Below are 56,056 nucleotides of genomic sequence, written 5' to 3'. Positions count from 1 at the left end.
CGACGATCAGCAGCAGCGGTACGAGGACGATGCCGAACCAGGGCAGGAACGTCTCGGAGAGGCTGCCGAGGTTGCCGATCCGGTTGGGGATCTGCGCGTGCAGCACCATCACGAGGGCCAGCAGCAGGGCCACCACGGCCGTGACGATGCCCCGGCGCCAGATTCTCGGATCGCCCCGCCAGCCGGCTGTCAGACGGCTCATCAGGCGCCGAAGCCGGGATCCCCGGCGCTCGGGTCCCGAGCCTCCGTTGTCCGTCTCCGTCATGTACGCCTGCTGGGCCATACCGTCGCCTCACAACCTGCCGTGCATCCCGTTCGTCCCCGCGCCTAAGACCCTAGGGGATGATCGGTTCCGATCTCGCCGTCCCATGACGGCCGTACGGGGACGATGACGAACAAGTCGGCGCGACCAGTTCCTGTCGCCGTGCCGGATAGCGCTCTCTGTGACGAAACACGCACGGCCGAGCGCCGGGTGGCCCGACAGACGTACGAATTCCCGGTTACGGGGCGGTCGGCCGCAGACCTTCCAGGAGCGTGTCGACGATCTGCTCCGGCAGGCCCTCCGGCAGATCGCCGTCGGAGTGCAGCACGGTGCGTACGAGCATGGGGCCGACGAAGAGGTCGTTCAGCAGGGTGACGTCGACGTCCGGGCGGATCTCGCCGTTCCGCCGGCCGCGGCGCAGCAGTTCGATGCCGAGGAGGCGGCGGGGTTCGACGACCGTCGCGTGGTAGGCGGCCCAGAGCTTGGGGCTGCTCTTCATCTGCGCGTGGACGTTGTGCAGGAACGCCGAGGACCGGTTGGCCAGTCCGCGCCGGCGCAGCGCCTCCAGCAGGACGACCAGGTCGTCGCGCATCGACGTGCCGGGCAGCTCCGGGTCCGCGGGTTCCATGGCACGCATGACGTCGACGAACAGCTCCTCCTTGCCCGGCCAGCGACGGTAGATGGTGGCCTTGCCGACACCGGCGGTACGGGCCACCCGCTCGATGGAGATGTCCGCGAGCGGCACGCCCTCCTCCAGGAGCCGCAGCACGCCCTCGATGATGGAACGCTCCACGGCTTCGCTCCGGGGGCGGCCCCGCGTGGGGGGCCGGCCGGGTGCGGGGGTCCCTTCGGCGTCGGTGGTCGTCCCACCGGTGGTGGACCCGGTAGCGGCCCCGGTGGTGGTCCCGTCGGCCGGGCCGTCCGTGAGGTTCACGCGACCTGGTCCTTTCCTCGTCCTGCGTCGTGTGTCGTACGTCCGTCGTCTGTCGTACGTATGCCGTGTGTCGTGTGTCGTACGTACGATTCTCTCCGGCGGTCAGTGGTCCGCCGACACCAACCTCGTTTCCTCCTCGCCCTCTTGGGGCGCGGCCGGGCGGCCCGGCAGGCACAGGGCGACGACCAGGGCGCCCAGGACGGCGACGCCCGCGCCGCACAGCGCGGTGACGTGCATGGCGTGCAGGAAGGCGTCGTTGGCGGGGGCGACCAGAGCCTCGCCCCGGGGGCCGAGCTTCGCGGCGACGCCGAGTGTGGCCTCGATGGACTCGCCCGCGGTGTGCCGTACGCCGGCGGGCAGCGCGCCGAGCTTGTCCTCGATGCCGCTGCGGTAGGCCGCCGAGAGGACGGAGCCGAGTACGGCGATGCCCAGCGCGCCGCCGACCTGGCGGAAGGTGTTGCTGAGCGCGGAGGCGGAGCCGGCCTTCTCGCGGGGCAGGGCCTGCATGATGACGACGCTGGTCGGCGTCATGATGTGCGCCATGCCGGTGCCCATGAGGAAGAAGACGACCTCCAGCACCCAGATCGGGGTGTCGGCCTCGAACGAGGCGAACGCGGCCAGGGTCGCGGCGATCAGGAGCATCGCGGCGGTGGTCGTGGCCCGGTTGCCGAAGCGGTCGACGGCCAGCCGGGCGCGCGGCGCGAAGATCAGCTGTGCGGCGGCCAGCGGCAGCATCAGCAGGCCGGTCTGGAGGGGCGAGTAGCCGCGCACGCTCTGGGTGTAGAAGACCGAGAAGAAGGTCACGCCCATCAGCGCGAAGAAGACGAGCGCGATGACGGACATCGCCGCCGAGAAGGTCTTGTTGCGGAAGTACGTCACGTCGATGGACGGATGGTCGCTGCGCTTCTCGAACAGCACGAAGCCGACGAGTACGGCGAGACCGGCGCCGATGGTCGCCAGCACCTGCGGGTCGGTGAAGTCGGCGAGCTGGCCGCCCTTGATGATGCCGTAGACGAGGAGTACGAGACCGACGACCGAGAGAAGGACACCGACGGGGTCGATACGGCCCGGCTTCGGGTCGCGGGAGTCGGGCACCAGGACCGTCATCAGCACAAGCGCGATGATCACGATCGGTACGTTGATGAGGAAGACCGAGCCCCACCAGAAGTGGTCGAGGAGTACGCCGCCGGTGATCGGCCCGATGGCGATGGCGAGTCCGACGCCGCCGGCCCAGATACCGATGGCCTTGGGCTGCTCCTCGCGCTCGAAGACGTTCATCAGGACGGCGAGGGTGGCGGGCATCACGAAGGCGGCGCCGAGGCCCATCACGGCCCGGAAGAGGATGAGTTCGGTGGGCGTGCCGGCGAAGGCGGCGAGGGCGGAGCCGAGGCCGAAGACGGTGAGTCCGCCGAGGAGCACCTTCTTGCGGCCGAGGCGGTCGCCGAGGATGCCGGCGGAGAACAGGAGCCCGGCGAAGACGAGGGTGTAGGCGTTGATCGCCCACTCCAGCTCGCTCTGGGTGGCGCCCAGGCCGGTCGGTGCGGGGGTGGAGATGGTCTTGATCGCGACGTTGAGGATGGAGTTGTCGAGGACCACGATCAACAGGCTGAGCATGAGCACGCCGAGGATGACCCAGCGTCTGCGGTGCACGGTCTCGGGGATCCGTGGGTCGAGGGCGGACGGGCCGGCAGAAGTCGTCATGGCTGCCACCCTAAGCTCATTTCGATACGAGACCGTCTCGTATCGAAAGTCTTTACCGAGACCTTAAACAGGGTGGGGTGCCTGCGCAACGCGGGGCGCGAGATGTTCAGCACAGGGGCATGCGCTCGACGGGCGACCACTAGCCGATCCCGGACGCGAGGTGCCACCATGGGTGGTGATCCGGGGACGCCGTCAGGGCGCCTCGAGATGATTGAAGGAGCCGTTGCCATGACGCAGCTTCAGGCTGCCCACCAGACCTCCGCCGGCAGCACCCACGCGACGAACGCGCTGTACGGAGGCAAGGGCACACGCCGCATCACGGTCCGTGACATCAGTGCCGCCAAGGAGCGCGGCGAGAAGTGGCCCATGCTCACCGCGTACGACGCGATGACCGCGTCCGTCTTCGACGAGGCCGGTATCCCGGTGATGCTGGTCGGCGACTCGGCGGGCAACTGTCACCTCGGGTACGAGTCGACCGTGCCCGTCACCCTCGACGAGATGACCATGCTCTCGGCGGCCGTCGTACGGGGCACCAGCCGGGCCCTGATCGTCGGCGACCTGCCCTTCGGGTCCTACCAGGAGGGGCCGGTGCAGGCGCTGCGCTCGGCCACCCGGCTGGTGAAGGAGGCGGGGGTCGGGGCCGTCAAGCTGGAGGGCGGCGAGCGCTCGCACCGCCAGATCGAGCTGCTGGTCGAGTCCGGGATCCCGGTGATGGCCCACATCGGACTGACCCCTCAGTCCGTGAACTCCATGGGGTACCGCGTGCAGGGGCGCGGTGAGGAGGCCGCGCAGCAGTTGCTGCGGGACGCGAAGGCCGTGCAGGACGCGGGCGCGTTCGCGGTGGTCCTGGAGCTGGTGCCGGCCGAGCTGGCCGCCGAGGTGACGCGGACCCTGCACATCCCCACGGTCGGTATCGGGGCCGGGGCGGAGACGGACGCGCAGGTGCTGGTGTGGACGGACATGCTCGGGCTGACCGGGGGTCGGATGCCGAAGTTCGTCAAGCAGTACGCGAATCTGCGTGAGGTGATGGGGAATGCGGCGAAGGCGTTCGCGGAGGATGTGACGGGCGGAACGTTCCCGCTGGAGGAGCACTCCGTCCACTGATCCGACAGAGCCACTGCGGTACGAACGCAGCCCGCCGACTTCCCCCATCGGCGGGCTGCCCCCTTTACGCCGCCGTTTTACGCCGCCGTCCCGGCCCGAGCGGTCGCGGCTGCGGTTCCGGAGAGGTCGGCTCGTCGTCCGCGTCCGGCGCCGGGGCTCGCTCCCGCCGTTCGATCAGCCCCAGCGTCACCCCGACGACGATGATGACGCCGCCTGCCACCTGGGCCAGTCGGATCGTCTCCCCGTTGATCACGACGGCGCCGATGACGCCGAAGACCGGAACCAGGTTGAGGATGTTCACGGCGACGCTCGACGCCATCCTGCGCAGGCCGTAGTTGTAGAGCAGGAAGCCGCCGACCGAGCACGCCACGGCCAGGTAGACGAGCAGTGCCGAGGAGGTCGCGCCCGGGAGCTGCCAGTCGCCGGCCTCCAGCAGGGAGGCGAGAAGGAATCCCGCCGCGCCCGCCAGGGTCTGGTAGTACGTGACGCTCACGGCGTTCTGGCCGGTGCTCGCGCGCTTGGTGAGCACGTTGTACCCGGCCCAGGCCAGCCCGCCGAGCAGCAGCAGGATGTCTCCCGCCCACCGTGAACTGCCGCCGACCTCGGCTCCGTTGCGTACGACGAGGAAGGCGCCGACGGTGGCCAGCAGCACGCCCGTCACCCGCAGCATCGGCATCCTGGTACGGAAGACGACCAGTTCGAGCAGCATCGTCATCATGGGGTACGTGGCCACGATCAGGGACGCGTCGGACGCCGTTGACAGATCGACACCGACGTTCTCCAGGACGAAGTACACGGTGATGCCGAGGAATCCGCTCAGACAGAGCTGCCGCCGCTGCCGGGCGTCCGGCCTGGCCGGGCGATGCCGGTTCAGGCGGATGAGCATGCCCAGGAGCAGGGCCGCCATGGTGAACCTGATGGCGCCGATGGTGAGCGGGCCGACATCGTCCAGCACCTGTTTGGTCACCGCGTACGAACTGCTCCAGAACAGGGCTGCCGCCACCACCGCACAGACCGCCCACGCGCTGGGCCCTCGCTCACGCATCCGAAGCCGCCTCCCACATGCCCTGGCCGAATAAAAATCAGTCACCAAGAAGGAAGCTAGCAAGACTCCCAAGGTGAACGCGTAGAGTCCGAATTACCTTCGGCTTCTGACAGAGTGAGGCAAGCGTGGACGAACTAGATTCGGCATTGGTGCGGATGCTCCAGGAAGACGGACGGCGCACCAACCGGGACATGGCCCAAGCGCTCCACATCGCCCCGTCCACCTGTCTGGAGCGGGTCCGGTCGCTGCGCGAACGCGGCGTTCTGACGGGGTTTCACGCGGAGACCGATCTCGCGGCGATCGGCCGCGGGTTGCAGGCCGTGATCGCCGTACGGGTCCGCCCGCCGACGCGTGCGGTGATCGAGGCCTTCCAGACCTTCCTGGAGCAGATGCCCGAAGTCATCTCGCTCTTCGTCCTCACCGGAAACGATGACTTCCTCGTGCATGTCGCCGTCCGCGACACCGACCATCTGCACGCGGTGGTCCTGGACAAGCTGACGAAGCGTCCAGAACTCGCCGACGTACGGACCTCGGTGGTCTACGGGCACATGCGCAAGAAGGTCATCGGGCCGTCGTGACGCCCGGTCTGTAGGCGGTCTGTCGGCGGTCTGTAGGAGGTCTGTCGGTGGGGGGTGTCAGGTTGAGGCCATGACGCGAATCGACAATCACCCCGCCGACGGGGCCGAACATGCCGTTTCCGTGCGGGGGCTGGTCAAGCACTACGGCGAGACCAAGGCGCTGGACGGCGTCGACCTGGACGTCCGGGAAGGCACCGTGCTCGGGGTGCTCGGGCCCAATGGCGCCGGCAAGACCACCCTCGTACGCATCCTGTCCACCCTGCTGCGGCCCGACTCGGGCCACGCGACCGTCGCCGGGTACGACGTCCTGCGCCAGCCCCGGCAGCTGCGGCGCGTGATAGGGCTCACCGGGCAGTACGCCTCCGTGGACGAGAAGCTCCCGGGCTGGGAGAACCTCTACATGATCGGGCGGCTCCTCGACCTGCCCCGCAAGGACGCCCGCGCCCGGGCCGACGAGCTGCTGGAGCGGTTCTCGCTCACCGACGCCGCCAAGCGGCCCGCGAGCACGTACTCCGGCGGTATGCGGCGGCGGCTGGATCTCGCCGCCTCCATGATCGGGCGGCCTGTCGTCCTCTTCCTCGACGAACCCACCACCGGGCTCGACCCCCGGACCCGCAACGAGGTCTGGGCCGAGGTCAAGCGCATGGTCGGCGACGGGGTGACCGTGCTGCTCACCACCCAGTACATGGAGGAGGCCGAACAGCTCGCCTCCGAGCTGGCCGTCATCGACCGGGGGAAGGTCGTCGCCGGCGGTGCCATCGACGAGCTGAAGGCGAGGGTCGGCGGCCGTACCCTGCGGATCCGCCCGGCCGATCCGCTGCAACTGCGCCCACTCGCCCGCGACCTCGACGACCTCGGCATCACCGGCCTCGCCACCACCGCCGTGGACAACGCGAGCGGCAGCGTCCTGGTGCCGATCCTGAGCGACGAGCAGCTCACCGCCGTGACCGGCGCGGTCATCGCGCGCGGAATCACCATCTCCTCGATCAGCACCGAACTGCCCAGCCTGGACGAGGTGTTCCTGTCCCTCACCGGCCACCGTGCCAGTGCCCCGCAGGACGACGACGCCACGCCCGCCGACACCCGAGAGGAGGTCGCCGTATGAGCGCCGCGACCGCGACCGTCAACGAGATCGACATCGACATGGATGCCCGCAGCAAGGCCGACGGGCGGATTCCGCTGCGCGCCCACATGCGGCACACCGGCGCCCTCGTCCGCCGCAACCTGCTGTGGATCCGGCAGGACCCGGAGTCCATGTTCGACGCGCTGCTGATGCCGATCGTCTTCACCCTGCTGTTCGTGTTCGTCTTCGGCGGCTCGATCGGACAGGCCACGGGCGGCGGGCAGGACGGGTATGTGCAGTACGTGATCCCCGGCATGATCGCGATGATGAGCATGACGCTGTCCCAGGGCGTCGGCACCGGGTTCAGTCAGGACTTCAACTCCGGTGTCATGGACCGCTTCCGGTCCCTGCCGATCGGGCGCGGCTCGGTGCTGTTCGCGAAGATCTCGGTCGAACTGATCCGGATGCTGTTCGCGACCACCGTGCTGATGATCGTGGCCGTCCTGGTCGGCTTCGACATCAACCACTGGCCCGGACTGTTCGCGGCCGTGGGTCTGTCCACGCTGTTCGCCTCGTCGATCATGTGGGTGTTCCTCACCCTGGGCGTGGTCCTGAAGAACGCGCAGTCCGTGCAGGCGATGGGCTTCCTGGTGCTGTTCCCGCTGCAGTTCGGCTCGTCGATCTTCGCCCCGACACAGTCGATGCCGGGCTGGCTCCAGGCGTTCACCGACTACAACCCGCTGTCCACGCTCGCGGACGCGGCGCGCGGACTGATGGTGGGCGGCCCGGTGGCGCACGACCTGTGGGTGACCATCGGCTGGTCGGTGGCGATCACGGCCGTCATGGCGCCGGTCGCGATCCACAAGTTCCGTACGAAGAGCTGAGAGATACGAAGGGCCGGGAGAACCGGTTTCAGACGAGGGCGGTCGCCTCCTCCGCGGAGAGTCGGCCGCCCTCCTCGTACGCGGCCTCGTACTCCTCGTCGGTGAGCAGGTCACGGACCGCGCGGACGGCGCGGGCGCGGACCTCGCGCTCCATGTGCCCGGGGATGTGGCCGGGCGGCAGCAGCGCGTCGGCGGCGCCCAGGCAGCGGGCGGCGTCGTGGGCGTGGCTGCCTCCGTCGAGGCCGGCGAGGGCCACGGCGCCGGTGGTCAGGAAGGAGGTGTGCAGATGGGGGGCGATGTTGCGGGACAGCGAGTCGTCGGCCCGGGCCAGCGCCTCCCTCGTCTTGGCGAGGGACTCCTCGTACCGCCCCTCCACAGCGTCCAACCAGGCCTCCGAGCCGAGGATGAACGCGTCGAAGATGACGAACGAGGCGGCTCTGAACTCCTGGCGCAGCAGCCGGATCTGCTCGCGTGCCTCGGGGACCCGGTCGGTGATGCCGAGCAGGGCCGTGAGGAAGAGCCGGGCGGCGGGCAGGGCCTCGTTGACCATCCCCTCCGCCTCCTCGATCACCTGGCGCAGCAGCCGTTCGCCCTCGTCGGTGCGGCCCGCCTCCAGGAACACGTTGCCGAGACGGGCGGCGAGTACGGTCTTCTGGGCGCGGGCGCCGAGTTGTTCGGCCAGTTCCATCGCGTCGCCGAAGTCGGTGGCGGCACTGTCGTACGCGGCCTTCTTCTCGTGGGCCTCGCCGCGCGCGGAGAGTGCTTCGGCGGCGCCCCAGTCGTCGCCGAGGCGGCGGAAGATCTCCAGGGCCTCGTCGGCGTCGCGGGTGGCGTCGCCGGCCCAGTCGCTGCGGTTGGCGAGGACGTTGGCGCGCATCTGGAGACAGGCGGCGAGTTCCCACTCGAAGCCGGGGGCCGCGTCTCGGCAGGTGCGCACTGACTCGTCGACGATGACCCGGAGCCGGTCCATGTCGCGGGTGAGCATGACGGCGTAGAACCAGAGGAGGCCGGGGTAGCGGCAGGTCTGGGGGGCGCCGGGTTCGTAGACGCGGGTGATGGCGTCCAGTTTCTGTTTGGCCTCGGGTGTCTGCCAGGACTCCAACTCTATGTCCATGCAGGCGAGATGGATGAGGTGGACGCCGCGCCGGGCCTCTTCGAGGACGTCGTCGCGCCAGGGCGGCGGGGTGTCCGTGCAGCGCTCCCAGAGGGGCGGTGCCGGGCGGACCGGGAGGGCGAAGGGGTCGGGGCCGAGGTTCATGACCTCGCGGGACCAGTTGCGGGCGGCGAGCCGCAGATCGCGCATCTGCCAGTACCAGGCGACCGACAGGACGAGGCAGAGCGCCTCCTGCTCGTCGCGGGTGACCACGGCGTGCCGGAGGGCGGCGCGGATGTTCTCGCTCTCCTCCTGGAACACGTCGAGGGCGGCGCGCTGGCCGGAGCCGCGCAGCAACGTGTCGGTGGCGCGGGCGAGTTCGCGGTAGTACGTGAGGTGCGCGCGCTCGGCCTCGGGGCGGTCGCCGGACTCGTCGAGGCGCGTACCCGCGTACTCGGCGACGGTCTCCAGGAGCCGGTAGCGCATCGCGCCGCTCGCGCCCGAAGGGGCGGCCACGACAAGGGACTTGTCGACGAGCGAGCCGAGCGCTTCGAGGGCGACGGGACCGCACACGGCCTCGGCGGCGGCGAGGTCGCAGCCGCCCGCGAAGACGGACAGCCGCCGCAGGACGTCCCGTTCGTCCGTGTCGAGCAGGTCCCAGGACCAGTCGACGACGGCCCGCAGGGTCTGCTGGCGGGGCAGGACGGTACGGCTGCCGGAGATCAGCAGGCGGAAGCGGTCGTCGAGCCGGTCGGCGATCTGCCGCAGCGACAGCATCCGCAGCCGGGCGGCGGCCAGTTCGATGGCGAGCGGCAGCCCGTCGAGCCGCCGGCAGATCTCGGCGGCGGCCTCCGGATCGTCCTCGACACGGAATCCGGGCCGGGCGGCGGCCCCTCGGTCGGCGAGCAGCCGGAGCGCGACAGGCTCGGGCAGCGGTTCGACGGGACGCACCAACTCCCCCGGTACGCCCAGGGGTTCACGGCTGGTGGCGAGCACGGTGACGCCGGGACAGCGCACCAGCAGCTCCGCGACGAGCCGCGCGGCGGCGTCGACGACGTGCTCGCAGTTGTCGAGGAGGATCAGCATCCGCCGGTTCGCGCAGTGCTCGACGAGACGTACGAGGGGGTCGTCGTGGCGGTCGGCGGAGGCGACGCGCAACTCCTCGGCGCCGGCCCCGCGCAGTACGGTCTCGCGTGCCCCGACGGCGGTGAGCACGGCCTCCGGTACGGCGTCCGGATCGACGACGGGCGCGAGTTCGGCCAGCCACACCCCGTCCGCGGCCCGGTCCCGCCCACCGTCCCGCGCCGCGTCCCGCACAGCCTCGGCGGCCTCCTGCGACAGCCGCGTCTTCCCGGCCCCACCGGGCCCGAGCAGCGTCACGAGCCGGGCGACGGCGAGATCCCCCCGAATGGCCTCGATGTCCACCTCCCGACCGACGAAGGAGGTGAGGCGGGCACGGAGGTTGCCCGGGGGCAGGGGTTGAGGGACGGCAGGCCAGGGCTGCGGGGCCGACGGGGACCGAGCCTCGGCACGGTCCGCCGGGCCGGAGGCCACCACCGGCCCGACGGCCCCGGCGGCAGTGTGGTCCGGGTGACGCGGGCCGCCCGGCACGGTGTCTTCTCCCTGGCGGGCCGGAGCCCCCGGTCCGGCGGAGAAAGCGTGCGCCTCCGACCCACCCGGCGCAGGGGTCGTGCCCGGGCCGAACGGGGCGGAGACCCCGTCGTCACCGATGTACACGGTGCCCCCGCCGGAGCCGCCCGGCGGGGAGCCCGCACCCGAGCCGGAGGCGTCGTATGAGGTGGAGGCCGCGCCTGTGCCGTCAGGGCCGGGGCCGGCCGAGCGATGCGTGCCGGGGCCGGCCGGACCACGCACGCCAAGGCCAGCCGCGTCACCCGCCCCACCCGATATGTCGTCCGGTCTCAGCAACTCCGCGTGCAGCGACCGCAGTTCGGGGCCCGGGTCCGCGCCCAGGCGGTCTGCCAGCAGGGTGCGTACGTCCTCGTAGGCGGCCAGGGCCTGGGCCGGGCGGCCTGCGTCTCGGAGGGCGCGCAGGCGGAGGGACTGGAGGGGCTCGTCGAGGGGGTGGCTGTCGCACAGGGCGGTCAGTTCGGGGAGGGAGTGTTCCGCGGCGCCCAGGGCCAGGGCGGCGGTGAGGCGGGCGCGGCGCGTGTCCAGGCGGCGGGTCTCCCAGCGGGCCGCCTCGGCGGTGCGGTCGGGGAGGTCGGCGAGGGCCGGGCCGTGCCACAGGGCGAGGGCGTCGTCGAGGACGACGGCGGCCTTGGCGGGGTCGCCGTCGGCCAGCGCGCGCTTGCCCTCGTCCGCCAGCCGTCCGAACCGGTGCAGGTCGACGTCGTCCGGCGCGGCGCACAGCCGGTAGCCGCCCTCGGCGGAGGCGATCGCGTCCGGGCCGAGCGCGCGGCGCAGCCGGCCGACCAGTGCCTGGAGCGCACCCGGCGCGTCGGCGGGCGCGTCCCCGTTCCACACCTCCTGCACCAGGACACCCGCGGGCACGGTCCGGCCGGGCCGCAGGGCGAACACGGTCAGCAGGGCGCGCAGCCGTGCCCCGCCGACCGGGACGGAGGTGCCGTCGGGGCGGAGTGCCTGGGTGGTGCCGAGGATGCGGTAGCGCACGGGTCCATTGTCTCCGGGGACGGTCGCGGAGCGCGCCCGGGTTTACAAGGGCATGAACGGGGAGAAGTCCAGGATCTCCGGGAACCTCCAGGAACCTCCGGCTCTCGCAGGAACCTCCGGCCCCAGGTGGGACGTTCCTCCGAGACCACCGGTACCGTCGACCCGGCCGCACAACCCGTTTGCGGCGCAGCCACGGCGCCTTCCACCACGTCCCCCAGGAGCCCCGCCCCATGACCACCGCCACCACCCGCAGCAGCGACCGGCGGATCAGCCCGGTCTTCGTCGGGATTCTGGCCGTCACGGCGGTCGCCGGCTGGGCGGCCTGGACCGGGTTCGCCGAGCAGCCCGGTGTCGCCGTGTTCCTGTTCGTGACGGCCGCGTGGATCGTCTCGCTCTGTCTGCACGAGTACGCGCACGCGCGCACCGCCCTGCACAGCGGTGACATCTCGGTCGGCGAGAAGGGCTACCTCACCCTCAATCCGCTCAAGTACACGCACGCCCTGCTCAGCATCGTGCTGCCGGTGATCTTCGTGATCATGGGCGGGATCGGGCTGCCCGGCGGTGCCGTCTTCATCGAGCGGGGGCGGATCCAGGGCCGCTGGAAGCACAGTCTGGTCTCGGCGGCCGGGCCGCTGACGAACGTCCTGTTCGCCGCCGTATGCACCGCGCCCTTCTGGCTCGACGCCCTGGACGGCGTGCCGCGCGACTTCCGGTTCGCGCTCGCCTTCCTGGCCCTGCTCCAGGTCACGGCGGCGATCCTGAACTTCCTGCCGGTGCCGGGCCTGGACGGCTACGGGGTCATCGAGCCCTGGCTGTCGTACAAGGTCAAGCGCCAGGTGGAGCCGTTCGCGCCGTTCGGGCTGCTGTTCGTGTTCGCGCTGCTGATGGTGCCGGCGGTGAACCGGGAGTTCTTCCAGGCGATCTACTCGGTCCTGGACGCTCTGAGCGTCGACGACCTGAACCGCTACTGCGGCGAGAACCTGTACCGCTTCTGGGAGGACACGAACCAGTTCTGCTCGATCAACCAGTGACGGACTTCCCGGTCCGGTCGGTCCGGTCCTGCCTGTTTCGTCGGAAGTAGTACCAGCACATGTTGGACGACAGCCCGGCCAGCAGCACCCACACGATCCCCAGCAGGTTGCCCTGGACGAAGGACACGACGGCGGCGGCCACGGCGAGCACGCAGACGGCCAGGGCGTAGAGGGCGAGGCGGGGCATGGGGTGGGCTCCTGTCATGGAACCGGTCGGACGCCGGTCGGGGGGACACTGCCGGAAACCCGTCCAGTGTCCCCCATCCGCGTCCCCCGTCCGCCCCGGGGATCTACACGTCGGTGAGGCGCAGACCCGCGTGTGCCTTGTAGCGGCGGTTCACCGAGATCAGGTTGGCGACCAGCGACTCGACCTGGTGGGCGTTGCGCAGCCGGCCGGAGAAGACGCCGCGCATGCCGGGGATACGGCCGGCCAGTGCCTGCACGATCTCCACGTCCGCCCGCTCCTCGCCGAGGACCATCACGTCGGTGTCGATCTCCTCGATCTCCGGGTCCTGGAGCAGTACCGCCGACAGGTGGTGGAAGGCGGCCGTGACCCGGGAGTCCGGCAGCAGGGCGGCGGCCTGTTCGGCGGCGCTGCCCTCCTCCGGCTTCAGCGCGTACGCGCCCTTCTTGTCGAAGCCGAGCGGGTTCACACAGTCCACGACGAGCTTGCCGGCCAGTTCCTCGCGCAGGGACTCGAGGGTCTTGCCGTGTCCGTCCCAGGGCACGGCGACGATCACGATGTCGCTGCGGCGCGCGGTCTCGGCGTTGTCGGCGCCCTCGACCCCATGGCCGAGTTCGTCGGCGGCGGCCTGGGCACGGTCGGCGGCGCGCGACCCGATGATCACCTTCTGGCCGGCCCTGGCGAGCCGGTAGGCGAGGCCCTTGCCCTGCGGCCCGGTCCCGCCGAGCACGCCGACGACGAGCCCGGAGACGTCGGGCAGGTCCCAGGGGTCCTTGGCCGGGGCCTTCGCGGGCGTCTCGGCAGGGGTCTGTGCACTGTCGGTAGAGGTCATGGGCCGACTTTACGTCCGTGCCTGGGCGGCCACGGTGTCAGGTGAGGTCCGTCACGGGCACCCGCCGGAAGGGGATCCTCTCGTACGGGCCCCAGTCGCCGGTCTCGAACAGGAGGCCGACGGTGTCGTCGTCGATCCGGACGAGGTCGGAGTAGGCGGCGGGCAGGCCGTTCACCGTGTGCACCGGGCGCCAGGTGGTGCCGCCGTCGGTGGAGACGCGGATGGTCATCAGGGCGCGGGCGGCGGGATCGGCCGGCCCGGAGAACAGGAGCAGGTCGGGGTCGCGGAACTGGAGCACGCTGCCCTGGCAGACGGGGGCGGACAGACCGGCCTGCGGGCGGAAGGGCTTGACGAGGGTCCGGCCGCCGTCCGTGGAGTGCGCGTCGGCGCGGTTGCCGGGGGACGGGGAGTCGTTGCGGGTGTTGAAGTAGACGCGGCCGTCCGGGAGTTCGGCGGCGGTGGTCTCGTTGACGTTGATGTAGCCGTTGGTGTTCTCGTCGATGTACCCGATGTACCAGCTCACGCCGCGGTCGTCGCTGAGCAGACAGTGGCCGCTGTTGTACTTGGCCTCGTTGCCCAGGTCCTCGCCGGTGGGCGGGATCGTGTGGTTGGCGGCGACGACGACCCGGCCGGTGCTCAGCTGGACGGCGTGGCCGGGGGTGGTGGCGTACCAGCGCCAGTCCGCGTGCTTGACCTGGTCGGTGATCTCCACGGAGGAGGACCAGCTGACGCCGTCGTCGTCGCTGTGGCGGACCCAGATGCGGCGGCCGTCGGCGGCCGAGACGTTGCCGAGCAGGATGTCCTTCTCGGTCACCGCGCCCGAGGCCCGGACGTACACAAGAAGGATGCGGCCGGTGTCGAGGACGACGGGGGCGGGGTTGCCGGCGAGCTGGACGCCGTTGTTGGCGGCGACCGTGAGCGGGCCCCAGGTCCGGCCGCCGTCCGTGGACCGCTTCAGCACGATGTCGATGTGACCGTGGTCCGACGCGGAGTCGACCCGGCCCTCGCAGAAGGCGAGCACGGTGCCGGAGTGGGTGACCACGACGGCCGGGATGCGGTAACTGGCGTAGCCCTCCTGGCCGGACCAGAAGGGGATGCTCGTCTCGACGGTCATGTGCGGCTCCTCGGTGGGGCGGTGAGTCGGTAAGCAGGTGCCTACGTGGTAGATGAGTGCGTGGTGAGGGCAGTGATTCGTGTTCTTACCCAGGTTGGGCGAAAAGACTGTGAATTGAGCGCCCCGAGTTGTCCGTTGCGGCAGGATGCGCGGTCATGGACGCCGTACGGGTCGCGCTGTTGCGCGAAGTGCTCGCGGGAACCGAGTGGTTGGGAGCCACGCGGAGGTTCGCGGGGGCGTTACGGGGGTCCGTGGTGTCGTACGGGGGCGGACTGCTGCTGGTGGGTACGCCGGCGTACGAGCCGTGGCACCTGGCGGCACATCTCGTGGACGAGGCCGCGTGGTCGGGTACGCCCGAGCTGGCCCCGACTCTCGTACGGCATGACGCACGGACGTCCGGTCCCGCGCAGCTGTCGGTCGGGCTGGGGCGGATCGAGGCGGCACGCCGGGGTGAGACCTTGCTGGTGGTGTCGCCCGAGGAGGTGGGCGGCGCGCTGCTGGAGCGGGTTCACGATGCTCGGCGGGGTGGGGTGAGGGTGCTGGTACTGGGGTCGGGTGAGGGCGAGTTGGTGTCGATGGCGGACGAATCGCTGGCGGTGCCGGTGGGGTTGGAGCTGGACCTGGACACCGTGCAACACCTGGTCAGCGCGGCGGCCGGGGAGAACTCGGTGCCGGTGGTCCGGGGGCGGCGCCGGTTCCGTGACCGCCTGTCGAGGCTGGCGGACGTCCTGACGGCACCGCCACCGTCCCGCTGGTAAGAACACCCACAACCACCCACGAAAACCTGTTGCCCCCACCTCCCCCACCCCACAGCATGACCCCACGTGACCTCAGCCCTCCGTGCCCTCCTCCCCGACCTCTCCCCCTGGCGGGCCTCCCCCGACTTCCGGAAGCTCTGGCTGTCGGGGCTGATCACCAACTTCGGGAGTTTTCTGACCTTCGTCGCGCTGCCGGTGCAGATGAAGGAGCTGACCGGGTCGGCCGCCGCGGTCGGGGCGATCGGGGCCGTGGAACTGGTCCCGTTGATCGTGTTCGGGCTGTACGGCGGGGCGCTGGCCGACGCGGCGGACAAGCGGAAGCTGATCCTGTGGACGGAGGCGGGTCAGGGGCTGCTGTGCGCCGTACTGCTCGTCAACGCACTGCTCCCCGATCCCCTCATCTGGCCGCTGTACGTCGTCGCCGCGCTCACCTCGGCCCTGGGTTCGGTGCAGCGGCCGGCGCTGGACTCACTCATGCCGAGGATCGTCGCGCATGAGGATCTGCCGGCCGCGGCGGCGCTCAACTCCTTCCGCTGGACGGTCGGCGGGGTCGCGGGCCCGGCGCTCGCGGGCGTGGTCGTGGCATACGCGGGGCTCGGCTGGGCGTACGCCGTCGATGTCGTGACCTTCGCCGTGTCCCTGCTGTTCGTCGTGGGGCTGGCCGCGTCCCCCGCCTCCCACGAGGCCGCGAAACCCTCCCTCCGGTCGATCGCGGAGGGCGCCCGCTACGCGTGGAACCGCAAGGAACTCCTGGGCACGTACGCCGTCGACCTGGCCGCGATGTTCCTGGCGATGCCGCTCGCCGTCCTCCCCTTCCTGGCCGACGAACTGGACGCCGAGTGGTCGCTCGGCCTGATGTACGCGGCGATCCCGGCCGGTTCCCTGCTCGTGAGCCTCACCAGCGGCTGGACCTCGCGGGTGCACCGGCACGGGCGGATGGTGGTGCTCGGGGCGGCGGGATGGGGCCTGGCGATAGCCGCGTCCGGCGCCGTCGGCAATGTATGGCTGGTGCTGCTGTTCCTCCTCCTGGGCGGCTGCTTCGACATGGTCAGCGGGATCTTCCGCGGCGCGATGTGGAACCAGACCATCCCGGACGAGCTGCGCGGACGCCTCGCCGGGATCGAACTGCTCTCCTACTCGGTCGGCCCCCAGCTGGGCCAGGTCAGAGCGGGCGGCGTCGCCGCCTGGCGCGGCGTACGGACATCGGTCTGGTCGGGCGGCCTGGCCTGCGCGGCCGGCGTGGGCCTACTGACCCTGTGCCTACCGGCCCTGATGCACTACGACGCCCGCACAAACGAACACGCCGTACGGCTGCGTAAGCAACGGGAGGAGGCAACGCACCTAGGAGCAACCCCCTAGGGGCGCGGGGAACTGCGCGACAAGCCACAGCGCACCCGCAGACGACTACCGCGCCTCAGCCCTCACCCTCGTCCTCGCCACGCGCCGCCGCATCGTGCCACTTAGGGTCGTTCTCCCACTGAAGGTTCCGCTCGCGGGCCGTCTCCATCGCGTGTTCGGCCTCCGCGCGGCTGGCGTACGGACCGAACCGGTCCTTGCCAGGACAGTCCGGCCCCTCCTCGACCTTCTTGTGCTCCAGGCAGTAGTACCACTCACCCGGTTTACCGACCGTGCGCTTCTTGAACAGGGCCATGGTTCGGGCTCCTTTCGCCAGGGTCTCGCCAGAGACCCGCCAGGTTCATCGTCCCCCACCAGGGCTCGTTAAACTCGCTGTCATGTCTGGCCAGTCGCTGCTCGTACCAGGGGACCTGTCCCCCATCCGTTCCGTACCCGGAAACATCCGTCGTCCCGAGTACGTCGGGAAGCCCGCGCCGACCCCGTACACCGGGGCGGAGGTGCAGACGCCCGAGACGATCGAGGCGATGCGGATCGCCGGGCGGATCGCCGCGCGGGCGATGGCGGAGGCCGCGAAGCTCATCGCACCCGGGGTGACCACCGACGAGCTGGACCGGGTGGCGCACGACTACATGTGCGACCACGGCGCCTATCCGTCCACCCTCGGCTACCGCGGCTTCCCCAAGTCGCTGTGCACGTCCGTCAACGAGGTCATCTGCCACGGCATCCCGGACTCCACGGTGCTGCGGGACGGCGACATCGTCAACCTCGACGTGACGGCGTACATCGGCGGGGTGCACGGCGACAACAACGCGACGTACCTGGTCGGGGACGTCGACGAGGAGAGCCGACTGCTCGTCGAGCGGACTCGCGAGTCCCTGGACCGGGCGATCAAGGCGGTCAGGCCGGGCCGGCAGATCAACATCATCGGGCGGGTCATCGAGTCGTACGCCAAGCGTTTCGGCTACGGCGTCGTCCGGGACTTCACCGGGCACGGCATCAACTCGTCGTTCCACTCCGGGCTGATCGTCCCGCACTACGACAGCCCCCACGCCACGACCCTCATCCAGCCCGGTATGACCTTCACGATCGAGCCGATGCTGACGCTGGGTACGCACGACTACGACATGTGGGACGACGGGTGGACGGTCGTCACGAAGGACCGCAAGCGCACGGCCCAGTTCGAGCACACGCTCGTGGTGACGGACTCGGGCGCGGAGATCCTGACGCTGCCCTGACCTGCCTACCGCTCACTTACCGGACATACAGCCCGCCCTCCTCCACGAGGGCGGGCTGGCTGGTTTTCTGGGTACGCTTTTACCGACAGCCAGTCGGCAAAGGTATTGACTTAGGTTAGCCTTACCTCAGAGGATAGGCCTCATGGACTCCTTTTCGACAGTCATCCGCACCGCGTCGCACGAGCAGCACGTGGAGGCGGAGACCTCGACGTTCATGAGCGACATGCTCGGCGGCAGGCTCGGCGTGGACGCGTACGCGCGCTACACCGAGCAGTTGTGGTTCGTTTACGAGGCTCTGGAAACCGGGGCCGGGCGGCTGGCGTCCGACCCGGTGGCGGGCCCCTTCATCCAGCCCGAGCTGATGAGGCTGGCCGCGCTGGAGAAGGACCTCGCCCATCTGCGCGGCCCCGACTGGCGCGCGACCCTCACCGCGCTGCCCGCGACACGGGCGTACGCGGACCGGGTCGCCGAGTGCGCCCGGGAGTGGCCGGCCGGATACATCGCCCACCACTACACGCGCTACCTCGGAGACCTCTCCGGCGGCCAGATCATCCGCGACCGCGCCGAGAAGACCTGGGGCTTCGCACGCAAGGGTGACGGCGTCCGCTTCTACGTCTTCGAGGAGATCACCAACCCGGCGGCGTTCAAGCGGGGGTACCGCGAACTGCTGGACGGGGCGGGGGTTGCGGTGGACGAGCTGGAGAGGCAGCGGATCGTCGCCGAGTGCAAGCGTGCGTTCGCACTCAACACGGGTGTCTTCCGGGCCCTGGGCGACGAGTTCTCGATGTCCGCGTGACCATCACCACCACGGCCGAAGGCCGCCCCCCTTGTCCATCCACACGTCGTACGCCTTGTCCCGGACGACATCGGCGTCGGCGTGCTCCTTCAACCTGTCTCGCTCCGCCTCGCCGATCTCGCGATCGCACTTCTCCTTGGCACTCCGATGGTCGGCTTCGGCCTGCCTGATCGCGTCGGCGTTCTCGGCTTCACGGGCCTGCAACTGGGCGCGGAACTCGTACTCCTGGGCGATCTGCTCCCGTACCAACCTGACGAACGCGTTGAGGTGGATCTCCCAGTCCGCGGTATCCGGATAGAACCAGTCTCGCAGTCTGTTCTGACCACCGGGCAGCGTCACCCGGAGACCGATGTGGTGCTTCGGGTCGGTGCTGGTCTCGATGTCGAGACCTGCGAGGGACAGCGACTCGCCCCACACATCCTCGGTTTCCCCTGTCTCGGACTGCACCCTCTTCAGGGACGCCAGGACGTGCTCGTGCAACTGCAGCCACTCCTCGGGGCCGCTCGTCGGCCCCAGAAGGTCGCCCACCGCCTCACCCGGCTGCTGAGCCTCCGCGTGAAGTGTGTTCTGTTCCTCTCGCAGAGCCTGAAGACGCTGGGCGAAGGGACTCACACGCCCCTCGGCAGCCGTTCTGGCCGCCCCGAACGCCAGGTCGGCCTTGTCCCTGATGCGCTTGCTCTTCTTGCGCTCCTTGTCCAGAGTGCCCCTGGCCTCGCGCCCCTCGTCACCGAACGGGAGGAGGTACCGCAACTTGTCCGGGTGACACCGGTAAAGGCCGTACCACCTCACCAGCCCCCAGAGGACCCCGCACGCCACCAAGCCCAGGACAACCCACATCACCGACGACCCCCTCCGCCCGGTCCCGGCAAGGGTGCCGTACCCCGTCGCGGCCGTCCAGATGGCCACCGCCAAGAGACCTCAGCGCTCCAGGAACACCCGTCCCCCGATCTCCACCCACCCCATCGGCTGGGGCGCCGAGAGTATCTGTGAGCCCTTGCCCTGGGTGATGTTGAGCGCCCGGCCCAGCTCGTGCGTCAGCAACAACGCCGCCGCCCCCGTCGCCTCGTCCTCGTCGATGCCGTCGTCGCGGCCGGGGAAGGCGCGGGCCCGGATGCGGCCCGCCGCCTCGTCCTCCCAGGCCCACGCGTAGATCCACTCCCCCGGCGGCGGCACCGGCAGCGCGTCGACCTCGGCGGCCGTCCCGTACCGCCGCAGCGTCCGGGGCGGGACCCACTCCGCCCGCGCCTCGATCCAGCTGAACTCGCCGTCCAGCCGGGCCCCCACCAGCCCGGCCGGCGTGACCAGTTCGGGCACGTCGAGCAGCCAGGCCGTGCCGACGCAGGGGTGCCCGGCGAAGGGCAGGCGCAGGGTCGGCGTGTAGATGTCGATGAGCCCGCGCTCGGGGTCGTCGACGAACACGGTCTCGCTGAACCCGAGTTTCGCCGCGAACGCCTGCCGCTCGCTCCGCTCCGGCATGACGGAGCCCTCACGGACCACGCCCAGCTCGTTGCCGTATCCCCCGTTGGGCGAGCAGAAGACGCGGAGTACGTCGTAATCAGTCACGCGCGCATTCAAACACCCAGGTGGCAGCCGTCACCAACTACGCGTCCTGGACGTCCGTACGACGACGCCGTACCGCCAGCACCACACCCGCGCCCGCCGCCACCGTCACCGCGGCGGCCGTGCCCAGTGCTCCGACCGCAACGCCCGCGCCGGTGGACGCCAGTCCGCCGGTCACCCCGCCGGTCGTCGAGCCCGTGGTGCCGCCGGTGGTGGAGCCCGTCGTACCGGAGGAACCGCCCGTGGAGCCGGAGGAACCGGACGACGAGCCGCCCGTGGAGTCCGATCCGCCGTCGCCGCCCGGGAGTTCGGCGCCCTCGGCGACCGCGACGGACAGGTCGACCGGGTCGAGTTCGGTGCCGGTCTCGTAGAAGTCGCCGAAGGCCTTCGCCCCGGCCGCTGTGAGCTTGGCGGTCACGTCGGAGAGGGTGATGACATCGTTCACAGCCGTGAGGTCTGTCGCATCCGTCGTCAGGTCGGCCAGGACCACATCGTCGGACGTCTCGCCGAGGCTCTCCACGTCGGCGGTGAGTTCGCCGGCGCCGTTGTCGATCGTCGCCTTGAGGTCGCTGAGGGTGAGGTCGAGGCCGTAAGTGCCGTTGTCCTCATGGCCCTTGAAGTTCACGGCGCCCGCGAAGGCGGCGGAGAGGGTCTCGGCGTCGGTGTCGTACTCGCCCGAGCCGTCGACGAACGTGAACACTCCGTTGTCGGCGGCCTGGGTGGCGCCGTCCGAAGTCGTGATCGCGCCCTTGGCCACACCGTCCACGACGTACGTACGGAAGGACTGCTTGACGCCCCAGCCGAGCGTGCCGTCGGTGATGTCACCGCTGACCGGGGCTGCGGTGGAGGTGTCCGACGGGGATCCCGAAGGCGAGGCGGATTCCGACGTGCTCTGCGACGGTGACGGGGACGCCGAGGTCGAGGCCGAGGTCGAGCCCGACGGGGTCGGGGACGGCGACGGCGAGGTCGACGCGCTCGGAGACGTGGACCCGGACGGGCTCGGGGACTCCGTCGTCGTCTTCACGACCGTCAGCGGGTCGCCCGCCGCCCCGCTGTAGCTGGAGCTGCCGAAGACGGTCGCCGCCTCCGCCGTCAGCTTGGTCGCCATCTCGGTCATCGCCTGGGTGACCGTGACGTCGGCGAGCGGGACGTCGTCCTGGGTGGTGCCGCTCTTCGTGACGTCGGCGGTGATCTTCGCCGCCTTGCTGTCGAACTTGACGTCGGACAGGGTGAGTTCGAAGCCGTGCAGCGCCGAGGCGATCTTCAGGTTGCCCTTGAAGCCGAGGTTCACGGTGTGGGCGGTGGAGTCGTAGGTCCCCGTGCCCTCCGTGAAGGTGAACACGCCGTTGTTCGCAGCCTGCGTGGCGCCGTCCGCCGGGGTGAAGGTGCCGGCCGCCATTCCGGTCACGTAGGAGCGGTACGACTGCTTGATGCCCCAGGTCAACTCGTAGCCGCTGAGCGGGACTTCGGCCGCCGAGGCGGTGGAGGCGACCGTCGTGGCGAGCGCGGTGGCGCCGAGGGCGATGGCCGTGGCCACGGCGGCGGCGAGAGCGAGGGGGCGTCTGGAGGTGGCGGACATGGTGGTCGTTCTCCTAGTGGACGGTCCGCCAACCGGCGGACGGTGTAAGGGGGTTCAGGCCCCGTCCGGCGCGTCGGCGGCGGTGGCGGTGGCCGTACGGGCCTTGCGCCTGCGGACGACGACCGCGAAGGCCGCAGCCGCCAGCAGCAGGAAGCCGGCCGCCAGACCGACGGGCAGGAGCGGTGATCCATCGTCGGAGCCGGAGTCGGTGTCGCTCGCGGCGTTCTCCGTGTCCGGGTCGGCCGACTTGGCCGCCGACTCCGGTGTCGCGGACGTCTCCGTCGCGGTGCCCGCGCTGCCCAGGTCGGGCAGGGCGGGAAGTTGGGCGTCGTCGGTGAGGGTGACGGCGAGCGAGACGGGGTCCATCTCCGTGCCCGCCTTGTACATCCCGCCGAAGGCCTTCGCGCCGCGCTCGGTGAGTTTCGCGGGCGCCTCGGTCAGCGCGACCAGGCCGTTCTTCGCGGCCGGCTTGGCGGCGGTGAAGGTGATCAGCGGGACGTCGGCGCCCTTGAAGTCGGGGCTGGCCACATCGGCGTACAGCGTGCCTGTGCCGTTCGCTGCGACCGTGGTCCGCAGTCCGCTCAGCGCCAGGTCGAGGCCGTTCCCGCCGGTGAAGCGCACCGCGCCGGTGAAGGAGGCGGTCAGTCTGCCGTCCTTGTACGTGCCCTTGCCGCTCGGGAAGCGGAAGAGCGCGCCGCCGTCCTGGGCGCCGGCGGACAGCGTCCACTTGCCCTTGACGATGTCACCGGTGACGTATTCGCGGAAGGTGCGGCGCACGCCCCAGTCGACGGCGCCGTCCTTGATCGCGCCCGAAGTCGCCTTCGGGGCCGTGGACTTGGAGGGGGACGCCGAGGGTGCCTTCGTCGTCGGAGTCGCCGTCGGCTGCTTGGTGGCCGCCGCCTGGACGTCCGCCGAGAGGCTCACCGGGTCGAGTGCGGTGCCCGCCGTGTAGTACCCGGCGAAGGACTTGGCGCCCTCGGCCGTGAGGGTGGCGGGGAGGCCGTTGAGGCTGACCGCGTTGCCGCCGCCCCGCATGTCGATGCCGCCCAGGGAGAGGGAGGCGAAGGGCACCTGCGAGGACGTCGTGACCGTCCCGGTGTCCTTCTCCTTGCTGGTGACGTCGACGTAGAGGGTGCCCGCACCGCCCGAGATCCGGACGGTGGGGCGGCTGATCGTGAGGTCGAGCTGATAGGTCCCGTCGGCCTTCTTGTGGCCGACGAAGTGGACGCCGCCGGAGAAGCCGGCCCGGAAGGCGCCCGTGTCACCGTCGTACGAACCCGTGGCCGAGTGGAAGCGGAACTGGCTGCCGCCGACCGTGGCCGCGCCGCCCGTGAGGGAGAAACTCCCCTTCGCTATCGGGCCGGTGACATAGCTCTGGAAGGACGATTTGATGCCCCAGTCGAGCCTTCCGCCCTGCACGGTACGGCTCGCGGCGTGCACGGCACCGGCCGGGAGGAGGGCCCCCAGGACGGCCGCGCACAACACGGTCACCAGGGCACGTAGGCGCGCGGGCATGGATTGTCCTCCGATATCCGACGGTATTCGACTGCCAGTAGCGAGCGAAGGTAAGGCTAACCTAAGCTTTGGCCAGCGGAAACGTAAGAGGGTCGAGAGAATCCGAGTCGATCCAAGTCGCTCCGAGACGATCCAAGAGAAACGGATGGCACCGTGGGACGCTTGCGCACGCGATTGGCGGGAGCACTACTGTCCGCGCTCGCCCTCACGGCGACCGGCTGCGCCGGCGCCGAGGGCTCCGGGCAGGACACTCCACAGGGCACGGCCAAGGCCGCCGCGAGTGCCGCCGCCGCGGATCGCGTGGAACCCCTCGCGAACCCCTCCGAACCCCAACTCCCGGTCACCGTACGGTCGTCCGACGGGGAGAAGGTGACCGTCGAAGCCGCCGAGCGGATCGTGCCCCTCTCCGGCAGCCTCAGCGAGATCGTGTTCACGCTCGGGCTCGGCGACCGGGTCGTCGCCCGGGACATCACCGCCACCTTCGCCCAGGCGGAGAAGCTGCCGATCGTCACCCGCAACCACGACGTCTCCGCCGAGAGCGTCCTCTCCCTCAAGCCCGACCTGGTCCTCGCCGAGACGACCACCGGCCCCGAGGAGGCGATCGGCCAGATCCGCGACGCCGGTATCCCGGTCCTGGTGATCGACCCGGCGAAGGACCTCGGCGACGTCGGCCCGCGCATCCAGGCGGTCGCCGACGCGCTCGGCGTACCGGCGGCCGGGAAGGAGCTGACGAAGCGCTCCGAGGACCGGATCGCCGCCGTACGCAAGGAGATTCCGCAGTGCGCGAAGGGGTCGGGGAGCACCGAGGAGCCGCGTGTCGCCTTCCTCTATCTGCGCGGGTCGGCCTCCGTCTATCTCATCGGCGGCAAGGACTCCGGGGCGACCTCGCTCCTGGAGGCCGCCGGGGCGATCGACGCGGGCGCGGACTCGGGTCTCGAGAAGGACTTCACGGCGATCACGACAGAGGCGCTGGCGCAGGCCGCGCCGGACGCGATTCTCGTCATGACCAAGGGACTTGAGTCCGTCGGCGGTATCGACGGCATGGTCGAGATCCCCGGTGTCGCGCAGACCCCGGCCGGGATGGAGCGCCGGGTCGTGTCGATCGAGGACGGCGTGCTCCTCAACTACGGGCCGCGTACGGACCAGGTGCTGAAGTCGATCGTGGCGCAGCTGTACGCCGGCAGTGACGGAGATGCGCAATGACCTTGCTGGACAAGGTGGTTGAAGCGAGTGAGGAGGCCTCGCCCGTACGCCGGGTGCGTGGCGGTACGTGGCTGCTGACCGTCGGACTGGTCGTCGCGCTGCTCGTCCTCGTCCCGGTCGCCGCCGGGCTCGGGGCCTATCCGATCCCCACGGGTGATGTGCTGGGCTCGGTCCTCCACAAGATCGGGCTCGGTGGCGCCGAGTTGGAGCGCGTCCCCGAGTCCGTCCTGTGGAACGTCCGCTTCCCGCGTATCGTGCTCGCGCTGCTCGTCGGGGCCTCGCTGGGCTGTGCGGGGGCATTGATGCAGGGCATGTTCAGCAATCCGCTGGCCGAGCCGAGCATCATCGGCGTCTCGTCGGGTGCGGCGGTCGGGGCGGTGGGCGCGATCTCGCTGGGCCTCAACTTCCTTGGCACGGTGACGATTCCGACCGTCGCGTTCGTGACGGGGCTCGCGACTGTGTTGCTGGTGTATTCGATGTCTCGCGCCGGTGGCCGTACGGAGGTCGTGACGCTGATCCTCACCGGGATCGCCGTGAACGCGTTCGCGGGGGCGCTGATCGGGCTGTTCCTGTTCTTCGCGGACACGGCGGCGGTCAACCAGATCACCTTCTGGCAGTTGGGGTCGCTCGCGCAAGCGACCTGGTCCAAAGTGATGGCGGTGCTGCCGTTCGCGGTTGTGGGGCTGGTGATCGCGCCTCTTTATACGCGTCGGCTGGACCTTCTGGCCCTTGGTGAGCGGCCTGCGCGGCATCTGGGGGTGGATGTCGAGCGGATGCGGGTTGTGTTGATTCTGGTGATCGCGCTGCTTACGGCAGCGGCCGTCGGGGTCTCGGGGATCATCGGGTTCGTGGGGCTGGTGATTCCGCATCTGTTGCGGATGGCGGCGGGGCCTGGGCATCGGTTTCTGGTGCCGGGTAGTGCGCTTGGGGGTGCGGTGGTTCTGTTGGCCGCGGATCTGGCGGCTCGGACGGTTGCCGCCCCGGCGGAGTTGCCGCTGGGTGTGCTGACGGCTCTGCTTGGTAGTCCGTTCTTCTTCTGGTTGCTTCGGAGGACTCGGCGGCGGCAAGGGGGGTGGGCTTGAGGGGTTGTATTTCGTCTGCGGGTCCGTGGGGGCTTGTCGCGCAGTTCCCCGCGCCCCTGAGTAAGTCTCCGTACCGCCCGATTCCATCTTGACCTCAAGGAAGCTTGCCGTGAGACTCCTCCGTTCCCGTCCGACTCCCCCACCCCCTGCCGAACCAGGGGACGTTCTCGCCGAGGTCGAAGGGCTGCACGTTCGCCTTGGTTCGCGGGAGGTTCTCTCGGGGGTTGATGTGGTTGCCCGGGCCGGTGAGGTGTTGGCTCTGGTGGGGCCCAACGGGGCCGGGAAGTCGACCCTGTTGGGTGCGCTTGCCGGTGATCTGCTGGCCGCCGCGGGGGTCGTACGGATTCATGGGCGGGCTGCCGGCGAGTGGGCGGCTGCCGAACTCGCCCTGCGGCGGGCCGTGTTGCCGCAGGCCGCCTCGCTCTCCTTTCCGTTCGCCGTTGAAGAGGTCGTGCGGATGGGGCGGGCGCCCTGGGCCGGTACGGAGCGGGAGGACGAGGACGACTTGGCCGTGGCGGAGGCCATGGGCGCTGCCGAGGTGGCCGGGTTCGCCGGTCGGCCGTTCTCCGCGCTGAGCGGGGGTGAGCGGGCCCGGGTCGCGCTGGCCCGGGTGCTCGCCCAGCGGGCGCCGCTGCTGCTGCTCGACGAGCCGACGGCCGCGCTGGACCTGCGGCACCAGGAGCTGGTGCTGCGGGTGTGCCGGGAGCGGGCGCGGGCCGGGGACGCGGTGGTGGTCGTACTGCACGATCTGGGACTCGCGGCGGCCTACGCGCACCGGGTGGCGATCCTGAGCGCCGGGCGGGTGGTCGCGGACGGGACGCCCGAGGGGGTCTTCGAGGAGCGGCTGCTGTCGGACGTGTACCGGCAGCCCATCGAGGTGTTTCCGCATCCGCGTACCGGAGCTGTCCTGATCTCGCCGGTGCGGGATTCTTGACCTGTGCATTACCTGTGAATGGTGCTTGCTTTAAGCCCCCTTTAGGTCACCGTGACCTGAGCGTTCCCATACAGCTTCCGTGAGAGGTGAATCACTGATTGTCCGGGTATTACTGAGGCAAGCCTTAGGTAAGTTAGGGCCGCCTCACCTCACCCGCGTGAGCCTGGACACGTCGATTTTTCGCCACAGGAGCCCGTATGCGTGCCGTCAGACTCTCCGTCGTCACCGCAGCCGCCACCGCGGCGGCACTGGCCGCCGTCACCGGCTGCACGGAGAAGGGCAGCTCCGGGAGCGACGGCGACCGGGTCATCAGCGTCACCGCGACGGACGACAAGTGCGAGGTGTCGAAGAAGGAGTTCCCGGCCGGGCACGTCGAGCTGGACATCGAGAACAAGGGCTCCAAGGTCACCGAGGTCTACGTCCTCTTCCCGGACGACCGGATCGTCACCGAGCGGGAGAACATCGGCCCCGGCACCAAGCAGAAGGTCACCGCCGAGGTGAAGGCGGGCGACTACACGATCGCCTGCAAGCCCGGCATGAAGGGCGACGGCATCCGCCAGGCCGTCAAGGCCACCGGCGGTACGGTCGCCAAGCGCGACCCGCGTCTGGACGCGGCCGTCGCCGCCTACCGCAAGTACGCGCAGGAGCAGGCGGACGCCACGGTGCCGCTCGCCAAGGTCTTCGCCAAGGCGGTCAAGGACGGCGACATCGAGGCCGCGAAGAAGGCGTACGCCCCCTCGCGCATCGGCTGGGAGCGGACCGAGCCGGTCGCCGAGTCCTTCGGTGACATCGACCCCAAGGTCGACGTCCGCGCCGACGGTCTGGAGGCTGGGCAGGAGTTCACCGGCTGGCACCGGCTGGAGAAGTCCCTCTGGCAGGACAAGAAGATCACCGCCGCGGACAAGACCCTCGCCGACCAGCTGATCACCGACCTCACCGACTGGCAGAAGCGGGTCGGCAAGGCCGAGATCACCCCGACCTCCATGGCCAACGGCGCCAAGGAGCTGCTCGACGAGGTCGCCACCGGCAAGGTCACCGGCGAGGAGGAGCGCTACTCGCACACCGACCTCGTCGACTTCAAGGCCAACGTCGAGGGCGCCGAGGACGCGTACGAGCTGCTGAAGCCGGTCGCGAAGGAGAACGACGCGGCGCTGGTGACGGAGCTGGACAAGCAGTTCGCCGCCCTGAACACGCTGCTCGACAAGTACCGCGCGGACAAGAACTCGTACGACTTCACCTCGTACGACAAGGTCACCGAGCCCGAGCGCAAGCAGCTCTCCGACGCGGTGAACGCGCTCGCCGAGCCGCTGTCGAAGCTCGCCGCCGCCGTCGTGAAGTAAGAGTCGTGAAGCAAGAGGGGTCCATCGAAATGGCGGACGACATGGCCGACACGGACGACGTGACGGAGACACCGGAGACTCCCGCCGGCAGTACCTCTCGGCGGGCGCTCATCGGCTGGGGCGGGGCCGGGCTCGCGCTCGGGGCCGCCGCGGTCGGCGGTGGTGTGGCGGTGACCCGTGGTGGCGACGACGTGCAGACGGTCGCCGTCGACACGGGCGGGGCCGTCGAGTTCCACGGCGGCCACCAGGCGGGGATCGCGACGCCGGTGCAGGACCGGCTGCACTTCGCCGCGTTCGACCTGGAGACCGACGACCGCGCCGAGTTCGTCCAGATGCTCAAGGACTGGACGGCGGCGGCGCGTCGGATGACCGCCGGGCAGACGGTCGGCGAGGGCGCGTACGGCGGGCTGGCCGAGGCCCCGCCGGACGACACCGGTGAGGCGCTGGGGCTGAAACCGTCGCGGCTGACGCTGACGATCGGGTTCGGGCCCGGACTGTTCGAGAAGTTCGGGCTCGCCGAGCGGCGGCCCGAGGCGCTCGTCGAGCTTCCGCAGTTCCCTGGGGACAACCTGGACAAGAACCGCAGCGGCGGCGATGTGTGCGTGCAGGCGTGCTCGGACGATCCGCAGGTCGCCGTGCACGCGGTCCGCAACCTGGCCCGGATCGGCTTCGGCAAGGTCTCGGTGCGCTGGTCGCAGCTCGGCTTCGGCAAGACCTCCTCGACGACCCCCGAGGCGCAGACCCCGCGCAATCTGCTGGGCTTCAAGGACGGCACCCGCAACATCGCGGGCACCGAGACGGCCCGGCTGAAGAAGTTCGTGTGGGTCGACGGCTCGGACACTGACACCAACTCGGCCTGGATGGACGGGGGTTCGTATCTCGTCGCCCGGCGTATCCGGATGCACATCGAGCCCTGGGACCGGACCTCGCTGCAGGAGCAGGAGGACATCATCGGGCGCGACAAGGGCGAGGGCGCACCGGTCGGCAAGGCCAAGGAGCGCGACGAGCCGTTCCTGAAGGCGATGCTGCCCGACGCGCACGTCCGCCTCGCGCACCCCGACTCCAACCACGGCGCGACGCTCCTGCGCCGCGGCTACTCCTTCACGGACGGCACGGACGGCCTCGGCCGGCTGGAGGCGGGCCTGTTCTTCCTCGCCTACCAGCGGGATGTGCGGACCGGCTTCATCCCCGTGCAGCGCAATCTGGCGCGCACGGACGCGCTCAACGAGTACATCCAGCACGTGGGTTCGGCGGTCTTCGCGATCCCTCCGGGCGTCCGGGACAAGGACGACTGGTGGGGCCGCGCACTGTTTTCCAAGGAGGTGTAGGGCGCCGTGTTCGCGAACTATCTGATCGGTCTGCGCGAGGGGCTGGAAGCCAGTCTCGTCGTCTGCATCCTCATCGCCTATCTGGTGAAGACGGACCGCCGGGACGCCCTGAAGCCCATCTGGATCGGCATCGGCGTGGCCATCACGCTGGCCCTCGCCTTCGGCTGCGCGCTCGAATTCGGCTCCCAGGAGCTGACGTTCGAGGCACAGGAGGCGCTCGGCGGCTCGCTGTCGATCGTCGCCGTGTGCCTGGTGACGTGGATGGTCTTCTGGATGCGGCGTACGGCCCGGCACTTGAAGTCCGACCTGCACGGCAAGCTGGACGCGGCCCTCCAGATGGGCACGGGCGCGCTGGTCGCGACCGCGTTCCTCGCGGTGGGCCGGGAGGGCCTGGAGACCGCGCTGTTCGTGTGGGCGTCGGTACGGGCGACCAGCGACGGCACCCAAGGCCCTCTGATCGGCGTCCTGTTGGGCATCGCGACGGCGATCGTGCTCGGCTACCTCTTCTACCGAGGCGCCCTGCGCATCAACCTGTCCAAGTTCTTCACCTGGACCGGCGGCATGCTGGTCGTGGTCGCGGCGGGCGTCCTGGCGTACGGCTTCCACGACCTCCAGGAGGCCGACTGGCTGCCCGGCCTGAACAACAAGGCCTTCGACATCAGCGACACGATCCCGCCGGACAGCTGGTACGGCACGCTCCTCAAGGGCGTGTTCAACTTCCAGCCGGACCCGACCGTCCTCCAGGTCACGGTGTGGGCGCTGTACCTGATCCCGACGCTCGCGCTGTTCCTCGCCCCGGTAGGGTTCGCCTCCGGGAAGGGGAAGGTGAAGCCAGCTGATGAGCAGGGTGAGCAGGGGTCGCAGCCCACGGATGCCACGGACGCCTCGAAGTCCTCGGACACTACGCGGTCGTCTTGAGCGGAGTGCCCTCGTAGCGGCCTCGGTGACCGTGATGTCGCTGGCCGCGAGCGGTTGTGTCGTGGTGCACGGCGAGCGCGAGGTGATTCCGGCGGCGACCCGGGCGGAGGCGGCCGAGGCGCTGAAGGACTTCACGGCCGCGTACAACAAGGCGGACAAGGCGTACGACCGTTCCCTGGACGCCGACTACGTCACCGGCGCCCTCGGCGCGATCGACGCGGCCCGCCTGGACGCGGGGCGCGAGAACAGCCCGGCCGGCAACCCGTCGTACGTACCGCTGGAGTTCACGGACCCGAAGTTCGCGATCCCGAAGAAGGCGGGCTGGCCGCGCTGGTTCGTCGCGGACGCCGACGCCAACAAGGGCGACGAGGCGCGCTGGCTGCTGGTGTTCACGCGCAGCAACGTGGCCGAGCCGTGGGCGGCGGCGTATCTGACGCTGCTCGCCCCGGCCGACGTACCGGCGTTCAAGACGGACAACGAGGGCTGGGCGGAGCCGGTGACGGCGAACTCGGCCGAACTGGCCGTCGCGCCAAAGGACTTGAGCGCGGACTACGCGACCTTCCTGAAGGACGGCACCGGCGATGTCTTCGCGCCCGGTGTGCACACGAGTGCCTGGGTGGAGCAGCGCGAGAAGAGCGCCATCAAGCCCGGGCTCGTCACGCAGTACATCGACGAGCCGCTCGGCAAGGGCGACTTCGCCCCGCTGGGCCTGCGTACGTCGGACGGCGGCGCGCTGGTCTTCTTCGCCACGCACCACTACGAGAAGCAGACGGCCGCGCTGGGTACGTCGATCCCGGAGCCGAGCGACAGTGTGCGGGCGCTGACGACGGGCGAGATCAAGCAGTCGCTGACCCTGGAGTTCGTGTCGAACCAGGCGGTGCTGGACCCGGGCAAGGGTGCCGCGAGCCAGGGTGTGGAGTTCCTGAGCCGCATCCAGGGTCTGACGGCGGCGCAAGGAGAGTAACTCCGACAGCTCTGTAACTCCGGTCGATCCGGCGGGGGTTCAGCCTCTGGAGGGCCAGGCCGCGGTGGCGTGGTCGGGCTCCTCGCCGACGTACCGGGCGCAGGCGTCGGTGAGGACTTCGAGCAGGCTCAGCGGGTCGGGCAGGGCGAACTCCGGCCCGCGTACCCAGTACACGCCCTGGTCACCCGGCAACTGGGCGGGCGGTACGAGGACATAGGAGCCCCGGCAGTGCCAGCGCAGGCCCGGATGCTCGTCCGCGGTCTCGGGGTGGCAGTCCAGTTCGCAGGGCCACCACTCGTCCTCGTCGTCCGGGGTGCCACGGGTGAGGGTGAAGAACAGCAGCCGGCCGTCGTCGCTCTCGGCGACCGGCCCGACCTCGATGCCGGCTCCGAGGAGCCGCTCCAGGGCCTCGCGCCCCGCTTCGAGGGGCACGTCGAGGACGTCGTGGACCATGCCGGTCGCGGTGATGAAGTTGGCCTGCGGCTGATGCCGGGCCCACCGCTCGATCTGGGCGCGGTCGGTGGTGGACTGCGTCTGCCAGGCGAAGGAGATCGGGTGCCGGGCGGGCGTCGGACAGCCGACCCGGTCGCACGAACATCGGTAGGCGGAGGGGTGCGCGGCGGGCGCGAGGGGCAGTCCGGCCCGGGCGGCGGCGAGCAGCAGCTCCTCACGGCGCCCGCGCTCGGCACCGGCGGCGGCCTCGTGGGCATCCGCTCGGCGACCACGCAGCCACTGGGAGATCCTGCCCTGCCGGCCCGTCGTACGACCGCCGAACTCCGCGCTCATGTATCGCCTCGCCTCGCTGCTGTTGTGCGGACAGCCTGCTCCATGGTCCCACCATCCTGCGCTGCGGGAGGCCGGAGCCGACATCCGGGGTGGGTGGGACGAGGCGCACAGGGGGCGTGATCGACCGTTTTCCGGTCGATTAGCAGGATTTAGTGCCCACTGTTTTCGGCCGTTCTCCGGCTGGGCGAGGCGATCCCGCCCAGGGCGTAGTCGACGAGGGTGTCCGTGTACTCGTACGAGATCGGCCCGGTGTACTGGAGCCAGCGCTGGGCGAGCGGGGAGACGAAGAGTTCGAGGGCGATACGGGGGTCGATGTCAGCCCGCACCTGCCCGGCCTCCTGGGCGGCGCGCAGCCGATCGACGTAGAGCTGGAGGGAGGGTTCGAGCAGCTTGGCGACGTACCTGCGGCCGAGTTCCTCATTGACGAAGCCTTCGGCGGCAAGGGCGCGGGACGGCACCGCGAACACGGGGTCGAGCAGCTGGTCGACAGTGAGGCGCAGCACGGCCTTGAGGTCGGCGGCGAGATCACCGGTGTCGGGGATGACGTAGTCTCCCCCGGGCTGGGCGGCCTCGGCGGCCTGCTCGCTCAGATCGACGAAGGCCTCCATGAGCACCTCCCCCTTCGAGGACCACCACCGGTAGATGGTCTGCTTCCCGACACCGGCCCGGGCGGCGATGCCCTCGATGGTCGTCTTCTGGTACCCGACCTCTCCGATGAGGGCGAGGGCGGCCTCGTAGATGGCGCGGCGGGACTTCTCGCTGCGGCGGGTGGAGTCGGGGGCGGGCCTGTCGGGGGCGGGTTTCTGGACCATGTCGGCAATTTATCAGGTTGACAAGACGGAGCGTCTCGCGGAAGGTGAGAGGGTCCGACCTGGCGAGACGATACGTATCGTCATTCATTCACGGCAGAAGGAGATGTGCGATGGCACGAGGTGGCGGAAACATGCTCGGAGTCGGCGGCACCCGCAGCAACCTGGGCCGCGGCGCCCTGCGGGGCGGCGGCCGGGGCAAGCAGGTGGGCGGCGGCACGGACCCGCAGGCCCAGAAACGGGAGCTGGTGCGCAAGTTGCAGGAGAAGCGGGCCGAGGAGGAGGCGCAGGACCAGGAGGGGGCGCAGGGCAAGTGAGGAAGCCGCTCAGCGCAGGACGGCCGCCAGCAGGTCGGTCCCCAGGGCCGTCAGGTCGGGCAGGTTGAGGCTGTGCCGGACGTAGCGGCCGTGCCGCCGGGCCGTGAGCAGGCCCGCGCGGCGCAGGACGGCGAGGTGGCGGGAGACCTCCGGGGGTGTGAGGTCCCAGACGTGGGCCAGCTCGCCGGTGGTGTGCGGGCCACGGGCCAGGGTGCGCAGCAGCCGTAGCCGTACGGGATGGGCGAGCGCCTCCAGCCGGAGGGTGACCGTTTCCAGCGGTACCGGCTCCACCGACGGGCTCGGCTCGGCCACCGGGTACTGCACCACCGGATGCCAGCCGGGCGCGTGGACCGCGACCAGGTGCGGGCGGCCGTAGACGCTGGGGATGAAGGTGACCCCGGTGCCGTGGGCGGCGGTCGCCTTGTCCTGGAGCTTGTCCACGACGATGCAGTCGCCGTCGGGAGCGAGGGCGACGGCGCCGGAGACCGAGGCGAGCGCGGCGCCGACGCCCTGGCGCTTCAACAGGTCGTTCTTCAGGCGCAGATCGGTGGCGAGCCGTACGGCGACGCCCGTCCAGGCCGCGTCGAAGAACGCGTCGGCGCACTGTTCGAGGGTGTCGCGCACCCGTGCCCGTACGGCCGCCGGGTCCGCGAGCAGCCGTTCCGCGAAGGCCTCCTGCCGTGCGCCACGGGCCTGGGCGAAGTCCAGGGCCCACTCGCGCGCGGCCCTGTCGCTGAGCGGCGACGGCGCGCCGAAGTGGACCCGGCTGCTGCCGCACGTGGTGACGAGCGCGGCGGTCACATACGTCTCGTCGTCGATCCGGTCGACGTCGTCCAGTTCCTCGGCGAGGGTCGACCGGGGGCGGGCGGGGATCAGGAAGTCGGCCTGCGAGGAACGCCAGAGGAAGTCCGCCTCCCGCAGCCGCTCGGCCAACTCGGGCCGCAGCCCGGCCCAGACGTCCCCGGCCCAGCCGGCGAGCTGCGGATGGTGCCCGGGTTCGGCGAGCACGTGCAGCATCGCGGTCAGCTCGGCCAGCGGGGAGGCGGCGAACCGGAGCCGCTCGGACGGCGGTCCGCCGATTCCGCCGATGTCGATGCGCAACGTCATCCGTTCATCATCGCTGGCCGGAGGGATCGGGGCCGCGTCAGTTGACGGTGTCCGTCAACCGACATGGCCGTCCGGGCGGCCGTACGGACTGTTGACGCCATGCCGACCACCGAAACGACCGAGACCACCGAGACCGAGACCGAGACCGTCAAGATCCGGCCCCGCGCTCTAGTCCGCGCCTCCGGAGGCCCCCGTTACGCCATCGCCCTTGCCGTGGACGCGCTCGGCACCGGCCTCCTCCGCCCCTTCCTTCTCCTCTACGGGGTGACCGTGCTGGGGCTGTCCGCGCCGGCCACCGGCATCGCCATGACGGCCGGGATCGTGGCGGGTCTGGTGTGCATGCCCTTGGTGGGCCGTTGGCTGGACCGGGGTGCACGCAGCGCGGTCGTGGCGGCGTCGATGCTGGTGCGGGTGGTGGGCGTGGCGCTGCTGCTGGCCACCCCGGCGGGACACGTCGGGCAGTTCGCGGCGGCGGCGCTCTTCCTCGGCATCGGCAACCAGGCCTGGCCGACCGCCCACTCGGCCCTCGTCGCCACGATCGCCCACGGCAGGCAACGCGACGCGGCCCTCGCGGCGGGCCGCGCCCTGCGCAACGCCGGCCTGGGCGTGGGCGCGCTCATCGCGACGGCGAGCCTGGCGGGCGGCGCGGACGCGCTGCGGGCACTGGCGGCGGTGACCGGGCTCGCGTATCTCACGGCGGCGGCGTTGGCGGGGTCGGTCCGGCTGCGCACACGTCCAGCTGTCTCTGCCGAGGGCGGGGCCGACGGTCCCGCACCCCGTATGCCCGCACTGCTGGCCGCCAACGTGGTGTACGTCTTCTGCCTCAACGTCCCTGAAATCGCGCTCCCGTTGGTCCTGGTGACGCAGTTGCACGCGTCCCCGGTGTGGTCGGCGGCCATCTTCGTCGCCAACACGGTGCTGGTGGTCACCCTCCAGGTCCCGGTCACCGTGCTGCTGTCCCGCTACTCCCGGCGGACGGTGCTGGCCGGCTCCGGCGTGGTGCTCGCGGTGTCGTACGTCGGCTTCCTGGCGGCGACCTCGCTGGGGCACGGGTGGGCTGCCCCGGCGGTCGCGGCCGTCTCGGTACTCTGCACGATCGGCGAGATCATCTACGCGGGCAGCGCGACCGCGCTCGTCACGGCGATGGCCCCGGCCCAGGTCATGGGCCGTACGCTGGCCCGCTTCGGACTCTCCACGGGGTTCGGCCTGGCGGTGTCCCCGGCGGTGATCACGGCTCTGGCACCGCACGGGGCGACGGCTCTGTGGGGCAGCCTGGCGGCGGCGACACTCGTGTCCTCGGCTGCCGTGGCCAAGGAGAAGGAAGCTGCCGTGGCCGGGGAAAAGGAAAAGGAGAACGAGATGGAGGAGAAGCGAAGAAGATGACCACGCACCCACCCCACCCCGTGGACCACGAACTCATCGAGGCGGCGGCGCACATCGCCCGCACGCGCTGCCGGGGCGACAACCACACCATGGCGGCAGCGGCCCGCGCCCGGGACGGCCGGATCATCACGGCGGTGAACGCCTACCACTTCACCGGAGGCCCCTGCGCCGAGTTGGTGGTCATCGGCACGGCGGCGGCCCAGGGCGCGTACGACCTGGACACGATCGTCGCGGTGGGCGACCGCGAACGGGGAGTCGTCCCACCGTGCGGCCGATGCCGCCAGGTCCTCCTCGACTACTTCCCGACACTCAAGGTCATCGTCGGCAAGACGGACGACCTCCGAGCGGTCCCGATCACCGAGTTGCTCCCCGAGACGTATGTCTGGGCGGATCATCAACTCGACCAACTCGACGCCGAACAACAAGCCCAATAAGCCGAATTAGGATGCCGTGGGGACGCGCGGGGCGCCCGAGGTGGCCGCGTGCGAGCCAAGGGGAACGGGTCGGGGGAGCTGGGACATGGTCGCCTACCATTCATCCGCGCTGGACGGAGTAGCCGCCAACCCGGCCCTCCCCACACCGCTGTTGCTCCGGCTGATCGGCTTCGAGGGCGGGGACGACCGCAGACCCTTCGAATCCCTCCACCGGGCCATGATCCGGCCGGGGCTGCCCGAGTCGGCCGTGGCGGCTGTCCGCGCCCACCCGATCGCGCACGTGCGAATCGCGTTCGCGACAAGCGGCCAGGCGGAGCCCGAGCAGCGGGTCCTGCTCGTGGACGACCCGTCGCCCGAGGTACGGGCCGCCGTCGCGACCGGACCCGAGTGGACCCTCGACAACCGGACGAAGATCCGTCCACTGCCGGACGCCGTGTGCGAGCGCCTCCTCGCGGACCCCGAACAGTCCGTACGCAGCGCGGTGTTGGACTCGGCCCACGCGGCGCCGTCCTTCCTCGCGTCCCTGGCCGGGCATCCCGATCCGGCAGCACGAAGCGCCGCCGTACGCGTCTGGGACGAGCTGACGACGGACGAGCACTCGGCGCTGCTGGACGATCCCGACCCGGAGGTACGGCGGCGGGCCGAGCTGTGCGCGTGCCCGCAGGACGCCAAGCTCACAACTGCGCTGCTCGCCGACCCCAGTTCCCTCCGCGAGGCGCTGCGCCGGGGGCTCCTCGACCGCGCGGAGGCGGAGCGATTCCTCACCGAGGGCACCCACTTGGCCGAACTGGCCGCCAACCCGTCCCTGCCGCCCGACCTGGTGGACCGGCTCGCCGTCGACCCCGACCACGAGGTACGCCTCGCGGTCTCTCTCCGCCCCGAGCTGACCGAGGCCCGACGCGCCGCGATCGACGTCACCGTCGAAGCGTGGGCGTGGGCCGACGTGGACTGGGTGGGCGCCGGAACAGCCGACCAGGACGTGCTGCGCAGAGCCGTGACCTCCGCCCACCCCCTACTGCGCCGAGCGGCGGCCCGCAGCCCTCACCTCTCCCCCGAACTCCTGCGCCTGCTGGCCGAGGACACGGACGAGGTCGTGCGCAACCAACTGGCCGTGTGGCACCCCGACACCCCGGAGGAGGTACTGATGAGCGTGTACGCACGGCTCGGCGGAACGTTCTCCGCCTGGATGGCGACGGGTCATCCCAACTTCCCCCGTGAGGGCCTGGCCGCCCGCTACGCGGATGACCCGAACCCGATCTACCGCCACCTGGTCGTCCGCGACCCGACCGCCGACCCGGCCCTGATCGAACGCCTGAGCCACGACCCGGACACGTGGACCCGCCAGTCGGCGGCCCGGGACCCCCGCCTGCCACTCCCCCGCCTCATCGAGGCCCTCACCCAGCCCGAACTGGCGTACTGCGCGGGCGCGAACCCGGCGCTTCCTCCGGGTGAGATGGCGGGGGTCATGGACAGGGCCGGGGTGCCGTCGGGCCATGGTCAGGGCATGTGGACGGGAGCCCCACCGACCCATCCGTGACAGGCGTCCACGTCGACGTCGCTCCAGCCAGGCGCAGTGCGCGGACGCGGTCGAGCTCGGCCCGGGTCGCGAAGCGGGAGGCCACGACGCCGGTTCCCTGAGCAACAAGCCGGAGCCACGGGCCGGTCGAGGCCCTGGCTCCCGCTCTCCTTCCTCCCGCTCTCCTTCCTCTCCGGTTCTCTTTTCTCTCCGGCTCAGTCGCCCTGAGCCCGTTGCAGGCGGCGTGCCATGGTTCTGCGGAACGGGGCAGCCGGGTCGGCGACCGTGCCCGCTGTCTGGGACCGGAGCGTGGTGGGCCGGCCGGTGTCCAGCCGGGCCGCGACACGCGCCAGGGCCCTGTCGCCGGGGCGGGCGGCGATGTGGAAGTGCGAGACCTTCACCGGGGTCAGGTCACCGCCCCAGACGACCGTGCCGTCGCAATCCGCGAGGATGTCCCGCACGATCGTCTCCTGATACGGCCAGAGTCCCTCGCTTCCGTTCAGCGGATAGGCGGTGGGGTGAAGAGCGACAGCGGTCCCGGAGAGGTGGTTCGACTCGAAGTCGGCCCCCACCGTGCGCCGTGTGGTGTGGCCGCTGACACCACCGCCCTCGCCCGTGTCGAGCGCGGCGATCTCGTAGTGCCACCGGCGCGCGACGTGCAGCAGCACCGCCCCGGCGTCACCGCGCCGCAACCCGAGGGAGGCGGCGGACCCCTGGATGTGGTGGACCGTGACGGAGACGGGGTCGATCCGCCAGCCGTTGGCGGACACCTCGCCGGGCCACTGCCCGGTGGACGGCTCGATGGCCGAGGCGGATGTGATCGACGTGCCCGACACCACGGCGAGCACACCGGTGCCGGCGGCGACACGCAGAAGACCGCGTCTGGAGATCATCGGCTTCCTCCTCATTCGCCCTGGCCGACGGCGGACACACCGGGATCGCTGCCGTCGCGCCAGATGTTGTGGTCCAGGCCCCAGCCCGCCTGGAACTCGTACTCGTGGATCTGGTTGAACGACCAGTTCTCCGGCAGCGGGAAGCCGAGGTTCCCGGAGAATCCCCAGGACATCCCGGAGACGAACGACCAGCGGGCCCCGGCGTCCTTCGACACCCGGACGCACACGTTGCGGGACCCGTAGACGCCGAACGTGTAGCGGCTGCCCAGCTCGGTGAGCCCGGCCCTGACGCCGTTGAAGTACGGCACCACGTGGCTGGTGATCTCCTCGTCGGTCGCGTCGTAGTCGACCCCGAAGTAGATGCAGGTGCCGGTACCGATCCCGTGCTGCACGGCCTTCTGGTGGGCCTTCTTGCCCTGGTCGTAACCCTTGTCGTTGGTGAAGTTGCCGAGTTCCGTGCCGTTGTACTGGAAGATCGGGAAGAACCTCAGCCCGGCGTTCAGAATGGTCTGCGGCTCGCCCGGCTTGAGTGCCTTGCCGAGGTAGCCGTCGTCACCCGGGGCGAGGTGCTCGTCCAGATAGCGGCCGACGATCGAGTAGCCGTTGGCCTTGAGCAACTGCCCCCGCTGCGCGGTGATCTCCGTGATGCAGTCGCAGCCGGTGGCGTCGCGGGAGGTGTCCCCGGACGACACGAGGAGCTGCGCCCAGGTCGTGTAGTCGTTGTGGCCCGTGACGGGAATCTGCGAGAACCTCTGGAAGGACTGGAGCCAGCCCAGGTGCGTGCCGGTCTGGGCATCGGTGCCGATGTCCGCCGCCAGGTAGCGTGCCTGTCCGTTCGCCGTGTACGTCGGTGAGTTGAAGTAGCACGCGGCACGGAAGAGGTACCGCAGGTCGCCCGTGAGAGCCGCCGATCCCCTTCCCTTGAGGGCGGCCTGTGTCCCGGGCCCGAAGTATCCGTTGATCGAGCCCGGGGCGATCCCGATCTCGTACTGGATGGCCATCATGAGCCCCTGCTGGACATCGCGGGAGTAGATCCCGTCGCAGGGCACCAGACTCATCGCGGGAATGCCGATGCCCGCGACATAGCGGGAGTTGAGCCGCTGCTGGATCGCCCGGACGTGGGAGTCGCCGCCTGGCACGAGGCGGAACTGGTCCATGCGCAGCAGGGACTTCAGCACGTGCGGCCACATGGCCAGGCGCTGCCCGGCGTTGCCCTGGTCGAGGCCCATGTCGGCGTAGAGCTGCCGGAGAGAGGACTCGGACTCCTCGGGCCATCCGCCGAGGAACTGAGAGGCCCAGTAGCCCTTGCACCACAGTGCCCCGTTGTACAGGCGCAGCAGATTCTCGTTTCGCTCGAACTCCGGCACGATCTCGTGGTTCTTCACCGCGTTGAACGTGCCGGGGCCGAACGCCTGGACGGTGGGAGATATGCCGTGTTCGTGCTGGAGTCCCTGGGTGAGGGCGAGGACGGTGTTCCAGCCGGTGTAGCCGGTTTCGGGGCAGGCCACGTACCCGGGTGCCGTCTCGTAGGTCTTGTTCACCCACCTCTGCGTCCGGGACACGTAGATGTCGGGGAACGCTCGCCACGGCGCGGACGGGTCGATCACCGATCCGGGCCGCGCGTACATGTGCAGATTGCCGGGGCAGTCGGTGTCGTAGCCGTAGGAGTGCGGGAAGATCCTGTTCCCGGTGAGCGGGGTGGCGTCGTTGCGCAGATGGTGGATCAGGTCCCTGATCGCGCGCAGCATGGCCTCGCCCGCGACGTCCTCGGAGCGGATCATGCCAAGGATCGAGTAGAACCCCTCGTTGCGCCCCACGCCCTCGATGCGGCCGGCCTCGCCGGCGTTCGCCTCACCGCGTTCCTTTCCGCGCCCTTCGTAGACGTTGCCGTGCGGGCAGACGAGATAGTTGTAGGCGATGTCTCCGTTGTACTCGCCGCCGGTCTTGTGGTCCACGTAGACGTCGACGATCGCTTTGCGGCAGTCCTCCTCCGTCCGCAGATCGCTCGTGCTGCCGGTGCCGAGGTAGTGCAGGAACACGCCCATGTGCCCGGACCACGGGTCGTTCAGATTGGCCTCGGGAGGTGCGGAGGCGTGTGCTCGTACGTTCTCGGGGGCGTACTGCCCCCAGGTGTCGCGCTCGTTGATGGTGATGGCCACGGTTCCTCGCTCCAGTCAGCAGGCGTAGTGCGGGTCGTGGACGTAGTCCGCGTCGTCGGTGAACCACCGGTGCCCGCTGACCGCGTTGTCCGCCCAGCCGCCGTCGAGGAATCTCTCGTAGCCCAGCGACAGATCGGCGTAGTAGCTGCCCGCCTCGATGCAGAACGACGACTGGTTCGTGCTGGGGTTCACGTCACGGCGGAGCGCGACCTCGCTGAACAGGCCGGGGAACCCGTTGTTCCACACGGACGTGGCGCGGTCGTTGAAGTTGCCGCAGTCATCGCCCCACCACGCGTCGTCGCGGTCCCACCGGCACCAGTCCCCCTGGAAGTTGGGCAGGTCGTAGGCGTAGAGGTAGCCGTCGGCGCCGTCGGCCGCGGCCAGCCCGCCGAGGTCGGCGCCGGCCCGTACCGGAGTCGGGGCGCCGACCGCCGTCGCAGACGGCCGCGCGTCCGAGGCGGCCATGGCGGGAGCCGCTCCTGTCACCAGCCCGATCACCGCCGCCGTTGCCAGGACGCTCCGTACGAATTGCCTCATCTCGTACCTCTCTTCTGGGTGTTGTTCTTCTGGGTGTTGTGCCGCGACGGTTCTTCGTCGCGGACGATCCGCTCCGCCTTCGGCAGTGCGGCGAGCCGCATACGCCGGGCGTTGGTCACATCGGCGCGATACCGCTCGCGCACATCGGCGAGATGCCGTTCCTCGACGTCCCCTGCGACCGCCGCCAGGCCGGAGCCCACCGCACAGGACGCCTCCGCGACGGCGTACTCGACCTCCTTGGCCGCGGGCGCCGAGTCACCCAGCGCGGCCCGCAGGGCCCCCGGCGACTCGTGGGGCAGTCCGCGCCCGGCCACACAGTCCGACCAGCGGCGCAGCGCTTTCGTGTACGCGGGGTCCGTCAGCGCCCGGCTCATGGCCAGCGCCGTGACACCGCGGTCCACGGCGTCCGCGCCGAACCAGGTGCGGAATTCGCCGTACAGCTCTCCGCGAGCCTCGCTGGTGCACCCCCGGGTGCTGCGCCCCGTCGTTGCGCCGCCCGGCAGGGTGACCTCGACGGTGTCCACGCCGCCGCCCTGCCAGGCGCGCAGTGCCTCGGCGCGCCGCTGCGGCGTCAGCGCGCGCAGGTAGTCCCCGACCGGGTCGTTCGCCCGCAGTCGGGCGATCTCTCCGGGAGTACGGACGCGGGAGCCGTAGCCGTGCTCGCGGGCCCACGGCACGTCGGCGAGGACGAGCGCCATCGGTGGCGGCTCGGTACCGGTCCGGGCCGGCTCGGGTGCCGTCGGCAGGTGGAACCCGGCGCGGGCCATGCAACGCCGCTCCAGGATGTCCTCGGCCAGGCTCAGCGTCGTCAGCTCACCGGTGGTCGCCTGCCGCGGGAGCGCCGCGTCAGGGGCTGCGAGCTCGGGCCGCTCGGTCGCGTCACCCGGTCCACAGGCGGTGAGCGTCGCGAGCAACAGCAGTGGCATCAGTGACAGCACGGAAGATCCGCGCACCAGGTCTCCCCCCTACCCGTACGTCGATCGGTCGCCTTCAGGCTGTCCGGGGGGCTCTCGCGGCGCATTCACTTTCGGTCTCAGCCGAAAGACCGGGCTCACGGGACCCTTGTGAACGCGACGGTGCAACTGTTCGCACCCGCGCCGCACTCTTACTGCACAACCAGTCGCCTCGGGGGGCTCTGCCTGTGCTGAACATCTACTTCTCTGCTGAGGATCTGGGGCGGGTCCGCCTTGCCCAGGCGCCGGATCCGGCCTGGGAGATGCTGCTGAGCCTGCACGCGCTCGGCGGCTCACCGGACCACATCGTGTTCGGGCCCTGGCGGGCCACGGTCGCCGACCCGCTCGACCCGTCGATCTCCCTGCTGCGCCGGCTCGCGCCACCGCGTGGCTACTCGCCCGACTTCCTGACGCCGGGCGCGGGCACCACCCTGGAGTCCGCCGTCGACGCCATCACGAGCGTCGACCGCACCCGGCTGCGCAGCGAACTGGCCCTGCTGCCCGCCCGGCGCCAGGCAACCCCATGGATACGTCGGCTGGCCCAGGGCGAGCCGGAGACGATGCGCGGGCTCGGCGGCGCCATACGCCGCTACCACCAGCGGGTACTCGGCCGCCCATGGCACCGCATCCGCACGGTGATCGAGGGCGAACGGGCCTTGCGGGCGCGCGACCTCCTGGACGGCGGCGTCGAACGGCTGCTGGGCAGCATCCATCCGCTGGCCCGCTGGGAGCCGCCGGTGCTCAGGGTGGACTACCCGGTACGTCAGGATCTGGTCCTGAACGGCCGGGGACTGCTCCTGATCCCCTCGTACTTCTGCTGGGGCCGCCCCATCACGCTCCGAGACGGTGAGTTGAACCCGGTCCTGGTGTACCCCGCCAACCGGAGCCTCCAGCTGCTCACGGACGACTCCGGGACACCGCGGCCGGCCGCTCTGGGACGCCTTTTAGGACGTACTCGCGCGGCGGTCCTGGAGGAGATCGCGGCGTCCGACGGCACCACAGGAGGGGAGCTCGCCCGGCGGCTGCGCATCTCGACCGCCTCGGCGAGCGAACACACCACGACCATGCGGGACGCGAACCTGATCATCAGCCAGCGGGTGAAGAACACCGTGTGGCACACGCTGACCCCGCTCGGCCAGGCCCTGCTGGAAGGACGCCGACCGGACGACGAGCCGCCCCGTCCCACGGCCGGGGCCCACAGCGGAACACGGCCGACGTGACGACACCGCCCTGCGGCCACGGCCCGGGAATCGACGGCAGCGGAGCTTTCGCCGCTGGGCGGTGTCTACGGAGCCAGTCGGTCAGACGGCGCCGAACTCGCCGCCCTTGACGCCCTCGACGAACGACGAGAACGCCTCGACGGGGAGACCGAGAACCGGACCGCTCGGGTTCTTGGAGTCACGGACGGGGACCACGCCGCGAGTGGCGGCGAGGTTTGCGGCGACCGCTACGCAAGCGCCGCCGTTTTCGCTGTACGAGGACGTGAACCAACGCGGGGATTCGGTCGTCACGGGGTGCCCTTTCGCAACTGCTCGATCATGGCCACAGAAGCTGCCTGAGAAAGCGCTTCAGCCTGTAGCTGATGGTAGGCCGTCAACAGAGGCAGTACGAACGTGCTTTCCCGTTCGAGATGACCACGATGGGCGGACTCGGCGTAGGACACGAGCGAACGGTCAGGCAGAGTCACGATGTAGAGCGGCAAGCTGAATGGACGCCTGGTCCCCATCTCGAACGGGGCAACCTGGAGGACAGTATTCGGCAGCTCGGCGAACTCGACAAGCCGCGCCAACTGGGCGCCCATGACGGCGGGTTCGCCAATCGGTCGACGGATGCAGCCTTCGTCCAGCACCACGAAGACCATCGGCGGGGGTGTCCGCAGAAGCGTGGCCTGCCGTTCCGCGACGAGCGCGACGCGTTCGTCCGCCTGATCGCTCGTGATCGCACCCCGCCGGACGTCACTGTGCGCCAGAACCGCCGCGTACTCCGGCGTCTGGAGCAGACCGGGGACGACACCCACCTCGTACAGCCGGATCTCCGCAGCCTGCGCCTCATGGTCGACGAACTGCGGGAACCCTTCCAACAGCCCCGCGTTCCGCACCTTACGGAACGCTCGCTCGAACGTGTCGCCCGTCCCGAACACCGAATCCGCACTACGCGCGAGGCGCAAGGTTGGAAGTTTGCGGCCGGTTTCGACCGACGAGATATGGGTGCTGGAGTACCCCATCCGCTCTGCCAGCTCTTCCTGCGTCCAGCCACGCTCTTCCCGTGCAGTGCGTAAGCGCGCCCCGAAGGCGGCCTGGGGCGAACTGTCCGGGTCCAACTCCTTGCGGTTCAAAGTTCGTTCATCAACCTTTCGTGCTCGCCTGACAAGTTGAAGGGTTCCCGCCTCTCGGTCACGCTGAAACACCTTAGTAGTGGAGCGACTACGGAGAGGAGTGATCGTGTACGTACCGACGCCCGGCACACTCGTCGTGGACACCAGCCGTGAAGGCCGAGTTGGGGAGTTCCGGGGTACGACCGGCCCGTACTGGTCCCTGCGTCCGATCTGCGGCGGAACGGAGTGGGACGCGGTTCCGGAGCACGTCCGCCTGGCAACACCCGCCGAACGTCTCAGCGCCAGAACGGCGCGTGAGAACGCGAGGAGCAGGGGTGAGGTGGCATGACCCACATCACCAACGCCGACACCAACGCCAACACCAACAGCACCACCAGGCCCACTGGTTGTCCGGTCTGTCAGGAACTCGACCAGGAGGAAGCCGCCGCCAGAACGGAGTGGGACGCGAGCAAGGTGACCGACTGCCGCGTGTTGCGTGCGCGGCACCTCGCCGCCGAACACGGGGAGCAGCCGTGAACTCAGTCGTGAACTGGGAGAAGAGGGCCGGCGTACTCGCCGACCAGGTGACCGACCCGGATTCCCGGTGGCGCCCGTTGGTAGCCGCTGTCCCCCGGCACGAGCTGGTCCCGCGCTGGTGGGACGTAGACGGGACGGGGAGCTGGGTTCTCCGCGAGGGCGGAGGCGACGACCCGGACGCATGGGCTGAAGCCGCCTACGCGGACCGGTCGTTGGTCACCAGGGTCGGCGAACTGCACGCCGACCACGCGATGCCCGACGACCGCCCGGAAGGGCTGCCCACATCGTCAGCCACGCAGCCGAGCCTGATCGTCCGGATGCTCCGGCACGGCCGACTCGGAACGGGACTGTCGCTCCTGGACCTGGGCACCGGCGCCGGTGGCCTGGCGGCGTACGCGTGTTGCCGTATCGGGGATCGCTACGTGACGAGCCTGGACGTGGACGGCTACCTGACCACAGCGGCGGCGTCCCGCCTGGCCACCTTGGGACTGCACCCCAAGTTCATCACCGGGGACGCGACGGAACGCGTACGGGGCACATACGACCGAATCATCTCGACGGTCGGACTACCAGCTGGCCAGGGACTCCGCCCGGCGCTGGCCGCTCTGGCACCGGGCGGCCGCATCGCGACGACGCTCGCACGGACGTCTCTCATCATCACGGGCTGGAAGCAACCGAACGGCGATGTGGTGGGCAGGGTGGAACACGACACCGCCGGCTTCATGCTCACACGCTCCGGCGACAACTACCCGCCCCCGCTCACGGAGTTGTTCACCCACGCTCGCGAATCGACAGGGGAGACGACGACCACGGGCCGCTATCCGGTACTGGACGTGACGAACGCGCGGGAGCTCCGCTCAATGCTGGAGGTAACGACACCTGGCGTCGAACTCGCCTACGAGACCAGCGGCCAGACACGAACCGCCCTCCTCGTACACCCGGACGGTTCGTGGGCGCGCGCCTCGGCAGAAGGAACGGCCCCTCCGGAGGTGCACGAAGGCGGCCCACAAAACCTCTGGCAAGCCCTGGACCGCATCCGCGAACACCTCAACGCGGAGGGCTCGTTGCCGTTGCTCGGCGCACGGGTCCGCATCACACCCGACGGGGTGTGCCACCTGTGGCGCGGGCAGTGGCGGGCGTCCATGGGCGGGACTTCGTAGAGCCCGGCTGCCAGTGCTGGGCTGTCAGTGCTGAGTGGAAGACTGCCCGGCATGATCGAGCCGAATCCGAAAGCGGACCTTCTCCGATACCTGCAAGAGGCGCGTGATGCCCTGCTGTGGAAGCTCGACGGGCTCTCGGAATACGACGTCCGCCGCCCGCTGACCCCCACGGGCACGAACCTTTTGGGGTTGGTCAAACATGTCGCCAGTATGGAACTGGGGTACTTCGGCGACACGTTCGGACGGCCGTTCTTCGGCGAGGAGCCGCCGCCCTGGTGGTACACGGAGAGCGCGGAGCCCGAATCGGACATGTGGGCCACTGCCGACGAGTCGCGCGAGGAGATCGTTGGGCTGTATCGCCAAGCGTGGGAGCACTCCAACGGCACGATCGCGACGCTGGCACTCGACGCGACCGGTCACGTCCCGTGGTGGCCGGAGGAACGCCGAGAGGTAACGCTGCACCACATCCTTGTGCGCGTGATCTCCGAAACTCAACGGCACGCCGGCCACGCCGACATCGTGCGAGAGTTGATCGACGGGGCCGTCGGTTATGCGCAGGGAAACGACAACATGCCACCGGGTGACGGGGCATGGCGGGAGAGCCACCGGAGCCGACTGGAGCGCGCGGCGCGGAAGGCCTCCGGCCGAGAGGACAGCGAAGACAGCACCGATGCGGGGCCGGACGGCTTCAACGGTGACGGTGACTGACCAGCACCGATTCTTCTCCAGCGCCGACCACACCGCCCGCGAGGCGCTCGAAAACCAGTGGAACGGCGCCGCCGTGCGCCATTACCGTGCTGCCTGACCAGAGTCGTCTAGGCAAGGACGTCCCGTTGTACACCGTGTGAGACCCCCCGAGTGCTGATCTGTCGCGCGTCGCACATCCAGGCATGTGCGCCGTGCTGCTTTTTGCTGCGGACTTCTCACACTGAAACCGGTGTACTTCTGTGCTCGAAAACTGGGTTGTCATGCCCACCTGCCTGCCGCTCGTTCGCCGCCGTTGCCACGCGTGCGCGTCCGACACCTTCCGGACTAGCGGCAAATTCCGCGTCAACGCCAACCACAAGCTCCTCGACGTCTGGCTCCTCGCGCTCTGCACAGCCTGCGGGGAGACCACGAAGCTCACGGTCCTGGAGCGCCTGAACGTACGCTCCGTACGACCCGAGCTGCTCGACCGACTCCATGACAACGACCCCACCCTGGCAGCCGAGTTGCTCCAGGACCCGGCCGTACGGCGCCGCAACCGCATCGCCCTCGACTGGGACAACGCCTGGCGCCTCGACACCGGCGGATCGGATCACCTGGACCGCGAGGTGAGCGAGGTGAGCGAGGTGATCGATGTATCGGTCCGGTTCGCGGCGCGGATTCCTGTCCGGCCGGTGCGACTGATCGCGGAAGGCTGCGGTCTCTCACGGGCCGAGGTCGAGAGACTGATCAAGGAGGGCAACCTCGTCTCGGCGGTCCGACTGAGCGGCAAACTCTCCGGCGACTTCACCTTCACGCTGAAGCGCTGAGCCCTCCCAGAACCAGGGGTCTGTCCGGCAAGATCCGGGCCGGGCAGGCCCCACCTGCCTACTCCCCGCATGGAGGCCTCCGTCAGAGAAGCCCCCGAAGCCTGACTAGCCCTGATCCCTCTCCACCGCCGGCCACCTCACCACGACGGTGCGCGCAGCGCGGTCGTACTTGCTCTGGTGGTAGGTTCCCCGATCCTTGGCCATCTGGGCGAGCATGATCGCGCCGACCAGCAGGTTCAGCCCGGGGATGCACATGAAGGCCGCGCGGTCGAACTCCCTGACGAAGGTGTCCTTCCAGGACGGCGGAAGGGTCCCGTCCGACCACAGCCGGACCACCCGCAACCCGAGGATCCGCTTCCCGACGGTCGCACCCCACAAGTGCACCAGCGGCAGGAAGTACGCCAACCCGCCCGCCGCGAACCCCAAGGGCACGAGGACGATCAGCGCGGCCCCGTCACTCGATGCCGCCGCGGCCATGAAGCCGAGGCAGGCGAACACCGAGGCGATCACCGTGTCCACGAGGCGGGCGGCGATCCTGCGGCCGTTGGAGGCGAGCACCAGCACGGGGCTGCCGGTCGCGGCGGCGACAGCACCCACATCATCGACGTACTCCACGGACGCCCCCGGCGGCCGGATCCCCCGCACCGGATCCATACCGGCCAACTGCTCCCGGTACCACTCCCGCCCCATCGCCCGGGCAACCATGGAGGGAACCCCCTCCACACCCTCACGATTGACCGCAGCTATGTCGTTCATTCGCTCATCTCTCGCTCAATGAATGCACGCAACTGCGCCAGTTCGTCAGAGCTTCCGTCGCCCTGAAACAGGTTCGCGGTTACGAAGGAAAGAATCCAAGCAATGCTTGAAAGAACTTCCTGAACCAAACCCGACTCTACGATGCCCCGGTCCACGCCCCGGTCGCGAAGATCAACACCGGGATCCAGTAGAGCCATGTAATCGGCCGCTTCATACAGGTTCTTGGCCACCAACTCCGCCTGACCCGCGTCAGCCGATCTGGAGCATTCGAGCGCATAAAAGGCTCCGGCAATCACATGCTCCACGACGCCGAGCTCACCCTCGTCGTCCAGGCTGAGGACTTCCTCCAGGTCCATGAGGAGCGGGTCCGCGGACTCAGAGTCCGCGGACCCGTGCTCGACGAAGCTCCAACAAGTTTCGACTGCTCGTCCGGACTCCGCCGAAACAGATTGCACACCGGAGCGCGAGCCGAATTTCAGCAGGAGCACCTCGGCACAGGCTGTGGCAAACACCCTTCGCTGCACGGCAGTGAGAATTTGAAGCTCGGAGAGCAGGACATCCTCGTCGTAGTCCTGAAAGGGCATTTGTCAGGTGGCCGGGATTTGAGACGGCCGAAGCGACAGAGTGGGCTGCCGACCTGGGTCCGCAGCCAACACGAGAGCCCTTCGAACTTCGCCGATATGCTTTGTCGTTTCTTCGATCGTGAAACGGTCGTCCGTAACGCGCGGAGGATTGACGTGACCGTAGGCGCCCTGCACAGTCAGCTCCACGCCCACCCCGAATGGGTGAACACACAGGATTCTCGCATCAACGACGCTCCCGACGAGGTCGGAACCGATCTGACCCCACGCCGACACAGGAAGGTCGTGGATGTCCTGCCCCTCTACCATGGAGCCCACAGCTTATCCTTTCCTATCGTCAGCTGATTGAAAAGTTCAATCTTTGCATGAGGTATCTCCCATTCCTTCCCAGGGCCGCCCTCATAATCGAGGCCTGTACCGAAATGCTTCTCGAATTCCGAGCGATTGAAAGTGAACTTGGTGTAGAAGTCTTCATGTGTACCGACCGAATAGTCGGCATAGCCCTTGATGACGACATCCTCCGAACCCACGTAGGCCAAACCATTCCCTCCAGCGTGACGGCTCGGGTTGAGTCCATTGGCAAGCTCATCTTCGCCATTTCCCCGCTGCGCAGCCCGGTACACGTGGATCAAGTCATCGTCGCCAGTGCCGCAATTGTGCACCAGAACCGGCGTAGCCCCCGCCACCACGTAGTACGTATGCGTGACAGCGACCGTCAGATCGTTGGTGAGGTGTGGCCGGTGCCAGATCTTGACGGTCGATATCGCGACCGACTCACCCGAGGCCGTGTGCAGGGTCATGCCGGGCTTGAGATGGCCGGCGTTGATCCAGTCCTTTGCGGAATCGACCCAGAACGGGTGGGTCACCGTCGCCACGAGCTTCGACGACTTGGCGCCGTCGCGGATCGTGATGGTGGCGAAGTCCTTGTCGTGCTTGGTGGTGATCAGCTTTTCGACGGTGCGTGACTGGCTCTTCCCCGATTCGGGGTCGGTGGCCAGGACCTTGTCGCCCTGCTTGATGTCCTTGATCTTCTTCTCGTGGCCGTCGGCCATGAGGACCTTGGTGGCAGGCAGGAAACTGTGGGTGCATTGGGCCGCGCCGCTGCGAGGTGCGGCCGCTTCGGCTCGGTCGGCGCCACTGGCCACACCGGAGCTGGCAGTCCCCTCCGCCGTGGTGTCCGCCGCCTTGGCCCCGGAACTCGTCGCCGCCTTGGCCGCGGCGGCCGTTTCCGTTCCCTCCGCCACAGCCGCCGCACCCGCCCCCGCGATGCCCGCCGCTCCCGCGACAACAGCCCCGCCCTCGCCGATCACGCCCGCCGAGGCACCCACCACGGCTCCGCCGAGGCTGCCCATCTCCGCGCCCGCGGCGAAGCCCTCCGCCCCCGCCACCAGGACCGCTCCGCAGCCGCCCGCTGTCGCGACCACGCAGGCGACCACGCCCACGACAACGGCCGTGGCCACGACGGCCGCGATGACCGGGTGCTGCTGGACGGCGTGGTAGGCCTTGTGGACAATCTTGGAGCCGTAGCAGGACAGCGACCAGCCGCAGCTGTGGTGGGAGCTTCCGCCACCGCCTCCCCCACCACCGCCGCCACTGCTGGTGCCCCCACTGGCCGTGCCGGTGCCGGAGTCGTAACCCACCGCCTTCTGGGTCGCGGCGTCGCAGTTGGCGAGGTCGTACTGGCAGGAGTTCGGCCGGGAGCCGATTTCGAGGCCGCTGGGATCGCTGCTGGTGAGGGGGTTGTCGGCAGCGTAGGTGTAGCCGTCGATCTGCTGGGCGTCGGTCAGCTCCAGGATGGGGTCGTCCGAGACGAAGCGGCCGATCGTCGGGTCGTATTCGCGGGCACCGAGGTGGGTCAGACCGCTTGTCGTGTCCTGGATGCCTGCGACGAAGCCCTTGTCGCCCAGCCACACCGCTGAAGCCGGCTGGGTGCCTCGTGGGTTGCCGAAGGGATCCAGGCGGCGGCGCGTCACCGTCTGCGTCGTGGCGTCGACGGCGGTCTCGGCCGTGTCGTGGGCGTCCGTCACCTGCCACTGGAGACTGCCCGAACTGGTGCGGACGGCGACGGTCCGGCCCGCCCACGTGTAGTACCGCGTCCCGGTGGTCGTGGTCGTGCCCTTGGCGAGGCGGACCTCGGTGTCGCCCAGGTAGAGGGTCGTGCCGGAGTCGTCGCGGGAGAGCAGCCGGTTGCCGTCGGCGTCGTACAGGCACGACACGGAGGTGCCGTCGGCGTTGGTGGCCTTGGCGAGGTGGCCCTCGGCGTCCCAGTCGAGGGTCTGGGTCCTGCCGTTCAGGGTGCGGGTGTGCGTGTTGCCGGACGCGTCGTAGGTGTAGGAGTCGGTCGTCGACGTGCTGCCCGTGGTCGTGGTCGACGAGGTGAGGGTGTGGGCCTGGCTCGTGCCGGCCGGCGGGTAGACGAACGACGTGGTGGTGTCGGCGGCGCCGGCCGTTGTCGCGTGGTCGGTCTGGGTCTTGCGGTTGCCGAGGTCGTCGTAGGTGAAGCTCTGCCAGTACGGTGCCGGGCCGCCCAGGACGGCGGTCGACGCGTCTGCGGCGCAACCGTCCGTCGCGGTCCAGGCCTGGGTGAGGCGGTCGTGGCCGTCGTAGCGGTAGCACTGGACGTCGTCGGTGCCGTCGGCGTGGGTGGCGGTCCTGGTGGGGTTGCCGTAGTCGTCGTACGTGTAGGTGGTGTCCTGGACGGGGGCGGTCTGGGCGTCGTCCGTGACCAGTTCGCGCTGCAGACGGCGGGTGCCGTCCTCGTAGGTGTTGGTGACCTGCAGCCACTTGGCGGTGTCGGACGAGGAGACGCCGAGAGTGACCTGTCCGATGTCACCGAGCTTGGTGTACGCCGTCTTCTGTACGTAGCCGGTGGCGCCGTTCAGCGTCGTCGGCATGCTCAGGCTGTTGTAGCCGTACTCCAGGGACTCACTGGGCAGGCCGCCGGCGGCCGGGTCCGAGGTCACCTGGACGGTGCCGTCGAGGTTGTAGCCGATCGTCGACGTGTACGAGCCGGCCAGGGCCTCCTCACCGGTGACCGAGGGAATCGTGACCCGGGTCAGGGTCGGCCGGTACAGGGAGTCGTAGGTGCCGACCTGGCTGATGTACGCCTTGCCCGCGCTGCCGCCGACATAGCGGATCGCCGAGGTGGGCAGGCCCTTCAGGATCGAGTCGTACGTCCACTTGGCCAGTTCGTGGGTGGCGTCCTTGGTGGTGCCGTCGTACATGTCGGTCCGGCGGCCGAGGGCGTCGTAGCTGTAGCTGAGGGTCTTCTCGTCGGAGGTGCCGACGGCGGTCGTGGTGGAGGCGACCTGGTCGAGTTCGTTGTACGCGGTGGTCGATGTCCCGGTGTCGGGGTCGGTGGCGCTGGTCTTGCGGCCCAGCAGGTCGTAGCCGTACGACCAGGTGTTGCCGTCGTCGTCGACGACCGACTTCAGGCGGCTCTTCTCGTCGTAGGCGTACTTGATCGACGTGTACGGGCCGGACGGGCTGCCGCTGTCGTACTGCCGGGTCTCGGTGGTGCGGCCGAGGGTGTCGGAGAGGGTCGTGGTGGCGATGCCGCCCTGCGGCGGGGTGACCGTCGTGCGGTCGCCGCCGTACGACGTGGACGTCGTCCACCGTTTGGCGCCGTTGGCGTAGAAGTCGGCGGCCGTGGCGCGCCCGGCGCCGTCGTAGGTGGTGAGGGTCTGCGCGGGGACGGCCGAGGTGATGTTCACCAGCGCCCCGGACGCGTCGGTGGCGTCGGTGTAGTCGGCGTCGGCCTCGACGGCCAGGCCCCGGCTGTCGTACTTCGTCTCGGCGATGACCCGGCCGCCGTCAGGTGCCGGGGTCTGGGTCTGGCGGGGGCGCAGGAGCGCGTCGTACAGCGCGTACGTGGTGTCGTACGTGGTGCCGTCGTTGTTGAGCTTGCCGGTGGAGACCGCCGAGGCCGCGGTCTTGGAGATCGTGTACGTGTAGACGAGGCTCGCGGTCTGGCCGGCGGACTTGGACCGGTTGGGCAGCCACAGGGCCGTCACGCGACCGAGGGGGTCGTAGGTGTACTCGGTGCGCTTGCTGTTCGGGTCGACGACGGACGTGGCGATGCCCCGGGCGGGGTCGAAGTTCGTGGTCGTCGAGTACGTCTTGGCGTCGGTGGTGATCGTGCTGGTGAGGGGGCCGCCGGTGGTCGGCGTGTACTTGGTGGTGCTGACGGTCGCCCCGTTGGTGTCCTTGACCGAGTCGACCCGGCCCTGGGTGTCGAAATGGCTGGTGGAGACCGTCTGGTAGACCGGGCTGCCACCGGAGTACGAGGACAGGCGCTGGGTGGAGGTCTCGTCGCCGAGGGTCGGGGCGGTGCCGTAGGCCTGGCTGTCGTAGAGGGTGCGGGCGTCGGAGATCACGTCGTCCGGTCGCTGGGTCGTGGCACCGCAGGCCACGTCGACCGTCTCGACCCGTACGGGGAAGGCCATCAGCCAGTCGGTGGTGTTGCTCGCGAGGGTGGTGCGGGTGCACTGCTCGTCACCGGTGACCGCGCTGTCGCCCGAGTCGTCGACCGTCAGGGCCGCGCCGGTCGAGTCGTCGTAGGTCGTGGTGACCGTGGTGTTCCGGGTGCCGCCGGAGGACAGATCGGTGCGGTTGTGGACGGCGTGGGCGCGGGTGTAGCCCGAGGCGCGGGTGCCGTCGGTGCCGGTCTGGTGGATCCACTGGTCGGTGATGGTGCCGGAGACCTCGGCGCTGCCGTTGTAGGAGACGGTCTCCCGGACGTTGCCGGCCAGCGGTTCGGAGTCGGTGACCGAAGTCCCCGTGGAGTCCGTGACCTTGACGCTGCGCGTGCTGCCGTCGGACTGCTTGTCGCCGTCCATGCCGCGGAAGTACGTCGCCACCGTCTTCGTACGGGTCGACTGCGCGTCGCCGGTGGTCGTGGTGACGCTGCCGTAGCCGCGCCACTGCGACCAGGTCTTCCGCTTGGCCGGGGAGGTGACGTTGTCGCTGTCGTAGTGCCAGGCCGGAGAGCCGCTGTAGGTGTAGTCGGTCTCCTTCAGCGGGCTGCCGCCCGTCGGGTCCGACTCCGTGACCTGCGTGACAACGTACTTGTGGAACCAGTCCAGTTGGGGATCGGTGGTGTACGGCGGCTGCCAGTACGTCGGGAAGCAGCGCAGGGTGTCGGAGTCGGGGGCGCTCGGCATGGTCGTACCGGCGACGCACTGCGGGTCGGAGTAGTTGACCGTGAGAACCGAGCCGGTCTCCGAAGTGACCTTGCGGACACGCCACTTGACGAGTGCCGCGATGTCGTCGTGAGTGGTGTCGACGCGGTTGTAGAGCTGGACGCCCTCGAAGGTGACCGGCGGCATGGCGACCGAGCCGCCGTCCTTGCCGGTGCGGGTGATGGACTTCAGCCACAGGCCGGCCGAGGTGCCGTCACCCGGGTCGGGGAAGGACTGGTCCAGGGCCCAACTGTCGGCGGACCGGTAGGCCGGGGTGGCCAGGCTCGCGTCCCAGACGCTGGTGGTGACGCCCGTAAGCCGCTTGCGGGAGAAGAACGTCGGCCCGGTCGCGTCGCACACCTTGCCGGAGGCGCAGATCTGGTCGAAGGGCACGTCCGGCCAGTGCGAGGCCGTGGCCGACGTGGGCGAGGCGCAGGTCTCGGTGCTGGTGACGAGGCAGCGTTCGGCGGTGGTGAAGGCGACCTTCTCCGGGGCGGTGCCGAAGACCGTGGAGGCGGTGATGCCGTAGTCGATCCCGCTCAGGTAGCCACCGCGGTCGTACACCGTGCCGTTGGCGGTGGTGGTGCCGCTCTTGGCGTAGTAGTTGGTCTCCTTGGTGTACCAGTACGACATCGCGTTGCCGTGCGGGTCCACGACGTAGTCCAGGTTCCAGCGCCAGGCCTGGGTGAGCGCGCGGCCGGAGAGGGCGGTGCCCTGGTCGTAGCCGGGTTCGCCGGAGTCGTCGCCGAAGACCGGGGCGGTCCAGGTGGAGTTGGTGACGGCGGCTCCGGTGGTCCAGCCGGGGAGACGGTTCTTGCCGAAGACGTACTGGGTGCCGTCCTGGGTGGTGACGGTCCAGAACTCGCCGTCGTTGTCGCCGTTCACGGCTCCGGTGGAGTGGACGACCCGTTCGCCGTCGTCGGTCTTGGGGTGCCAAGTGGCGGAGGTCTTGTCCTTGATGAGCGGGCTGGACTTGCCGCCGAGGACGAGGGTGGCGTTGTCGTTCGCCCAGCACTCGTCGTTCTTGCCGGACTGGCCGTCGTCGTCGCAGGAGTCGTACGAGCGCTCGATGTAGGACGTGGAGAGGTCGAAGCCCTCGCCGACCCAGGACGGCTGGTTGTTGGTCGACGGCAGCCGGCCGTCGACGCTCTGCGAGTCGTAGGTGATGGCGAGGTTCGGCGCGGGGCCGCCGTTGGACGGGGGCACCGACAGCGGGTACGACCAGGTGAAGTCACCGCTGGAGCCGCCCGCGTTCCAGGACGCCGAGGGGTTGAGCGAGGTCGCCTGGTAGGAACCGGCGCCGGACTTGGCGGCAGAGGCGGTCGCGGCGAACGCGGTCAAGGTGGCAGAACTGACCGTCGCCGTGGTGGTCAGGGTGTGGTGTGCGACGTCGTTCGTGGTGGCGACCGGCGTCGTCGTCCGGCACTTCTTCAGCTTCGGGGTGGTCAGAGCGCAGGCAGGCAGGCGGACCAGGGTGAGGCGGGAGGCGTAGTCACCGCCGAAGGCGTTCGCGAAGCCGGAGTAGTCCAGCGTAAGTCGGGCATGGCCGGTGCCCTTGCGGCCGTCGGCGCGGGCGACGGAGAGCACCGTGCCGTTGATACCGAGGGCGGTCGCGGTGCCGTGAGCGGCCACCTTGACGGCCACCTTCGCCGGAGCCGCGCCCTTGGCCGGGGCACTCACCTTCAGCGGTAGCCGTCCGACCGATGCGGTCCTGGCGGCGCTCGCCCCGGACGCGACAGGCAGGGTGGCCGTGGCGGCCGTGGGCCAGACGGCCGGTTTCGCGACCTGAGCGGCCGTGCGGGCGGCAGCGGCCTGGGCAGGGTCCTTCTTCGCGAGCGTCCTGGTTTGGAAGGGCACGGCGGTGCCGTTCCTGGCCTCGGGCACGTCCACCGTGTGGTGGCCGTGCCGCGCGGTCGCCCAGACAGCCGGGGCTGTGCCCAGCCCTGCGGCCACCAGGGCGCTCGCGGTGAGAGTGACGACCCACAGCCGTGTCCGGCGTAGCCCACCCATGACTGCACTCCCCGTTCGTGTAAAAGTCCGCTGTAGGTCTGCCGCTTCGCCCGTGAGAGGAGCCGCCGCCGTCACAGCGGGATGCG

At 69.8% G+C, this 56,056-nt stretch carries 52 protein-coding genes (2 of these 52 cut by a window edge); 26 read left to right on the top strand and 26 right to left on the bottom strand.

The annotated features are described in order from the left end of the window. The 3 genes from ACWDR4_RS01165 to ACWDR4_RS01155 all read right to left on the bottom strand — a co-directional run. Positions 1–202, bottom strand: partial view of an endonuclease/exonuclease/phosphatase family protein gene (locus tag ACWDR4_RS01165; RefSeq protein WP_450402271.1) — the start only. The gene continues 779 nt to the left of window position 1, outside the view; only the first 202 of its 981 coding nucleotides appear in the window; the start codon lies at positions 200–202; its stop codon lies beyond the left edge, outside the window. Between the two features lie 298 nt (positions 203–500). Beyond that, positions 501–1,196: a TetR/AcrR family transcriptional regulator gene (locus tag ACWDR4_RS01160; RefSeq protein WP_450402269.1), complete on the bottom strand. Its 696-nt coding sequence runs from the start codon at positions 1,194–1,196 to the stop codon at positions 501–503. A gap of 102 nt (positions 1,197–1,298) precedes the next feature. After that, positions 1,299–2,897 carry an MFS transporter gene (locus ACWDR4_RS01155; protein ID WP_450402267.1) on the bottom strand — a complete coding sequence of 533 codons (1,599 nt, stop codon included), beginning with the start codon at positions 2,895–2,897 and terminating at the stop codon, positions 1,299–1,301. A 228-nt stretch (positions 2,898–3,125) separates the two neighbouring features. Here ACWDR4_RS01155 and panB point away from each other — a divergent pair, with 228 nt between their 5' ends. Next, the gene (panB, locus tag ACWDR4_RS01150; protein ID WP_450402266.1) at positions 3,126–4,001 is read left to right on the top strand and encodes a 3-methyl-2-oxobutanoate hydroxymethyltransferase; all 876 of its coding nucleotides are present in this window, start codon (positions 3,126–3,128) and stop codon (positions 3,999–4,001) included. Positions 4,002–4,065: 64 nt separating this feature from the next. Here panB and ACWDR4_RS01145 read toward each other — a convergent pair whose 3' ends face one another. Then, a complete protein-coding gene (locus ACWDR4_RS01145) occupies positions 4,066–5,046 on the bottom strand; it encodes a DMT family transporter (RefSeq protein WP_450402263.1) in 981 nt (326 codons plus the stop codon). 125 nt (positions 5,047–5,171) lie between these two features. Here ACWDR4_RS01145 and ACWDR4_RS01140 point away from each other — a divergent pair, with 125 nt between their 5' ends. The 3 genes from ACWDR4_RS01140 to ACWDR4_RS01130 all read left to right on the top strand — a co-directional run bounded on the left by ACWDR4_RS01140 (position 5,172) and on the right by ACWDR4_RS01130 (position 7,571). Continuing rightward, positions 5,172–5,624: an Lrp/AsnC family transcriptional regulator gene (locus ACWDR4_RS01140; RefSeq protein WP_450402260.1), complete on the top strand. Its 453-nt coding sequence runs from the start codon at positions 5,172–5,174 to the stop codon at positions 5,622–5,624. A gap of 70 nt (positions 5,625–5,694) precedes the next feature. Further along, a complete protein-coding gene (locus ACWDR4_RS01135; RefSeq protein WP_450402257.1) occupies positions 5,695–6,729 on the top strand; it encodes an ATP-binding cassette domain-containing protein in 1,035 nt (344 codons plus the stop codon). Next, a complete protein-coding gene (locus ACWDR4_RS01130) occupies positions 6,726–7,571 on the top strand; it encodes an ABC transporter permease (RefSeq protein WP_450402254.1) in 846 nt (281 codons plus the stop codon). The genes ACWDR4_RS01135 and ACWDR4_RS01130 overlap by 4 nt, the downstream gene beginning before the upstream one ends. Positions 7,572–7,599: 28 nt before the next feature. On the opposite strand, the gene ACWDR4_RS01125 is transcribed toward ACWDR4_RS01130, so the two are convergent. Further along, complete coding sequence (locus ACWDR4_RS01125) at positions 7,600–11,295, bottom strand: BTAD domain-containing putative transcriptional regulator (protein ID WP_450402252.1); 3,696 nt, start codon at positions 11,293–11,295, stop codon at positions 7,600–7,602. Between the two features lie 230 nt (positions 11,296–11,525). On the opposite strand from ACWDR4_RS01125, the gene ACWDR4_RS01120 reads away from it, so the two are divergent. Then, on the top strand, positions 11,526–12,326 hold the full coding sequence (locus ACWDR4_RS01120) for a site-2 protease family protein (protein WP_450402249.1): 801 nt from the start codon (positions 11,526–11,528) through the stop codon (positions 12,324–12,326). On the opposite strand, the gene ACWDR4_RS01115 is transcribed toward ACWDR4_RS01120, so the two are convergent. From ACWDR4_RS01115 to ACWDR4_RS01105, 3 genes are all read right to left on the bottom strand, one after another. Next, the gene (locus ACWDR4_RS01115) at positions 12,316–12,513 is read right to left on the bottom strand and encodes a hypothetical protein (protein ID WP_450402247.1); all 198 of its coding nucleotides are present in this window, start codon (positions 12,511–12,513) and stop codon (positions 12,316–12,318) included. The genes ACWDR4_RS01120 and ACWDR4_RS01115 overlap by 11 nt on opposite strands. Positions 12,514–12,616: 103 nt before the next feature. Further along, on the bottom strand, positions 12,617–13,342 hold the full coding sequence (npdG, locus tag ACWDR4_RS01110; RefSeq protein WP_450402243.1) for an NADPH-dependent F420 reductase: 726 nt from the start codon (positions 13,340–13,342) through the stop codon (positions 12,617–12,619). Positions 13,343–13,379: 37 nt separating this feature from the next. Continuing rightward, positions 13,380–14,456, bottom strand: a complete 1,077-nt coding sequence (locus ACWDR4_RS01105; protein WP_450402242.1) for a sialidase family protein — start codon at positions 14,454–14,456, stop codon at positions 13,380–13,382. 155 nt (positions 14,457–14,611) lie between these two features. Here ACWDR4_RS01105 and ACWDR4_RS01100 point away from each other — a divergent pair, with 155 nt between their 5' ends. Continuing rightward, positions 14,612–15,214, top strand: a complete 603-nt coding sequence (locus tag ACWDR4_RS01100; RefSeq protein WP_450402239.1) for a hypothetical protein — start codon at positions 14,612–14,614, stop codon at positions 15,212–15,214. Between the two features lie 66 nt (positions 15,215–15,280). After that, positions 15,281–16,573, top strand: a complete 1,293-nt coding sequence (locus tag ACWDR4_RS01095) for an MFS transporter (protein ID WP_450402237.1) — start codon at positions 15,281–15,283, stop codon at positions 16,571–16,573. A gap of 55 nt (positions 16,574–16,628) precedes the next feature. Here the strand turns inward: ACWDR4_RS01095 and ACWDR4_RS01090 are convergent, their stop codons facing one another. Next, complete coding sequence (locus ACWDR4_RS01090) at positions 16,629–16,865, bottom strand: hypothetical protein (RefSeq protein WP_450402235.1); 237 nt, start codon at positions 16,863–16,865, stop codon at positions 16,629–16,631. 82 nt (positions 16,866–16,947) lie between these two features. On the opposite strand from ACWDR4_RS01090, the gene map reads away from it, so the two are divergent. Continuing rightward, a complete protein-coding gene (map, locus tag ACWDR4_RS01085) occupies positions 16,948–17,805 on the top strand; it encodes a type I methionyl aminopeptidase (RefSeq protein WP_369030813.1) in 858 nt (285 codons plus the stop codon). Positions 17,806–17,947: 142 nt separating this feature from the next. After that, positions 17,948–18,601, top strand: a complete 654-nt coding sequence (locus tag ACWDR4_RS01080; protein ID WP_450402233.1) for a biliverdin-producing heme oxygenase — start codon at positions 17,948–17,950, stop codon at positions 18,599–18,601. 3 nt (positions 18,602–18,604) lie between these two features. Here ACWDR4_RS01080 and ACWDR4_RS01075 read toward each other — a convergent pair whose 3' ends face one another. Genes ACWDR4_RS01075 through ACWDR4_RS01060 form a run of 4 tightly spaced genes read right to left on the bottom strand, consistent with a single transcriptional unit; the run spans position 18,605 to position 23,255 of the window. After that, positions 18,605–19,513 carry a hypothetical protein gene (locus ACWDR4_RS01075; RefSeq protein ID WP_450402232.1) on the bottom strand — a complete coding sequence of 303 codons (909 nt, stop codon included), beginning with the start codon at positions 19,511–19,513 and terminating at the stop codon, positions 18,605–18,607. Between the two features lie 6 nt (positions 19,514–19,519). Then, positions 19,520–20,164: a PhzF family phenazine biosynthesis protein gene (locus ACWDR4_RS01070; RefSeq protein WP_450402230.1), complete on the bottom strand. Its 645-nt coding sequence runs from the start codon at positions 20,162–20,164 to the stop codon at positions 19,520–19,522. A 37-nt stretch (positions 20,165–20,201) separates the two neighbouring features. Beyond that, positions 20,202–21,740, bottom strand: coding sequence for an HtaA domain-containing protein (locus ACWDR4_RS01065; RefSeq protein WP_450402227.1), 1,539 nt, complete (start codon positions 21,738–21,740; stop codon positions 20,202–20,204). A gap of 54 nt (positions 21,741–21,794) precedes the next feature. Beyond that, positions 21,795–23,255: an HtaA domain-containing protein gene (locus tag ACWDR4_RS01060; protein ID WP_450402224.1), complete on the bottom strand. Its 1,461-nt coding sequence runs from the start codon at positions 23,253–23,255 to the stop codon at positions 21,795–21,797. A gap of 162 nt (positions 23,256–23,417) precedes the next feature. Here ACWDR4_RS01060 and ACWDR4_RS01055 point away from each other — a divergent pair, with 162 nt between their 5' ends. From ACWDR4_RS01055 to ACWDR4_RS01025, 7 genes are all read left to right on the top strand, one after another. Next, the gene (locus tag ACWDR4_RS01055; RefSeq protein WP_450402221.1) at positions 23,418–24,458 is read left to right on the top strand and encodes a heme/hemin ABC transporter substrate-binding protein; all 1,041 of its coding nucleotides are present in this window, start codon (positions 23,418–23,420) and stop codon (positions 24,456–24,458) included. Then, positions 24,455–25,540 (top strand): FecCD family ABC transporter permease, encoded by a 1,086-nt coding sequence (locus ACWDR4_RS01050; protein ID WP_450402218.1) that lies wholly within the window; start codon positions 24,455–24,457, stop codon positions 25,538–25,540. The genes ACWDR4_RS01055 and ACWDR4_RS01050 overlap by 4 nt, the downstream gene beginning before the upstream one ends. 109 nt (positions 25,541–25,649) lie before the next feature. Next, the gene (locus ACWDR4_RS01045; RefSeq protein WP_450402215.1) at positions 25,650–26,474 is read left to right on the top strand and encodes a heme ABC transporter ATP-binding protein; all 825 of its coding nucleotides are present in this window, start codon (positions 25,650–25,652) and stop codon (positions 26,472–26,474) included. 197 nt (positions 26,475–26,671) lie between these two features. Continuing rightward, positions 26,672–27,814, top strand: coding sequence for an iron uptake system protein EfeO (efeO, locus tag ACWDR4_RS01040; protein ID WP_450402212.1), 1,143 nt, complete (start codon positions 26,672–26,674; stop codon positions 27,812–27,814). Positions 27,815–27,855: 41 nt separating this feature from the next. Beyond that, the gene (efeB, locus tag ACWDR4_RS01035; protein ID WP_450402524.1) at positions 27,856–29,142 is read left to right on the top strand and encodes an iron uptake transporter deferrochelatase/peroxidase subunit; all 1,287 of its coding nucleotides are present in this window, start codon (positions 27,856–27,858) and stop codon (positions 29,140–29,142) included. A 6-nt stretch (positions 29,143–29,148) separates the two neighbouring features. Then, a complete protein-coding gene (gene efeU / locus ACWDR4_RS01030; RefSeq protein ID WP_450402211.1) occupies positions 29,149–30,060 on the top strand; it encodes an iron uptake transporter permease EfeU in 912 nt (303 codons plus the stop codon). Next, a complete protein-coding gene (locus ACWDR4_RS01025; RefSeq protein WP_450402209.1) occupies positions 30,014–31,024 on the top strand; it encodes a hypothetical protein in 1,011 nt (336 codons plus the stop codon). The genes efeU and ACWDR4_RS01025 overlap by 47 nt, the downstream gene beginning before the upstream one ends. A gap of 39 nt (positions 31,025–31,063) precedes the next feature. Here ACWDR4_RS01025 and ACWDR4_RS01020 read toward each other — a convergent pair whose 3' ends face one another. After that, complete coding sequence (locus tag ACWDR4_RS01020) at positions 31,064–31,810, bottom strand: bifunctional DNA primase/polymerase (RefSeq protein ID WP_450402207.1); 747 nt, start codon at positions 31,808–31,810, stop codon at positions 31,064–31,066. A 149-nt stretch (positions 31,811–31,959) separates the two neighbouring features. Then, positions 31,960–32,622: a TetR/AcrR family transcriptional regulator gene (locus tag ACWDR4_RS01015; protein ID WP_450402205.1), complete on the bottom strand. Its 663-nt coding sequence runs from the start codon at positions 32,620–32,622 to the stop codon at positions 31,960–31,962. A 110-nt stretch (positions 32,623–32,732) separates the two neighbouring features. On the opposite strand from ACWDR4_RS01015, the gene ACWDR4_RS01010 reads away from it, so the two are divergent. Continuing rightward, positions 32,733–32,936 carry a DUF6243 family protein gene (locus ACWDR4_RS01010; protein ID WP_450402204.1) on the top strand — a complete coding sequence of 68 codons (204 nt, stop codon included), beginning with the start codon at positions 32,733–32,735 and terminating at the stop codon, positions 32,934–32,936. 9 nt (positions 32,937–32,945) lie between these two features. Here ACWDR4_RS01010 and ACWDR4_RS01005 read toward each other — a convergent pair whose 3' ends face one another. Beyond that, positions 32,946–34,043 (bottom strand): DUF5937 family protein, encoded by a 1,098-nt coding sequence (locus tag ACWDR4_RS01005; protein WP_450402202.1) that lies wholly within the window; start codon positions 34,041–34,043, stop codon positions 32,946–32,948. A gap of 99 nt (positions 34,044–34,142) precedes the next feature. On the opposite strand from ACWDR4_RS01005, the gene ACWDR4_RS01000 reads away from it, so the two are divergent. The 3 genes from ACWDR4_RS01000 (at position 34,143) to ACWDR4_RS00990 (ending at position 37,397) form a co-directional block, all read left to right on the top strand. Further along, complete coding sequence (locus tag ACWDR4_RS01000) at positions 34,143–35,426, top strand: MFS transporter (protein ID WP_450402201.1); 1,284 nt, start codon at positions 34,143–34,145, stop codon at positions 35,424–35,426. Then, positions 35,423–35,860: a cytidine deaminase gene (locus ACWDR4_RS00995; protein ID WP_450402200.1), complete on the top strand. Its 438-nt coding sequence runs from the start codon at positions 35,423–35,425 to the stop codon at positions 35,858–35,860. Before ACWDR4_RS01000 ends, ACWDR4_RS00995 begins: the two co-directional genes overlap by 4 nt. Before the next feature lie 85 nt (positions 35,861–35,945). Continuing rightward, positions 35,946–37,397, top strand: coding sequence for a Mucin-2 (locus tag ACWDR4_RS00990; RefSeq protein ID WP_450402198.1), 1,452 nt, complete (start codon positions 35,946–35,948; stop codon positions 37,395–37,397). Between the two features lie 194 nt (positions 37,398–37,591). Here ACWDR4_RS00990 and ACWDR4_RS00985 read toward each other — a convergent pair whose 3' ends face one another. The 4 genes from ACWDR4_RS00985 to ACWDR4_RS00970 are packed head-to-tail and all read right to left on the bottom strand — an operon-like array spanning position 37,592 to position 41,918. Next, positions 37,592–38,269 carry a hypothetical protein gene (locus ACWDR4_RS00985; RefSeq protein WP_450402196.1) on the bottom strand — a complete coding sequence of 226 codons (678 nt, stop codon included), beginning with the start codon at positions 38,267–38,269 and terminating at the stop codon, positions 37,592–37,594. 11 nt (positions 38,270–38,280) lie between these two features. After that, positions 38,281–40,428, bottom strand: a complete 2,148-nt coding sequence (locus ACWDR4_RS00980; RefSeq protein ID WP_450402194.1) for a glycoside hydrolase domain-containing protein — start codon at positions 40,426–40,428, stop codon at positions 38,281–38,283. A gap of 15 nt (positions 40,429–40,443) precedes the next feature. Beyond that, positions 40,444–40,965 carry a peptidase inhibitor family I36 protein gene (locus ACWDR4_RS00975; protein WP_450402193.1) on the bottom strand — a complete coding sequence of 174 codons (522 nt, stop codon included), beginning with the start codon at positions 40,963–40,965 and terminating at the stop codon, positions 40,444–40,446. Then, positions 40,962–41,918: a hypothetical protein gene (locus ACWDR4_RS00970; protein ID WP_450402191.1), complete on the bottom strand. Its 957-nt coding sequence runs from the start codon at positions 41,916–41,918 to the stop codon at positions 40,962–40,964. Before ACWDR4_RS00970 ends, ACWDR4_RS00975 begins: the two co-directional genes overlap by 4 nt. A 188-nt stretch (positions 41,919–42,106) precedes the next feature. Here ACWDR4_RS00970 and ACWDR4_RS00965 point away from each other — a divergent pair, with 188 nt between their 5' ends. Continuing rightward, a complete protein-coding gene (locus ACWDR4_RS00965; protein ID WP_450402189.1) occupies positions 42,107–43,138 on the top strand; it encodes an ArsR/SmtB family transcription factor in 1,032 nt (343 codons plus the stop codon). A gap of 81 nt (positions 43,139–43,219) precedes the next feature. Here ACWDR4_RS00965 and ACWDR4_RS00960 read toward each other — a convergent pair whose 3' ends face one another. Then, positions 43,220–43,429, bottom strand: a complete 210-nt coding sequence (locus tag ACWDR4_RS00960) for a DUF397 domain-containing protein (RefSeq protein ID WP_450402186.1) — start codon at positions 43,427–43,429, stop codon at positions 43,220–43,222. Then, on the bottom strand, positions 43,426–44,253 hold the full coding sequence (locus ACWDR4_RS00955) for a helix-turn-helix domain-containing protein (RefSeq protein WP_450402185.1): 828 nt from the start codon (positions 44,251–44,253) through the stop codon (positions 43,426–43,428). Before ACWDR4_RS00955 ends, ACWDR4_RS00960 begins: the two co-directional genes overlap by 4 nt. Positions 44,254–44,359: 106 nt before the next feature. Between ACWDR4_RS00955 and ACWDR4_RS00950 the strand changes: the two genes are divergently transcribed. From ACWDR4_RS00950 to ACWDR4_RS00930, 5 genes are all read left to right on the top strand, one after another. Continuing rightward, the gene (locus ACWDR4_RS00950) at positions 44,360–44,581 is read left to right on the top strand and encodes a hypothetical protein (RefSeq protein WP_450402182.1); all 222 of its coding nucleotides are present in this window, start codon (positions 44,360–44,362) and stop codon (positions 44,579–44,581) included. Then, a complete protein-coding gene (locus ACWDR4_RS00945; protein WP_450402180.1) occupies positions 44,578–44,769 on the top strand; it encodes a hypothetical protein in 192 nt (63 codons plus the stop codon). Before ACWDR4_RS00950 ends, ACWDR4_RS00945 begins: the two co-directional genes overlap by 4 nt. An 8-nt stretch (positions 44,770–44,777) precedes the next feature. Next, positions 44,778–45,929 (top strand): methyltransferase domain-containing protein, encoded by a 1,152-nt coding sequence (locus ACWDR4_RS00940; RefSeq protein WP_450402522.1) that lies wholly within the window; start codon positions 44,778–44,780, stop codon positions 45,927–45,929. Between the two features lie 51 nt (positions 45,930–45,980). Further along, positions 45,981–46,637, top strand: a complete 657-nt coding sequence (locus tag ACWDR4_RS00935; protein WP_450402177.1) for a DinB family protein — start codon at positions 45,981–45,983, stop codon at positions 46,635–46,637. Positions 46,638–46,876: 239 nt separating this feature from the next. Continuing rightward, positions 46,877–47,443 carry a DUF1062 domain-containing protein gene (locus ACWDR4_RS00930; protein WP_450402175.1) on the top strand — a complete coding sequence of 189 codons (567 nt, stop codon included), beginning with the start codon at positions 46,877–46,879 and terminating at the stop codon, positions 47,441–47,443. A 105-nt stretch (positions 47,444–47,548) separates the two neighbouring features. Here ACWDR4_RS00930 and ACWDR4_RS00925 read toward each other — a convergent pair whose 3' ends face one another. From ACWDR4_RS00925 to ACWDR4_RS00910, 4 genes are all read right to left on the bottom strand, one after another. After that, positions 47,549–48,199, bottom strand: coding sequence for an RDD family protein (locus ACWDR4_RS00925; protein WP_450402174.1), 651 nt, complete (start codon positions 48,197–48,199; stop codon positions 47,549–47,551). Beyond that, positions 48,196–48,783, bottom strand: a complete 588-nt coding sequence (locus ACWDR4_RS00920; RefSeq protein ID WP_450402172.1) for a hypothetical protein — start codon at positions 48,781–48,783, stop codon at positions 48,196–48,198. Before ACWDR4_RS00920 ends, ACWDR4_RS00925 begins: the two co-directional genes overlap by 4 nt. Positions 48,784–49,082: 299 nt before the next feature. Then, the gene (locus ACWDR4_RS00915) at positions 49,083–55,970 is read right to left on the bottom strand and encodes a polymorphic toxin-type HINT domain-containing protein (protein ID WP_450402170.1); all 6,888 of its coding nucleotides are present in this window, start codon (positions 55,968–55,970) and stop codon (positions 49,083–49,085) included. 71 nt (positions 55,971–56,041) lie between these two features. Then, positions 56,042–56,056: the 3' portion of a LamG-like jellyroll fold domain-containing protein gene (locus ACWDR4_RS00910; protein ID WP_450402520.1), read on the bottom strand. Its footprint extends 3,564 nt past the window's final position; 15 of the gene's 3,579 nt are visible here — the last part of the coding sequence; its start codon lies off the right edge, out of view; it ends in the stop codon at positions 56,042–56,044.

This window comes from Streptomyces sp. NPDC000878, assembly GCF_053599695.1.
This window is presented reverse-complemented; position numbering and strand designations above follow the sequence as displayed.

What these genes read in the sequence shown, in the direction of transcription:
- ACWDR4_RS01155 (WP_450402267.1), bottom strand. Translation starts at nt 2,897, where the DNA reads ATGACGACTTCTGCCGGCCCGTCCGCCCTCGACCCACGGATCCCCGAG.
- panB (WP_450402266.1), top strand. Translation starts at nt 3,126, where the DNA reads ATGACGCAGCTTCAGGCTGCCCACCAGACCTCCGCCGGCAGCACCCAC.
- ACWDR4_RS01145 (WP_450402263.1), bottom strand. Translation starts at nt 5,046, where the DNA reads ATGCGTGAGCGAGGGCCCAGCGCGTGGGCGGTCTGTGCGGTGGTGGCG.
- ACWDR4_RS01135 (WP_450402257.1), top strand. Translation starts at nt 5,695, where the DNA reads ATGACGCGAATCGACAATCACCCCGCCGACGGGGCCGAACATGCCGTT.
- ACWDR4_RS01130 (WP_450402254.1), top strand. Translation starts at nt 6,726, where the DNA reads ATGAGCGCCGCGACCGCGACCGTCAACGAGATCGACATCGACATGGAT.
- ACWDR4_RS01120 (WP_450402249.1), top strand. Translation starts at nt 11,526, where the DNA reads ATGACCACCGCCACCACCCGCAGCAGCGACCGGCGGATCAGCCCGGTC.
- ACWDR4_RS01115 (WP_450402247.1), bottom strand. Translation starts at nt 12,513, where the DNA reads ATGCCCCGCCTCGCCCTCTACGCCCTGGCCGTCTGCGTGCTCGCCGTG.
- npdG (WP_450402243.1), bottom strand. Translation starts at nt 13,342, where the DNA reads ATGACCTCTACCGACAGTGCACAGACCCCTGCCGAGACGCCCGCGAAG.
- ACWDR4_RS01105 (WP_450402242.1), bottom strand. Translation starts at nt 14,456, where the DNA reads ATGACCGTCGAGACGAGCATCCCCTTCTGGTCCGGCCAGGAGGGCTAC.
- ACWDR4_RS01100 (WP_450402239.1), top strand. Translation starts at nt 14,612, where the DNA reads ATGGACGCCGTACGGGTCGCGCTGTTGCGCGAAGTGCTCGCGGGAACC.
- ACWDR4_RS01090 (WP_450402235.1), bottom strand. Translation starts at nt 16,865, where the DNA reads ATGGCCCTGTTCAAGAAGCGCACGGTCGGTAAACCGGGTGAGTGGTAC.
- map (WP_369030813.1), top strand. Translation starts at nt 16,948, where the DNA reads ATGTCTGGCCAGTCGCTGCTCGTACCAGGGGACCTGTCCCCCATCCGT.
- ACWDR4_RS01080 (WP_450402233.1), top strand. Translation starts at nt 17,948, where the DNA reads ATGGACTCCTTTTCGACAGTCATCCGCACCGCGTCGCACGAGCAGCAC.
- ACWDR4_RS01065 (WP_450402227.1), bottom strand. Translation starts at nt 21,740, where the DNA reads ATGTCCGCCACCTCCAGACGCCCCCTCGCTCTCGCCGCCGCCGTGGCC.
- ACWDR4_RS01060 (WP_450402224.1), bottom strand. Translation starts at nt 23,255, where the DNA reads ATGCCCGCGCGCCTACGTGCCCTGGTGACCGTGTTGTGCGCGGCCGTC.
- ACWDR4_RS01050 (WP_450402218.1), top strand. Translation starts at nt 24,455, where the DNA reads ATGACCTTGCTGGACAAGGTGGTTGAAGCGAGTGAGGAGGCCTCGCCC.
- efeO (WP_450402212.1), top strand. Translation starts at nt 26,672, where the DNA reads ATGCGTGCCGTCAGACTCTCCGTCGTCACCGCAGCCGCCACCGCGGCG.
- efeB (WP_450402524.1), top strand. Translation starts at nt 27,856, where the DNA reads ATGGCCGACACGGACGACGTGACGGAGACACCGGAGACTCCCGCCGGC.
- ACWDR4_RS01025 (WP_450402209.1), top strand. Translation starts at nt 30,014, where the DNA reads ATGCCACGGACGCCTCGAAGTCCTCGGACACTACGCGGTCGTCTTGAG.
- ACWDR4_RS01020 (WP_450402207.1), bottom strand. Translation starts at nt 31,810, where the DNA reads ATGAGCGCGGAGTTCGGCGGTCGTACGACGGGCCGGCAGGGCAGGATC.
- ACWDR4_RS01015 (WP_450402205.1), bottom strand. Translation starts at nt 32,622, where the DNA reads ATGGTCCAGAAACCCGCCCCCGACAGGCCCGCCCCCGACTCCACCCGC.
- ACWDR4_RS01010 (WP_450402204.1), top strand. Translation starts at nt 32,733, where the DNA reads ATGGCACGAGGTGGCGGAAACATGCTCGGAGTCGGCGGCACCCGCAGC.
- ACWDR4_RS01005 (WP_450402202.1), bottom strand. Translation starts at nt 34,043, where the DNA reads ATGACGTTGCGCATCGACATCGGCGGAATCGGCGGACCGCCGTCCGAG.
- ACWDR4_RS01000 (WP_450402201.1), top strand. Translation starts at nt 34,143, where the DNA reads ATGCCGACCACCGAAACGACCGAGACCACCGAGACCGAGACCGAGACC.
- ACWDR4_RS00995 (WP_450402200.1), top strand. Translation starts at nt 35,423, where the DNA reads ATGACCACGCACCCACCCCACCCCGTGGACCACGAACTCATCGAGGCG.
- ACWDR4_RS00990 (WP_450402198.1), top strand. Translation starts at nt 35,946, where the DNA reads ATGGTCGCCTACCATTCATCCGCGCTGGACGGAGTAGCCGCCAACCCG.
- ACWDR4_RS00985 (WP_450402196.1), bottom strand. Translation starts at nt 38,269, where the DNA reads ATGATCTCCAGACGCGGTCTTCTGCGTGTCGCCGCCGGCACCGGTGTG.
- ACWDR4_RS00975 (WP_450402193.1), bottom strand. Translation starts at nt 40,965, where the DNA reads ATGAGGCAATTCGTACGGAGCGTCCTGGCAACGGCGGCGGTGATCGGG.
- ACWDR4_RS00945 (WP_450402180.1), top strand. Translation starts at nt 44,578, where the DNA reads ATGACCCACATCACCAACGCCGACACCAACGCCAACACCAACAGCACC.
- ACWDR4_RS00935 (WP_450402177.1), top strand. Translation starts at nt 45,981, where the DNA reads ATGATCGAGCCGAATCCGAAAGCGGACCTTCTCCGATACCTGCAAGAG.
- ACWDR4_RS00925 (WP_450402174.1), bottom strand. Translation starts at nt 48,199, where the DNA reads ATGAACGACATAGCTGCGGTCAATCGTGAGGGTGTGGAGGGGGTTCCC.
- ACWDR4_RS00920 (WP_450402172.1), bottom strand. Translation starts at nt 48,783, where the DNA reads ATGCCCTTTCAGGACTACGACGAGGATGTCCTGCTCTCCGAGCTTCAA.
- ACWDR4_RS00915 (WP_450402170.1), bottom strand. Translation starts at nt 55,970, where the DNA reads ATGGGTGGGCTACGCCGGACACGGCTGTGGGTCGTCACTCTCACCGCG.